The sequence below is a fragment of the Bradyrhizobium sp. USDA 4454 genome (assembly GCF_054822705.1).
In genome coordinates this window covers 1818028-1874919 of record NZ_JBTRCN010000001.1, presented here as the reverse complement: position 1 = coordinate 1874919, position 56892 = coordinate 1818028, and the positions used below count along the sequence as shown (strand labels likewise).

The 56892-nt window shown below is 65.5% G+C and carries 52 protein-coding genes, 1 tRNA gene and 1 pseudogene (1 of these 54 only partly in view); 19 read left to right on the top strand and 35 right to left on the bottom strand.

Features of this window, described 5'->3' with window-relative positions; genetic code table 11:
* Together ACVIW0_RS08465 and ACVIW0_RS08460 are read left to right on the top strand one after the other, a co-directional pair.
* Positions 1-37 carry the 3' portion of a fused MFS/spermidine synthase gene (locus ACVIW0_RS08465; RefSeq protein ID WP_461351901.1) on the top strand. It extends 2423 nt beyond the left edge of the window, so the window shows 37 of its 2460 coding nt (coding positions 2424-2460); the start codon falls outside the window, past its left edge; the stop codon is at positions 35-37.
* A 208-nt stretch (positions 38-245) separates the two neighbouring features.
* Positions 246-1235: pseudogene (locus ACVIW0_RS08460) on the top strand (IS30 family transposase); the annotation flags it as partial.
* A 48-nt stretch (positions 1236-1283) separates the two neighbouring features.
* On the opposite strand, the gene ACVIW0_RS08455 reads toward ACVIW0_RS08460, so the two are convergent.
* Positions 1284-3233 carry a molybdopterin biosynthesis protein gene (locus ACVIW0_RS08455; RefSeq protein ID WP_461351900.1) on the bottom strand — a complete coding sequence of 650 codons (1950 nt, stop codon included), beginning with the start codon at positions 3231-3233 and terminating at the stop codon, positions 1284-1286.
* 9 nt (positions 3234-3242) lie between these two features.
* Positions 3243-4352 carry a molybdopterin-binding protein gene (locus tag ACVIW0_RS08450; RefSeq protein WP_461351899.1) on the bottom strand — a complete coding sequence of 370 codons (1110 nt, stop codon included), beginning with the start codon at positions 4350-4352 and terminating at the stop codon, positions 3243-3245.
* 184 nt (positions 4353-4536) lie between these two features.
* On the opposite strand from ACVIW0_RS08450, the gene ACVIW0_RS08445 reads away from it, so the two are divergent.
* Positions 4537-5748 carry an ABC transporter substrate-binding protein gene (locus ACVIW0_RS08445; RefSeq protein ID WP_461351898.1) on the top strand — a complete coding sequence of 404 codons (1212 nt, stop codon included), beginning with the start codon at positions 4537-4539 and terminating at the stop codon, positions 5746-5748.
* A 142-nt stretch (positions 5749-5890) separates the two neighbouring features.
* Here ACVIW0_RS08445 and ACVIW0_RS08440 read toward each other — a convergent pair whose 3' ends face one another.
* The gene (locus tag ACVIW0_RS08440; protein ID WP_461351897.1) at positions 5891-6883 is read right to left on the bottom strand and encodes a TAXI family TRAP transporter solute-binding subunit; all 993 of its coding nucleotides are present in this window, start codon (positions 6881-6883) and stop codon (positions 5891-5893) included.
* A 120-nt stretch (positions 6884-7003) separates the two neighbouring features.
* On the opposite strand from ACVIW0_RS08440, the gene ACVIW0_RS08435 reads away from it, so the two are divergent.
* Positions 7004-7972, top strand: coding sequence for a Bug family tripartite tricarboxylate transporter substrate binding protein (locus ACVIW0_RS08435; protein WP_461351896.1), 969 nt, complete (start codon positions 7004-7006; stop codon positions 7970-7972).
* 115 nt (positions 7973-8087) lie between these two features.
* Positions 8088-8163 (top strand) — tRNA-Ile (locus ACVIW0_RS08430).
* A gap of 144 nt (positions 8164-8307) precedes the next feature.
* Here the strand turns inward: ACVIW0_RS08430 and ACVIW0_RS08425 are convergent.
* On the bottom strand, positions 8308-9543 hold the full coding sequence (locus tag ACVIW0_RS08425) for an ABC transporter substrate-binding protein (protein WP_461351895.1): 1236 nt from the start codon (positions 9541-9543) through the stop codon (positions 8308-8310).
* A 31-nt stretch (positions 9544-9574) separates the two neighbouring features.
* Entirely contained in the window at positions 9575-10921 is a 1347-nt protein-coding gene (locus ACVIW0_RS08420) for an FAD-dependent monooxygenase family protein (protein WP_461351894.1), read from the bottom strand.
* Positions 10922-11079: 158 nt separating this feature from the next.
* On the opposite strand from ACVIW0_RS08420, the gene ACVIW0_RS08415 reads away from it, so the two are divergent.
* A complete protein-coding gene (locus tag ACVIW0_RS08415; RefSeq protein ID WP_461351893.1) occupies positions 11080-12051 on the top strand; it encodes a helix-turn-helix domain-containing protein in 972 nt (323 codons plus the stop codon).
* Between the two features lie 280 nt (positions 12052-12331).
* Here ACVIW0_RS08415 and ACVIW0_RS08410 read toward each other — a convergent pair whose 3' ends face one another.
* From ACVIW0_RS08410 to ACVIW0_RS08300, 23 genes are all read right to left on the bottom strand, one after another.
* Positions 12332-12634: a hypothetical protein gene (locus tag ACVIW0_RS08410; protein WP_461351892.1), complete on the bottom strand. Its 303-nt coding sequence runs from the start codon at positions 12632-12634 to the stop codon at positions 12332-12334.
* Between the two features lie 221 nt (positions 12635-12855).
* On the bottom strand, positions 12856-13839 hold the full coding sequence (gene dhaK, locus ACVIW0_RS08405; protein ID WP_461351891.1) for a dihydroxyacetone kinase subunit DhaK: 984 nt from the start codon (positions 13837-13839) through the stop codon (positions 12856-12858).
* 32 nt (positions 13840-13871) lie between these two features.
* Entirely contained in the window at positions 13872-14297 is a 426-nt protein-coding gene (locus ACVIW0_RS08400; protein WP_461351890.1) for a hypothetical protein, read from the bottom strand.
* On the bottom strand, positions 14287-15906 hold the full coding sequence (gene ptsP, locus ACVIW0_RS08395; RefSeq protein WP_461351889.1) for a phosphoenolpyruvate--protein phosphotransferase: 1620 nt from the start codon (positions 15904-15906) through the stop codon (positions 14287-14289). The genes ACVIW0_RS08400 and ptsP overlap by 11 nt, the downstream gene beginning before the upstream one ends.
* 1 nt (position 15907) lies before the next feature.
* Complete coding sequence (locus tag ACVIW0_RS08390) at positions 15908-16210, bottom strand: HPr family phosphocarrier protein (RefSeq protein ID WP_461351888.1); 303 nt, start codon at positions 16208-16210, stop codon at positions 15908-15910.
* Between the two features lie 32 nt (positions 16211-16242).
* The gene (gene dhaM / locus ACVIW0_RS08385) at positions 16243-16635 is read right to left on the bottom strand and encodes a dihydroxyacetone kinase phosphoryl donor subunit DhaM (RefSeq protein WP_146989240.1); all 393 of its coding nucleotides are present in this window, start codon (positions 16633-16635) and stop codon (positions 16243-16245) included.
* Positions 16632-17255 (bottom strand): dihydroxyacetone kinase subunit DhaL, encoded by a 624-nt coding sequence (dhaL, locus tag ACVIW0_RS08380; protein ID WP_461351887.1) that lies wholly within the window; start codon positions 17253-17255, stop codon positions 16632-16634. The genes dhaM and dhaL overlap by 4 nt, the downstream gene beginning before the upstream one ends.
* 22 nt (positions 17256-17277) lie before the next feature.
* Positions 17278-18303 (bottom strand): ABC transporter ATP-binding protein, encoded by a 1026-nt coding sequence (locus ACVIW0_RS08375; RefSeq protein WP_461351886.1) that lies wholly within the window; start codon positions 18301-18303, stop codon positions 17278-17280.
* The gene (locus ACVIW0_RS08370) at positions 18296-19393 is read right to left on the bottom strand and encodes an ABC transporter ATP-binding protein (protein ID WP_461351885.1); all 1098 of its coding nucleotides are present in this window, start codon (positions 19391-19393) and stop codon (positions 18296-18298) included. Before ACVIW0_RS08370 ends, ACVIW0_RS08375 begins: the two co-directional genes overlap by 8 nt.
* A 3-nt stretch (positions 19394-19396) precedes the next feature.
* Entirely contained in the window at positions 19397-19525 is a 129-nt protein-coding gene (locus ACVIW0_RS08365) for a hypothetical protein (RefSeq protein ID WP_461351884.1), read from the bottom strand.
* 68 nt (positions 19526-19593) lie between these two features.
* Positions 19594-20556 (bottom strand): carbohydrate ABC transporter permease, encoded by a 963-nt coding sequence (locus ACVIW0_RS08360; protein ID WP_461351883.1) that lies wholly within the window; start codon positions 20554-20556, stop codon positions 19594-19596.
* Entirely contained in the window at positions 20553-21527 is a 975-nt protein-coding gene (locus ACVIW0_RS08355; protein ID WP_461351882.1) for a carbohydrate ABC transporter permease, read from the bottom strand. The genes ACVIW0_RS08360 and ACVIW0_RS08355 overlap by 4 nt, the downstream gene beginning before the upstream one ends.
* Before the next feature lie 68 nt (positions 21528-21595).
* Positions 21596-22957, bottom strand: coding sequence for an ABC transporter substrate-binding protein (locus ACVIW0_RS08350; protein ID WP_461351881.1), 1362 nt, complete (start codon positions 22955-22957; stop codon positions 21596-21598).
* 470 nt (positions 22958-23427) lie between these two features.
* Complete coding sequence (locus ACVIW0_RS08345) at positions 23428-24936, bottom strand: glycerol-3-phosphate dehydrogenase (RefSeq protein ID WP_461351880.1); 1509 nt, start codon at positions 24934-24936, stop codon at positions 23428-23430.
* Positions 24933-25661, bottom strand: a complete 729-nt coding sequence (locus ACVIW0_RS08340) for a class II aldolase/adducin family protein (protein ID WP_461351879.1) — start codon at positions 25659-25661, stop codon at positions 24933-24935. Before ACVIW0_RS08340 ends, ACVIW0_RS08345 begins: the two co-directional genes overlap by 4 nt.
* Positions 25662-25698: 37 nt before the next feature.
* The gene (locus tag ACVIW0_RS08335) at positions 25699-26739 is read right to left on the bottom strand and encodes a 2-hydroxyacid dehydrogenase (RefSeq protein WP_461351878.1); all 1041 of its coding nucleotides are present in this window, start codon (positions 26737-26739) and stop codon (positions 25699-25701) included.
* Positions 26732-28312, bottom strand: coding sequence for an FGGY family carbohydrate kinase (locus tag ACVIW0_RS08330; RefSeq protein WP_461351877.1), 1581 nt, complete (start codon positions 28310-28312; stop codon positions 26732-26734). The genes ACVIW0_RS08335 and ACVIW0_RS08330 overlap by 8 nt, the downstream gene beginning before the upstream one ends.
* Before the next feature lie 2 nt (positions 28313-28314).
* Positions 28315-29430, bottom strand: a complete 1116-nt coding sequence (locus tag ACVIW0_RS08325; protein ID WP_461351876.1) for an ABC transporter ATP-binding protein — start codon at positions 29428-29430, stop codon at positions 28315-28317.
* Between the two features lie 12 nt (positions 29431-29442).
* Entirely contained in the window at positions 29443-30540 is a 1098-nt protein-coding gene (locus ACVIW0_RS08320; protein ID WP_461351875.1) for an ABC transporter ATP-binding protein, read from the bottom strand.
* Positions 30541-30544: 4 nt separating this feature from the next.
* Positions 30545-31402: a carbohydrate ABC transporter permease gene (locus tag ACVIW0_RS08315; protein ID WP_163162812.1), complete on the bottom strand. Its 858-nt coding sequence runs from the start codon at positions 31400-31402 to the stop codon at positions 30545-30547.
* Between the two features lie 14 nt (positions 31403-31416).
* Positions 31417-32346, bottom strand: coding sequence for a carbohydrate ABC transporter permease (locus tag ACVIW0_RS08310; RefSeq protein ID WP_461357276.1), 930 nt, complete (start codon positions 32344-32346; stop codon positions 31417-31419).
* A gap of 117 nt (positions 32347-32463) precedes the next feature.
* The gene (locus ACVIW0_RS08305; protein ID WP_461351874.1) at positions 32464-33903 is read right to left on the bottom strand and encodes an extracellular solute-binding protein; all 1440 of its coding nucleotides are present in this window, start codon (positions 33901-33903) and stop codon (positions 32464-32466) included.
* A 28-nt stretch (positions 33904-33931) separates the two neighbouring features.
* Positions 33932-34948: a sugar-binding transcriptional regulator gene (locus ACVIW0_RS08300; RefSeq protein ID WP_461351873.1), complete on the bottom strand. Its 1017-nt coding sequence runs from the start codon at positions 34946-34948 to the stop codon at positions 33932-33934.
* A 134-nt stretch (positions 34949-35082) separates the two neighbouring features.
* Between ACVIW0_RS08300 and ACVIW0_RS08295 the strand changes: the two genes are divergently transcribed.
* The 3 genes from ACVIW0_RS08295 to ACVIW0_RS08285 are packed head-to-tail and all read left to right on the top strand — an operon-like array spanning position 35083 to position 38268.
* The gene (locus ACVIW0_RS08295; protein WP_461351872.1) at positions 35083-36363 is read left to right on the top strand and encodes an FGGY-family carbohydrate kinase; all 1281 of its coding nucleotides are present in this window, start codon (positions 35083-35085) and stop codon (positions 36361-36363) included.
* Complete coding sequence (locus ACVIW0_RS08290; protein ID WP_461351871.1) at positions 36360-37229, top strand: TIGR01459 family HAD-type hydrolase; 870 nt, start codon at positions 36360-36362, stop codon at positions 37227-37229. Before ACVIW0_RS08295 ends, ACVIW0_RS08290 begins: the two co-directional genes overlap by 4 nt.
* A 10-nt stretch (positions 37230-37239) precedes the next feature.
* The gene (locus ACVIW0_RS08285; protein ID WP_461351870.1) at positions 37240-38268 is read left to right on the top strand and encodes a class II aldolase/adducin family protein; all 1029 of its coding nucleotides are present in this window, start codon (positions 37240-37242) and stop codon (positions 38266-38268) included.
* A gap of 19 nt (positions 38269-38287) precedes the next feature.
* Here the strand turns inward: ACVIW0_RS08285 and ilvA are convergent, their stop codons facing one another.
* The 5 genes from ilvA to ACVIW0_RS08260 form a co-directional block, all read right to left on the bottom strand.
* Positions 38288-39829, bottom strand: coding sequence for a threonine ammonia-lyase, biosynthetic (gene ilvA, locus ACVIW0_RS08280; protein ID WP_461351869.1), 1542 nt, complete (start codon positions 39827-39829; stop codon positions 38288-38290).
* 374 nt (positions 39830-40203) lie between these two features.
* On the bottom strand, positions 40204-41394 hold the full coding sequence (locus ACVIW0_RS08275) for a M24 family metallopeptidase (protein ID WP_461351868.1): 1191 nt from the start codon (positions 41392-41394) through the stop codon (positions 40204-40206).
* Between the two features lie 19 nt (positions 41395-41413).
* Positions 41414-42826 (bottom strand): MFS transporter, encoded by a 1413-nt coding sequence (locus ACVIW0_RS08270; protein WP_461351867.1) that lies wholly within the window; start codon positions 42824-42826, stop codon positions 41414-41416.
* Positions 42827-42844: 18 nt separating this feature from the next.
* Positions 42845-43636 (bottom strand): alpha/beta fold hydrolase, encoded by a 792-nt coding sequence (locus ACVIW0_RS08265; RefSeq protein ID WP_461351866.1) that lies wholly within the window; start codon positions 43634-43636, stop codon positions 42845-42847.
* A gap of 11 nt (positions 43637-43647) precedes the next feature.
* Positions 43648-45267, bottom strand: a complete 1620-nt coding sequence (locus tag ACVIW0_RS08260) for an FAD-dependent monooxygenase (RefSeq protein WP_461351865.1) — start codon at positions 45265-45267, stop codon at positions 43648-43650.
* Positions 45268-45373: 106 nt separating this feature from the next.
* Here ACVIW0_RS08260 and ACVIW0_RS08255 point away from each other — a divergent pair, with 106 nt between their 5' ends.
* The 8 genes from ACVIW0_RS08255 to ACVIW0_RS08220 all read left to right on the top strand — a co-directional run bounded on the left by ACVIW0_RS08255 (position 45374) and on the right by ACVIW0_RS08220 (position 52115).
* Positions 45374-46270, top strand: coding sequence for a LysR family transcriptional regulator (locus ACVIW0_RS08255; protein WP_461351864.1), 897 nt, complete (start codon positions 45374-45376; stop codon positions 46268-46270).
* 201 nt (positions 46271-46471) lie between these two features.
* Positions 46472-47845: an aromatic ring-hydroxylating oxygenase subunit alpha gene (locus ACVIW0_RS08250; protein ID WP_461351863.1), complete on the top strand. Its 1374-nt coding sequence runs from the start codon at positions 46472-46474 to the stop codon at positions 47843-47845.
* A complete protein-coding gene (locus tag ACVIW0_RS08245) occupies positions 47845-48360 on the top strand; it encodes an aromatic-ring-hydroxylating dioxygenase subunit beta (RefSeq protein WP_461351862.1) in 516 nt (171 codons plus the stop codon). The genes ACVIW0_RS08250 and ACVIW0_RS08245 overlap by 1 nt, the downstream gene beginning before the upstream one ends.
* 8 nt (positions 48361-48368) lie before the next feature.
* Positions 48369-48692: a non-heme iron oxygenase ferredoxin subunit gene (locus tag ACVIW0_RS08240; protein WP_461351861.1), complete on the top strand. Its 324-nt coding sequence runs from the start codon at positions 48369-48371 to the stop codon at positions 48690-48692.
* A gap of 37 nt (positions 48693-48729) precedes the next feature.
* On the top strand, positions 48730-50043 hold the full coding sequence (locus tag ACVIW0_RS08235) for an MFS transporter (protein WP_461351860.1): 1314 nt from the start codon (positions 48730-48732) through the stop codon (positions 50041-50043).
* Positions 50040-50633 carry a MarR family winged helix-turn-helix transcriptional regulator gene (locus tag ACVIW0_RS08230; protein WP_461351859.1) on the top strand — a complete coding sequence of 198 codons (594 nt, stop codon included), beginning with the start codon at positions 50040-50042 and terminating at the stop codon, positions 50631-50633. Before ACVIW0_RS08235 ends, ACVIW0_RS08230 begins: the two co-directional genes overlap by 4 nt.
* Positions 50634-50777: 144 nt before the next feature.
* Positions 50778-51059, top strand: coding sequence for a hypothetical protein (locus tag ACVIW0_RS08225; protein WP_461351858.1), 282 nt, complete (start codon positions 50778-50780; stop codon positions 51057-51059).
* Between the two features lie 102 nt (positions 51060-51161).
* The gene (locus ACVIW0_RS08220; RefSeq protein WP_461351857.1) at positions 51162-52115 is read left to right on the top strand and encodes a helix-turn-helix domain-containing protein; all 954 of its coding nucleotides are present in this window, start codon (positions 51162-51164) and stop codon (positions 52113-52115) included.
* A gap of 15 nt (positions 52116-52130) precedes the next feature.
* Here the strand turns inward: ACVIW0_RS08220 and ACVIW0_RS08215 are convergent, their stop codons facing one another.
* Positions 52131-52997 carry a DUF2066 domain-containing protein gene (locus tag ACVIW0_RS08215; RefSeq protein WP_461351856.1) on the bottom strand — a complete coding sequence of 289 codons (867 nt, stop codon included), beginning with the start codon at positions 52995-52997 and terminating at the stop codon, positions 52131-52133.
* A gap of 199 nt (positions 52998-53196) precedes the next feature.
* Between ACVIW0_RS08215 and ACVIW0_RS08210 the strand changes: the two genes are divergently transcribed.
* A complete protein-coding gene (locus tag ACVIW0_RS08210; protein WP_461351855.1) occupies positions 53197-54210 on the top strand; it encodes a zinc-dependent alcohol dehydrogenase family protein in 1014 nt (337 codons plus the stop codon).
* Positions 54211-54228: 18 nt separating this feature from the next.
* On the opposite strand, the gene ACVIW0_RS08205 is transcribed toward ACVIW0_RS08210, so the two are convergent.
* Positions 54229-55002 (bottom strand): enoyl-CoA hydratase-related protein, encoded by a 774-nt coding sequence (locus tag ACVIW0_RS08205; RefSeq protein WP_461351854.1) that lies wholly within the window; start codon positions 55000-55002, stop codon positions 54229-54231.
* Positions 55003-55125: 123 nt separating this feature from the next.
* Between ACVIW0_RS08205 and ACVIW0_RS08200 the strand changes: the two genes are divergently transcribed.
* On the top strand, positions 55126-56715 hold the full coding sequence (locus tag ACVIW0_RS08200; RefSeq protein ID WP_461351853.1) for a gamma-glutamyltransferase: 1590 nt from the start codon (positions 55126-55128) through the stop codon (positions 56713-56715).
* The last annotated feature ends 177 nt before the right edge of the window (positions 56716-56892 follow it).

Genomic DNA, 56892 nt, shown 5'->3' with positions numbered 1-56892 from the left:
CTATGTCGGCTTCCTGGACCGCAAGCTGCACGAATGATCAGGTAAGCCTCAGGCCGCGAGAATGCGGATGTTTGACTCGCGCGCCACATACTCACCGCCGTCCCGGCGAAGGCCGGGACCCATTACCCCAAATCTCCATGTTGCGCGATGCTGGGGCTGCGAATCCCGTTCACCACCGAATGCTGTGGTTATGGGTCCCCTGAGTTCACAAACGAAGTGCAACACTTCCGACTGGAGGTGTTGCGATGGGCCGGACTTACAAGCAGCTGTCACTGGACGAGCGATGCGAGATTGCCAGACTTTCGGCCAATGGGGCCTCGATCCGGCAAATCGCTGCAGCTTTGGATCGCCCGCCATCAACGATCTCTCGGGAGATGAACCGTAATCATGGCGTTCAGGCCGGCTACAAGGCCGACTATGCCCAGCAACGGATGCGAGCGCGGCGCTGGACGGGCGGACGCCTCGAACGGGAGCCCGTCCTGCGCCGCGCGGTGTTGGATGGCCTTCGCCGTGGCTGGTCGCCCGAACAGGTCGCCGGCCGGCTGGCCATCGAGCATGGACGCAAGGTGATCTCCTACGAGAGCATCTACCGCTTCATCTATGCCCAGATCAGACGCACCACGGACGGCAGCTGGCGGCACTATCTGCCACGCGCCAAGAGCAAGCGCGGCCGCCGTGGCAAGCGGGGCGGAAGTCCCGCAAGCTTCATCGAAGGCCGTGTTTCCTTGGATAAACGGCCCGTCGAGGTCGCCGATCGCAACACTCCCGGCCATTGGGAGGCCGATCTGATGATGTTCTCCAAATACCGTCAGCAGATCCTGGCCGTGCACGAGCGCACCTCCCGCCTGCTGCTCGGCGTCCGCCTCCCAAGCAAGCTCGCTTCCGGTGTCGCAAGCTATCTCGTGCGTCTGTTCAAGGCGCTGCCAGAGCAGATGCGCCAGACCGTCACCTTCGACAACGGTACCGAGTTCGCATCTCACCTTTCCTTGCAAAGCCTCTTGATGAAGACCTTCTTCTGCGATCCGCACGCCCCCTGGCAGAAAGGTGGCATCGAGAACGCCATCGGTCGCATGCGCCGCTTCATCCCGCGCAAAACCGATCTCGACAAGCTCCCAACCCGACGCCTCAGCAAGTTCATCGCCGCATACAACAACACCCCGCGCAAATGCCTTGACTTCAGGACCCCAGCGGAGACCTTTGCTGCTCAAGTGTTGCATTTCGAGTGTGAATCCACCTCCCGGCCTGCGCCGGGACGACACCGGTGCATCTCGTGCCATTCGCCACTACGCCGGCCTGAACCCCGCCGCTGCCAACGCAGCCCGCCTCTCCTCCGATGCCAGCGCGTCGAGAAACGCCTGCACCGCGGATCGCCGCTTGCGCGCCGTCACCAGCGCGAAGTCGTAATGCTCTTCGGCGAGCGGAATGAAGCCGAGCCCGGAGGCGTTGGCGACCGGCGCAATCGTCATGCCCCAGTCGGCGCGATGCTGCGCCACCGCGGCGGCAACCGCATTGTGCGAGCGCGGCTGATTCCAGTAGCCGTCGGGCCGGCTGCCACCGAGCAGGCGATCGATCAGGATCCGGGTACCGGCGCCGTGGTTGCGGTTGACCATGATGCAGGCGGGATCGGCGAGCGCCGTGCGCACCGCCTCCTCCGCACTCAAACCGGCAAAGCGCTTGTCGTCCTTGCGGAACACGATGCCCTGCATGCGCCGCCAGCCCGGCACCAGCTCGAGACCATCGGCCAGATACGGCGCGTTGTAGGTCTCGGTCTTGTCGTCGAACAGATGGATCGGCGCGAGATCGCATTCGCCGCGCCTGGCGGCCGCAAGCCCGCCGAGACTGCCGACCGCGATCGAGCGCACCACAAGCCCGGCATGTGCCAGCGGTGCGGTGACGAGATCGAGCCCGATGCAATGGCTGCCGACGATGACGAGATCGGGCACCCGCACATGCGGCGTGAACAGCGTCACCTCGGCCTCGCTGCCGGCCGGCAGCTGGTCGGCTAGCGCCTCGATCTTCAGGAAACCGTCGGCCTGCGCGAACGAGGTGATCGCGCCCGAACCCTTGCCGCTCGGATAGGCGATCAGGCCGTCGGCGCCTTCGACCAGCGACACCATCACGAACTCGGTGCGCCCGAGCTCGGAGGCAATGCGCACCGGCACCTTCGCCGCCACCTTGGCATCGGAGCGCGGCGGCAGGCCGGCTATCCGCCGCAATACCGGCACGATCATGTCGTGGAAGGTGAACATCGCCGAGGTCGGAAAGCCCGGCAGGATGATCACCGGCTTGCCGTCGCAGACCGCAAGGCACAGCGGCTTGCCCGGCTTCAGCGCCACGCCATGCGCGATAATGCCGGGCTTGCCGAGTTTCGCGATGATCCGGTGCGAGACGTCGCCGGCGCCCTTCGAGGTGCCGCCCGACAGCACCACCATGTCGCTGTCCGCCAGCGCTTTGCGCATCGCGGCTTCGAGCATCGCCTCATTGTCCGCGATCGCGCCGAGGAACGACGCTTCGCCGCCATTCTCGGCGATCGCCGCGGTGACGATCGCGCCGTTGGTGTCGTAGATCGCGGCCGGCCGCAGCCTTTCACCCGGCTGCACCAGCTCGTCGCCGGTCGAGAGGATCGCAACGCGCGGACGACGCACCACGGCGACTTCGGCGATGCCGCAGGCTGCGAGCATGCCGATCTCGCGCGAACCGACGATCGTTCCCGCGCGCAGCAGCGCCTCGCCGCGCGCGATGTCGAAGCCGGCATAGGACACGAACTGCCCGGGCGACGCCGCGCGCCGGACCTCGATCGCATCCTTGCCGGCGGGCTGGGTGTGCTCGACCATCACGATCGCATCCGCTCCGCGCGGCACCGGGCCGCCGGTCGCAATCGCGGTCGCAGTGCCCCGCAGCACCGGCAGGGCCGGCGCGGTGCCGCACGAAATGGTCTCGCCGTTCAGCGTGAGCTGCACCGGCGCGCCCTCGCCGGCACGCGCCAGATCGGCCGAGCGCACCGCAAAGCCGTCGACATTGGAGCGATCGAACGGCGGCACGTCGATCGGCGCCACCACGTCCTGCGCCAGCGCGCGGCCGAGCGCGTCGGCGAGCAGCCGCACCTCCGACGGCAATTGCCGCGGGAACAGCGCCGCCTCGAAGCGCGCGATCGCCTCCTCGCGCGACAGGATGGTCAGGAACTGGTCCTGCTCGACGGATGGGTTGGGTTTCGGCGTGAATGGTTGGGTCATATCGGGAACTCACTCCCGCAACAGATAGGCATCGACGACCGAGCCCGCAGCGAAGCCTTCGGTGGAGCCGGGCACGATCAACAGGGCTTCGGCGCGCGCGATGGCATCGAGGGACAGCTCGGCGATCGCGAGCATGGCCCAGTGGCCCTGCTGGCGCGTCAGCAGCACCACCTCCGCCATACCGACGCCGGAGGCGATCTTGCGTTCCAGCGGCAGCGCCAGCGTCTTGCGCGGCTGCCGGCCCGACAGGCGGTCAAGCAGGGGAAGCGCGATCGCCCACCAGGCCGCGAAGGCCTGATCCGGCGCGCCCGGCAACGCGATGACCGGCGTCGCATCGATCCGGCCGACCGCCATGGTGCGCCCGGGCTGCAGGGCGATGCCATGTGCGATCAGTGTCCCGCGCGTTGCCAGCGCATTCACCGCCGCATCGCTGCGACCGACGCCGGTGCCGCCGATCGTGATGATCAGATCGCAGCCGGCGGTCTCGAGCGCGCCCGCAATCGCCGCCATATCCGGCGCCACCTCGGTGCAGACGATTTCGGCGCCGGCGAGGCGCGCGGTGTCCGCGATCAATTGCGCAGCCAGCTCACCGTTCGAGATATTGACGATGCGCAGTCGAGGCCGGCGCACGCGCAACAGCTCCAGCCCGGCAGCACGCGCGAGCAGCAGGCCGCGCGGCAACAGCGGCTCTCCCGCTGCGACCACGGCACGCCCGAAAGCGATGTCGCTGCCGGCACGCCGGACGCCCTGCCCAGGGATCGCCTCAGTGAGCACCTGCGCAAGCGGACCGGAGGTATCGACTGCATCGGCATCGACCACGCAGTCGGTGCCGTCGGGCATCGTAGCACCGGCCTCGACCCAGACCGGGGGCGCGGTCAGCGGCAGCGGCGCATAGGACGACGCGCCGACCAGATCATCGGCGCGCATCGCCCAGCCATCGCTGACCGCGACATCCTGCGGCGGATAGGGGCGCAGGGCCGGCATCTCGGCGGCAATGCAGCGCAAGGCATCGGCCGGCGGCAGCTCGACCGGCTCGACCGGCACGAGGTCGCGCAGCACGGCAGCCAGCGCCGCATCGAGCGGGGTGAGCGAAGCGGGAAGGCGCTGGGCGGTGACCATGGCCCGCTATGGACTGAATCGGCGCCGAAAGAAACCGCCTCGCGTCGGTCCGCCCTTGCGTCATTAGACCGATGGCGCGTTGACGCGGCCCCTGAAGTAGTTGCAAAAGAAACCAATATGACCGGGTTCCAGAGACCCGGCACAACCATAAATGGCCAATGCGCCAATTCAGGAGGGACACAGAATGATTGCCACCAAACTAGCCATGTTCGGGACGCTCGCGGCCGCGCTGCTGGCCTCCTCGGCCGCATCCGCGCAAGTATCCGACGACATCGTCAAGATCGGCGTGCTGACCGACATGAACGGCCCGGCCTCGACGCCGACCGGACAGGGCTCGGTGACCGCCGCGCAGATGGCGGTCGACGATTTCGGCGGCAAGGTGCTCGGCAAGCCTGTTACGGTGATCGTCGGCGATCACCAGCTCAAGCCCGACATCGGCGCGACCATCGCGCGGCGCTGGTATGACGTCGATCAGGTCGACCTGATCGTCGACGTGCCGGTCTCGGCAGTCGGGCTCGCGGTGCAGAACATCGCCAACGAGAAGAAGAAGCTGTTCATCACGCACTCGACCGGCGCGACCGATTTCCACGGCAAGTTCTGCTCGCCTTACGCGATGCAGTGGGTGTTCGACACCCGCGCGCTCGCGGTCGGCACCGCGCAGGAGGTGGTGAAGCGCGGCGGCGACAGCTGGTTCTTCATCACCGACGACTATGCGTTCGGCCATTCGCTGGAGAAGGACGCCTCAGCGATCGTGACCAAGAACGGCGGCAAGGTGCTCGGCGCGGTGCGGCCGCCGTTTGCGACGCCCGATCTGTCATCCTTCATCCTGCAGGCGCAGGCCTCGAAGGCCAAGATCATCGGCATTGCCGGCGGACCGCCGAACAACACCAACGAGATCAAGACCGCCGCCGAGTTCGGCGTGTTCGCCGGCGGGCAGCAGATGGCCGCGCTGCTGGCACTGATCACCGACGTCCACTCGATCGGGCTGTCGGCCGCGCAGGGCCTGCTGCTGACCACCTCGTTCTACTGGGACATGGACGACAAGACGAGGGAATGGTCGAAGCGCTATTTCGCCAAGATGAACCGGATGCCGACGATGTGGCAGGCCGGCGTCTACTCCTCGGTGACCGCCTATCTGAACGCGATCAAGGACAGCGGCACCGACGATCCGCTCAAGGTCGCGGCCAAGATGCGCGAGAAGCCGGTCGAGGATTTCTTCGCCCGCAACGGCAAGCTGCGCGAGGACAATCTGATGGTGCACGACCTCTGGCTGGTCCAGGTCAAGACCCCGGCCGAGTCGAAATATCCGTGGGACTATTACAAGATCCTGGCGAAGATCTCCGGCGAAGACGCATTCGGCCCGCCGGACCCGGCCTGCGCGATGGCGAAGAAGTGACTGCGCAGCAGTCATTCCGGGACACGCCAAGCGTGAACCCGGAATCTCGAGATTCCCCGGTGCGCAATTGCGCACCTGAGGTTCGCGCTCCGCGCGCCCCGGAACGACTCTGCATCGACGCGACGGCGCGTCGATGCAGAGGTCACTTCCCCACCCCGATCTCGCGGAAATATCTGAGCACGCCAGGGTGGATCAGGTTGATGTCGGGCGCGGCGGCGACGGTGTTCGCTGCCGTGGTCTCGCAGGCCTGGGCGAGCTTCCTGCAGAACTCCGCTTCGACGCCATGCAGGGTCTTGGCCAGCCGGTAGGCGACGTCGTCGGGCAGGCTGTCGCGCATCAGGACGTAGCTCCACGAGCCGATCGACGCGATTGCTTCGGTCTGCTTCGGATAGCTGCCGGCCGGAATGGTCAGCGGCTTCAGGAAAGTGTGCTTGGCGCGGACGCGCGCAATCTCGTCCGCGGTCGGCGCGATGAACCGCGCCCCAGTCGCACTCTCGGCGAGCTTGGTGAAGCTTGGCCAGCCGATCCCGGCGCCCCACAGCGCGGCGACGCGGCCATCTTCCAGCATCGCCGGACCATCGCCGGCGCGGTCGAGATAGATCGATTTGAAATCCTCGTCCTGCTTCAGCCCGATGCCGTCGAGGATGTAGCGCGACAGGATCGGGATGCCGGAGCCCCTGGCGCCGAACGCGACCGATTGGCCGACCAGGTCCTGGATCGTGCGGTACGGGCTGTCGGCGCGGACCACGAACATGCCCGGGGCCGAATACATCGCGGTGAGGATCTTCAGTTTCGTCGCCGGCGGCCGGCCCATGCCCTTGAAGGCCTCATAGGCCGGCTCGCCCGCAACCGTTGCGATATCGACGCTGCCGGCCTCGAGCAGCGGGATGTTCTCGTTGGAGCCCTTGGTGTTGCGCGGCTCGATCGACAGCGTCGGATCGGCCGCGTTCATGACCTCGGCGAGCGCGTTGCCGTACAGCGGAAAGCCGCCACCCGGCGTCGCCGTGGCGAAACTGATCGTGGTCTTCGAACTTTCCTTGGAAATGGTCTCGGAAATGGTCTTGCCCCCCTCCTGCGCCGCCGCGCCGCCCGCGAGCAGCAGCGCGCCGGCGCAAATCATCACAGCGAACTTCATTCCCGCGCCTCAAGCATTGCCTATGAGCCCGACTATCGTCGCACGGGCAACGTCGTAGGCAAAGCCGGCGTTTTGTGAAACCATGACGGCAACGGTCACAAGAAAATGACGGGAGAGACGATGTTCCGGTTCGCGCGTGCTGCGTTGCTTGGTTTGATGTGTTGCCTTGCCTCGGGTGCCCCCTCCTCCGCTGCCGACTATCCGAATCGTCCGGTACGCTGGCTGATCGGCTTTGCCGCCGGCGGCCCGGTCGACATCGTCGCCCGCATCATGAGCCAGTGGCTGTCCGATCATCTCGGCCAGCAATTCGTGGTCGAGAACCGCGCCGGGTCCGGCGGCAACATCGCCGCCGCCGCCGCGATCAACGCGCCGGCCGACGGCTACACGCTGCTGTTCGTCGCGCCCAACAACGCGATCTCGACCTCGCTCTACAAGAAGCTGCCCTACGACTTCCTGCGCGACACCACGCCGGTCGCCAGCATTATGCAGCTTACCAACATGCTGGTGGTCTCGAACGCGATGCCGGTGAAGACGGTTCAGGAGTTCATCGACTATTGCAAGGCCAATCCGGGCAAGATCGCCTACGCCTCATCCGGCAACGGCACCTCGGTGCACATGTCGGCCGAATTGTTCAAGGCGATGACCAAATGCGACATGCAGCACGTGCCGTATCGCGGCTCGGCGATCGCCTTCCCGGACATCATCTCCAACAAGGTGCAGCTGATCTTCGACAATCTGCCGTCGGCGCTGGAGCAGTCGCGCGGCGGCAGCGTGCGCGCGCTCGGCGTCACCTCGCCGCAGCGCTGGCCGGGCGTGCCCGACGTGCCGGCGATCGCCGAGACCGTGCCGGGCTTCGAGTCGGTCGGCTTCTACGGCATCTCGGCGCCAAAGGGCACGCCGCCGGAGATCGTCGATATCCTCAACAAGGCGGTCGGCGAGGCCCTGAAGGACCCCAAGCTGGTGGCGCGCCTCGCCGAGGTCGGCGGCATCCCGAAGCCGATGACCCCGGCCGAATTCGGCAAGCTGGTCGCCGACGAGACCGAGAAATGGCGCAAGGTCGTGGAGTTCGCCGGCGTCTCGGTGGATTGAGGACGTTGGGCAGGGAGCCGTCCGGTCCCCCGGGGCGCCATTGCCGAAACCCGGCGCAGCCTGTAAACGGAGCCCGCACCGTTGCCGGCCGCGCCATGCGGCCCGCAAGGCGGCGGGGCCTGTAGCTCAATGGTTAGAGCCGGCCGCTCATAACGGTCTGGTTGCAGGTTCGAGTCCTGCCGGGCCCACCAAAAGATCAATGGGTCAGTCGGTGCTATTTTGCAGCGCCGCCGAGTCTCCGCACCAGAAACCGCCTGCTTTGCCGCTGATGGCCGTGGTTCAGCGCCGGGCAGGCTGGTGCTGTTTGCTGCGCAGACGGCCAGTTGCCCCGGTCCCTAGTTCGCAGAAGGTGCAACCCGCTCGGCGTGGCCGTCCAATATCGGGCCGAATGCCTCCCACCGCTCGCCAGTGAAGCGCATCATTTGGACCTGCTCGATCGGATAGAAATCCGTCTGGCTGGTCTTCACGCGAATGCCGGGAATCAAGCCATCGATCTCGAAATCGAGGTTGGCGACGACCTTCATGACGTTGTCGCGCGTGAAGTTATCGCCGCAGCGCTTGAGCACCTCGACCAAAGCGTTCGATGCGATGAAGGCGATCATCGCACCGCTCTCTGAACGATTTGCTTCAGGATAGTATCCTGCCATGAAGGTGCGGAAGCGCTGCATGCCCGGGCGACCATCCCATTGCGGATCCGTGACATCCATTTGAAAACCAGCGCTGCGAATGCCTTTGGCATGATCGAGCCCGGCAGGTTTCAGCACGGCTCCGACGGAGACCGATATGTTCGTGACGATATGGACCGGGTGCCAATCGAGCTCGGCGATCTTCTTGATCGCCTGAGCCGCAAATTTCGGAGTTGCAAGGTCGAGGAAGATATCGGGATTGGCGGTCTTGATCGCGACCACCTGCGAGTCAACACTTGGCGTCGTGGTTTCATACGGCGTACTGGCAATGACCATCCCGTCGTATTTGTCGCGCAACACATCCTTCAAGCCCGATATGTAGTCCCGCCCAAAATCGTCGTTCTGATAAAGGATGCCGATTTTAGCGTTGGGATGTTGCTCGAGAATATACGCGGCATAGACACGCGCTTCAGCGCGGTAGCTGGGTTGCAAGCCAATCGTCCATGGAAAATGCTCGGGGTCGCCCCAGCGCGAGGCGCCGCTCAGGACGAAGAGCTGCGGCACGCGCATGGTGTTCATATACTTCTGAATGGCGGCATTGGTGGCGGTGCCAAGCGGCGCAAAGATCAGAAACACTTCATCGCTCTCAACCAACCTTCGTGCCTGCTCCATGGTCTTGGGCGGACTGTAGCCGTCATCATAGGAGATGAAGGTGATCTTGCGGCCGTTAATGCCGCCATTGTCGTTGATCATGCGGAAGTAAGCGCTCATCGTCTTGCCAATGATGCTGTAGGCCGAGGCCGGACCGCTGTACGGCATGATGTTGCCGATCCTGATCTCGGTGTCGCTCACCCCTGGGCCGTACTGCTTTTCCGCGGACGCACTGCCGACGAGCAGGCATAAGCCTGCAAGAGCCGGCATTAATGTTCTAGCGAGATGGAGCATCGGATATTCTCCTGGCAGTAACAGTCCGGGATCAGATCGAGGCCGCCATCAGCGCCGCGACCCGGCTGACGATCTCGGGAGCGCGCAGGGCGCTGGACGGCTTCACGAGGTGGCTCACCTCACTCATGGTCTGATGCACGGTTGCATCCTCGGAAGCGAGCCGCAGCAGCCCGGAATTGAAGTTCAGCCGCTCCTTGAAATCCTGCGGGCGCTGGCCGCGTGTCTCCTCGTGGATGAAGTCGCTCTCGGCCGTCGCCCAAGGTGCAGCGAGGAAGTCCTGAACGACCTCGAAAAAAGGCCATGCGATTCCGCTGAGCGGATCGGCATTCGACATTCGCGCCTCGATAAGCCGTCTCAGCGCACCGGCTTGCTGCGCGGCGACACTCATTCCCTGGCCGAACGCCGGATTAAATCGGCAGATCACATCGCCGAGCGGCAGCAGACGGCCCGGAAAGCGTTCAAGCGCCTCGAAATGCTGGCGGATGCTGGAGGGAAAGCCGAACCGGTAGATCGGTCCGACAGGCCTTGCGCGAGCAATCGCGTCGTGGATCGTCTGCGTTCGCATCGTCCTCGCAAAAGCGATGAACTCCGCGACGTTTCCAGGCACCGACTCGCCATGAAGGGTCGTCAGGTTGACGTGCCAGCGATTGTCCTCGACCGGGACAAGTAAGCCGCCACGGCAGTTGCGGACGGAAGGCCGATGCAGCACCGCCCGCCAGTCGGGCGGCGCCTCGGACGGAATCTCGAACATCGCCGTTGCGTAACGCAGATCGATGCCGATTTCCGTCTCTTTGGGTCTCGGCAGGCAGACTCTATCCAGAAAATCCAGTGTGAGCGCGCCACGCGACGACGCGTCGACGACCAGATCAGCCGTAAGCTCATGGCTCTGCCCGGTCCCACGCTCGTAGCGCACGCCCGCCACCGCGTCCTTGCCGGGCGCCTCCAGAAATCCCGTGACGCGACAATGCGGGTTCAACGTGATGTTGCTCTCTCGCTGGACAAGGCGCCTCGCCACGCATTCCAGGAGTGGCCGCGTCATGCTGAGATAGTCGAACCCGAGATCTCGCCGCGGAAACGGATCGAAGCCTGGCAATTCGAGCAGGGATTGAGAGCCGACCCGCACGCGAACGGCGCCGGCGCGCTCGAGCTCCGTTTCGAAATCCGGCAACAGCTCGCTCAGCGCGTCGAGGCCGCCTCGGAGCAGAACATGAATTTGCCGGGCCTGGGGTGTGCCACTGCGTGCGATCGGCACGGACGGCAGCGCGTCACGTTCCAGCACCGTGATGGTTTCGAAGGACGAGGACAAAGCTTTCGCGGCGGCGAGCCCGCCTATGCCGGCCCCGACAACGATTGCATGCCGGCCGATCGATTTTGGCATGCTCCCTGCCTGCCCGTTGCGTCGAACATTCGCTTGCCATGGCCTTAAGCGGTCATCGCCAAGCAATCTTGGACTAAAGGGAAGACCGGCTTGGACAGAAGTGCCCTGTTTGCTAGACTGGTGAGCGGTCTGTACCGGCCCTTGCAGCGGGATGGCTGATGATGATTTCGGCGCCAGACTACACTGTCGTTCGGTTCTCAAGCCGCGCTTTGCCGGAAGAAGCACGGGGCAAAACGCTCGAAGAGCTGCATGAGCGCGGTTTGCTGCCGACCAAATTTGTCCGCTACGGCAACGCTGTGTCGCGGATTGATCTTGTCAACCGCACGATGCCCGGGCTCCGCATCCTGACGGCGGGCTATAGGAGCATCCGCCGCGAGGGTGTGCGGCAAGAAGGTGACCACCTCTATCTCTGCATGACCCTGACGGGAACGACCGTGGGAAGCCGGCGCGGCCGCGAGATGATGCTCAGTGACGGAGATGCCGTGCTGATGACGAACGAGGAGGCCGCTTGGACCATGACCTCGCCGTCATCCGTCAAGATCGCTGGAATCCGCGTGCCCCGGTCTGCAATTGCGCCGCTTGTTCCCAAGCTCGAAAATACAACGATGCAACGCATAGCGCGTGATACAAGCGGGCTGAGGCTGGTCAGAAAGTATCTGGGTGTCGTCGCCGACGATGAGGGGTTGGCAGCGCCAGGCTCGCGGCGCCTCATCATCAGCCATTTCTATGATCTCGTCGCGCTGGCACTCGGGGCGAGCGGCGACGCCAAGGCGTTTGCCGCGGACAGAACGGTAGGCGCAGTCCGGCTGGCCGCGATCAAGGCCGACATCGTGGCCAATCTCGATGATAGCACGCTGAACGCGACGATGGTCGCGACGCGCAATCGCGTGACGGTGCGCTATCTGCACAAGCTGTTCGACAACGAGGACGCCACCTACTCCGAATTTGTTCTCGGCCTGCGCTTGGCGCGGGCCTATCATCATTTGAGAAGCCCCCTCCATTCGCGCCGCGCGATCAGCACGATCGCCTTCGATGTCGGGTTCAATGACCTGTCGTACTTCAACAGGGCGTTTCGCCGGCGCTACAACGCGACGCCATCGGAGATCAGGGAACGCGCGACGACGGATTAGGGGCCGCCCCCGAGACCGGCTCGACGTTGGTCCGGGAGCGCCCCAGTTTCGCAGTAGGCCACGTCTCATCGAGCGGGGTAAGGCGCGCCGGCGCGACTTCGGAATAATAGAATAATACAGCTGATTTGCCTGACATGTCAAGTTGCCGTGACGACAGGCGCACGATCGAACACCCGGCTACCGCCGGCTCCTTTGCATGGGGTTGTTTTCCATGTTTTGGCGGTGCGCCCCTGTGGAGGCAGGGTATCGGCGATAACCTTGGCTTGTCCCGGGGCCGGGTTCAGGCGCGCAGCCGCAACGAGATCTCGGTGCTGGCGAACGTCTTGTCCGGCGTCAGCACCACCATGTCGACGACGGTCATCGAGCCGGGCTGGCTGTAGACATATTTGACGTGCCAAAGCGGCCCGATATCGGGCGAGATGACAAAATCACCGGATTCAAGCGCTCTGGCGATCGTCCTGACCGCCTCGCTGTTCTTGATCGGGAGCGAAAACACCGCGTCCATCAGCGCAGCAAGGCTGACGCCCTCGGCAAGGAAGGTGCGTGCAACATTGTCCCCGTGCGCCTCTCGAAGGGCCGACACGATCGCGGCGACTGCTTCCGGGTTCCTCACACGACGGGCCTTGTTCAGCAGAGTTCGCCGGGCCCTGGACTCACTCGGGCCGGCTCCAGGCATCTTATAATGCAGGAGACCGCCCGTTGGTAAAGTTTTCGAAGTGCGATTCGTTTCGGCGATGCCGCTTTCGTTGACACGCCTTCAACACACCGCCGGCCACGGTCCGGTTGGGGATTCGAGAGCCGCGATCACCATTTCAGCGCTGCCGTGCGGACCGGGTCGTCCCACAATGCGGCCGTCTCGGCATCGAGCAGGCTTACGGTGAGCGAGCAGCCGGCCATATCCAGCGAGGTGACGTAGCTGCCGACCAGCGAGCGCGCGATGCGCAGCCCGCGCTGCTCGAGCATGCGGCGCGCCGAGTTGTACATCAGATAGAGCTCGATCATAGGCGTGCCGCCGAAGCCGTTGACCAGCAGCAGGGCCTCGGAGCCCGTGGGTGCCGCGAGGTCGTCGGCGATGGCGGTCGTCATTTCCGACGCGATGGCGTCGGCGGCTGCGAGCTTGACGCGGCGGCGGCCCGGCTCGCCGTGGATGCCGACGCCGATCTCCATCTCGTCCGCGCCGAGCGTGAAAGTCGGCGTGCCCGCGGCAGGCACTGTGCAGCTGGTCAGCGCCACGCCCATCGACCGCGTCCGCGCATTGACGCGCTCGCCGAGCGCCACGCAGGTCGCAAGGTCGGCGCCCTGCTCGGCGGCTGCGCCGACGATCTTCTCGACGACCAGCGTGCCGGCGACGCCGCGGCGGCCGGTACTGTAGGTCGATTTCTCGACCGCGACATCGTCGTCGGTGACGATGGTGGCGGTTCGGCCCTCGGCGATCTCGGCCGCCATCTCGAAATTCATGCGATCGCCGGCATAGTTCTTGACGATGAACAGCACGCCGGCATCGCCCGCGACCGCCTGCGCGGCCTCGATGATCTGGTCCGGCGTCGGCGAGGTGAACACCTGGCCGGGACAGGCGGCGTCCAGCATGCCGTGGCCGACGAAGCCGGCATGCAGCGGCTCGTGTCCGCTGCCGCCGCCCGAGACCAGCGCCACCTTCTTGCGGTTCAGCTCGCGGCGGCGGACGAATTTGCGCTCGGCGCCCAGCGTGACCAGGTCGGCATGCGCGGCCGCAAAGCCATCGAGGCTCTCTGCGAGAACGTTGTCGACTGCATTGATGAACTTCTTCATGGTGTCCTCCCCGCCTCGTTCGGCGTTTTCGCCTATTTTTCCCGCATGACGGCAATCAGGCGCCTCGTGAACTCCTGGAGCAGCGCGTCGAGCTCGGCATTGCGCTTGGCGCTGCCGAGATCCGGCAGATGCAGCGTCAGCGTCCGCTCATGCGATCCCTCGCTCAACCGGCCGACACGGCGCGGATGCGCGCGGGCATAGGCGCGCAAAAAAGCCGTCTTCGCCTGCGGCGGGAAGTGGCAGACGTCGAAGATCGTGTTGAGATGCTGCACCGGGATCGGCACCGGATAGGCCGGGTTGCTGATCTGGCTGACGAAGCTGCGGTTCTTGCCCATCGCATGGGCGAGCCGCAGCCGCATGCCGGACGGGCGGCTCTCCAGCACTTCCTTGAAGATGCGCTTGTAGACCGCAACGGCGCCGGCTTCGGGCGCTTCATCGGCCGCCGTGTCAGCCAACACTGCCTCCGCTGCTCAGCCGGTCGATGGTCTGCTTGATCTGCGCCAGGGCTGACGCATTCACCGACAATTCGCGCAGCCCGCAGTTCAAAAGCGCTGGGAGACAGCGCGGGTCGCCGGCCATGTCGCCGCACAGGCTGACGCTGATGCCGGCGCGGCGGCCGTGCTCCGCCGTCCGCGCGATCAGTTCGAGCACTGCGGGATGCAGGGGATCCATCAGGGGGGCGAGAGCTCCGTTGGAACGATCGCAGGCCAGGACATATTGCGTGAGATCATTCGAGCCGATCGAGAAGAAGGACGCCTTGAAGCTCGTAATCGCAAGGGCCGCCGCCGGGACTTCGACCATGATTCCCAGCTCGGGAAGCATCGCGGCAATGCCGTCCGCCTGCAAGCGCTGCACGATGTCGGCGAACAGCTTCCGCCCTGCCTCGAGCTCGTCGGCCGACGTCACCATCGGGAACATGACCTTGAGATTGCCGCGCACCGCGGCGCGGGCCAGCGCGCGAAGCTGGACGGCAAAGATCTCCGGCCGGGCCAGGCAAAGCCGCAGGCCGCGCACGCCGAGGAACGGATTGGCCTCGCCGTCCGGCGTGAAACCGGGCACCGGCTTGTCGCCGCCGGCATCGAACGTGCGGACCGTAACAGGCCGCTGGCCGGCCCAGCGCAACACCGCATCATAGGCCTGCAATTGGGTCTCCTCGTCGGGCAGCTCGCTCCGACCCGCGAGCAGGAATTCGGTCCGCATCAGGCCGATGCCGTCGGCATATTGCGCGTCCGCGTGATCGAGGTCGTCGACGCGCTGGATATTGATCAGCAGCTTGATGTGCTCGCCACGCCACGAGGCCGTCGGCCGCCGCAGGATGGCGCGCGCCGATGCCCTGCTCTTGCGATGGCTCTCGCGCCGCTTCTCGAAGATGCGCACCTGCTCGGCGCTGGGATCAAGCTCCAGCGTTGCGCCCTCGCCGTCGAGCAGCGCCGTGGTGCCGGCATGCGGAATGGCGCCGAGCTGCACCACCATCGGGATGCCGCGCGCGCGCGCCAGCATCGCGACATGGCTGGTCGGACTGCCGTGCAGCAGCGCCAGGCCGCCGCCGCCGGACCAGTCGATCTCCAGGAAGCGCGACGGCGGCAGGTCATCGGCACAGACCACGCCGCCGCTCGGAATCTTCAGCGGCTCGCCCGCGTCGCCGCGCAGGATGTGGACCACACGGTCGCGCAAATCCGCAAGGTCCGACGAGCGAGCCTGCAGATACTCATCCTCTGCCGCATTGTACTCCGCGATCTGCTCGTCGAGCGTCGAACGCCATGCGACGTCGGCCGGGCGCCCCTCGCCGATCGACGCGAAGATCGCCTCAATCAGATCCTCATCCTCGAGCAATGCGACCTGGAATTCGAGGATTTGCGCGGCTTCGCCGCCGGCGCTGGCGGCAAGATCGGCAATCTGCCCGCTGGCGAGATCGATCGCCTTGCGCAGCGCGAGCGCCTCCTCGACCAGCGTGCCGGCGACCCGCTCCCCCCCCGCGCCCGCGTCGACACGGACCAGCGGGCCATGGGCAAAGCCGATCGAGGCGGTCCTGCCGCGGTAAGCCAGTCCTGCAACGCCGCCCTGCATGCTAGCCCGCTCCATCCGGAAAATCGCTGGCGACCAGATCGACCAGCGCGGCGACGGCGGCCTCGGCGTCGCTGCCGGACGCCTTGAACTCGATCGTGCTGCCGTGCGCGGCGCGCATCGCCATGATCTTGGCCACGCTCTTGGCATTGATCCATTCGGGCGCACCCGCGACTCGCACCGAGATCTGGGCCTGGAATTTCTTGGCGAGCTTGGTCAGCTTGACCGCCGGGCGCGCATGCATGCCCACCGCGTGCACCAGCCGCACATTGCCGGTGAAGTTCTGTCCGTCCGCTTTATCAAGCATGCTCATCATCCATCATCGCATCGCCAACATTTTCAGTCGGCAGAGAGTTCTTCGGCCACGGCCTTGACCTGGGCCAGCGTGCTGCCGCCCGCCGCTTCAGTCGCCGCCATCACCGCGCCCTCGACGATCGGCGCGTTGCAGACAACAACGAGATCGCGTCGCGCAGGCTCCAGCATCTCGACCGCCATTTCACTGTTGGTTTCGGCACCGCCGAGATCGACGAGGACCGCGACGCCCTTGGGTGACCAGGCGGCATTGATGGCGTCGATGATCAGCGGCACGCTGGTGCCCAATCCGCCGTCCGGATTGCCGCCGCAGAACGCCACCTTGACCTCGCTGCCGACCATCTGCCGCACCATGTCCGCGGTTCCCTTGGCGATGTCGCTGGAATGCGAGACGATCACGATTCCCACGGTGTCGGTCATGCGCGTGCCTCCAGGCCCGCGCACACCGCCTGCACGAGCACACAGCTCGACCGCGCGCCGGGATCGACATGCCCGACGCTGCGTGCCCCAAGGAACGACGCGCGTCCCTTGGTGGCCTGCATCGGCGCGGTCCGCTCGACCGCCTCGATCGCGGTGCTGCGCACCCGCGCGATCAGATCCGGCTGGCCGGCCGCCGTCTTCAACGTCTCGAGCACGGGAACCAGCACATCCAGCATCGTCTTCTCGCCAACCTGCGAGCGGCCGCGCGCGCTCACCGCGTTCACAGCGCTGCCGAACACATCGGCGAGATCCTCGGGCAGATGCTTGTCATGCGAGAGCGCCTCGCCCGCAGCCAGGAAGAAGCTGCCATAGAGCGGCCCGGAGGCGCCACCGACCGTCATCACCAGGGTCTTGCCGATCATCTTGAAGGCCTCGTCGAGCGGCTGTGCCGAGATGGCGTCGAGCTTGCCGAGCACGGCCTCGCAACCGCGCTTCATGTTGGTCCCGTGGTCGCCGTCGCCGATCGCCTGATCGAGGCTGGTCAGCTCCGGCGCGCTGGCGATGACCTGCTCCGCGGCCGCCTTGACCAACGACTTGAATGTCTCTGCTGGCACCGACATCTGTTCGATCCTCTCGCCCCCTCTAATGAACCGCCGTGGCAATGCGCTGCCCGGCACGGTCGAAACACAACGGATGCACCAAATGCAAGTCGACATCCTGGCCGGCCTGCAGCGGCTGATGCGGATCGGCCAGCGTCACCAGCGTCTCGCCCTTATAGTCCAGGTGAATATGATTTTGCTCGCCGAGGTGCTCGACCCGATGCACGCGGCCGGTCATCTGCCCGCCATTGCGCGCGGCGAGCCGAAGATGCTCGGTACGGATGCCGACCGTTTCGGTTCCAGCCGGCATCGCGACATCGGCGAGCAGGCGCGCCGGCAGGAAGTTGATCTGCGGCGTCCCGAGCCGCGAGGCGACGTAGCTGCTGGACGGGCTCTCGTAGATCTCCCGTGGCGTGCCGAGTTGAAGCAACTGGCCGTCCTTGATCACGCCGATGCGCGAGGCCATCGTCATCGCCTCGACCTGATCGTGGGTGACGTAAAGGATCGTGGCGCCCAGCTCGATCTGGATCCGTTTGAGCTCGAGCCGCAGCTCCGCGCGCAGCTTTGCGTCCAGCGAGGACAGCGGCTCGTCCATCAGATAGATCGAGGGATCGCGGACCAGGGCACGGCCGATCGCGACGCGCTGCATCTCGCCGCCGGACAGCCGGGTGGCGCGGTTGTTCAGCTTGCTTGCGATATGCAGCAGCTCGGCGGTCTGCTCGACGCGCTTGCGGATGATCGGCTCCGCCACCCGCCGCGCCGGCGAGCGCAGCGGAAACGCCAGATTGTCGTAGACCGTCAGATGCGGATACAGCGAGTATTGCTGGAACACGAAGGCGATGTCGCGTGAGCCCGGCGGATTCCGCGTCACGTCGCGCCCGTCGATCATGACCGAGCCCGTATCCGGGCTCTCCAGTCCGGTGATCAGCCGCAGCGTCGTGGTCTTGCCGGCGCCGCTCGGCCCGAGCAGCACCAGGAACTCGCCATCGTTCACCGTCAGCGACAGGTCGCGGACCGCTTCGACCGCGCCGAAGCGCTTGGTGACGTTGCGCAGGGTGACGTCAGCCATGTCGCAGGCCCTCGTTGCTCGCGGTCCGGATCGCAAGGCCGCTGCCGATGTCGAACAGCGCCAGCCGTGCTGCGTTGAATTCGAGGCCGATGGTCTCGCCGATCCGCACCGACGCACTCGACGGCAGCCGCGCCGCGACCCGGCCATAGGCCGTATCGACGGTCACGATCTGGGTGGTGCCGAGATATTCCGCGCCAAACACCTCGCCGCGCACAGCGCCGGCGTCGGCGAAGCGGATATGCTCTGGACGAATGCCGAGCGCCAGCGGCGCGCTGGCGCGATCCTCGCGGATCTCCGGCACCGCAAGCCTCGTGTCGTGCAAAGAGACCGCGCGATCGCCGGAGCGCAGGCTGCCCTCGAAGCGCAGGAAGTTCATCGGCGGCGAACCGATAAAGTCGGCAACGAACATGCTGGCGGGTCGGTCATAGACCTCCTGCGGCGTGCCGATCTGCTCGACCCGTCCCTTGTTCATGACGGCGATCTGGTCGGCCATCGACATCGCCTCGAGTTGGTCATGCGTGACGTAGACCGTGGTCGCCTTGATGCGATCGTGCAGGTCGCGCAATTCGCCGCACATCAGATGGCGGAATTCGGCGTCGAGCGCGCCGAGCGGCTCGTCCATCAGGAATGCCTTCGGCCGCCGCACCATGGCCCGCCCGAGCGCAACGCGCTGCCGGTCGCCGCCCGACAGCTTCGAGGTCTTGCTCGACAGCAGATGCTCGATCCGCAACATCCGCGCGGTCTCCTGCACCCGCTCGCGGATCTCGCGCCTCGCCATGCCCTGGCACTTCAGCGGGAAGCCGATATTCTCCCCGACATTCATGTGCGGATAGAGTGCGAACAGCTGGAACACGAAGGCGATATCGCGGGCGGCAGCGCGGTGGAACGTGACGTCCTCGCCGTCGAGCAGGATCTTGCCTTCAGTCGGCAATTCGAGGCCGGCGATCATGCGCAACGTGGTGGTCTTGCCGCAACCGGACGGCCCGAGCATCGCGAAGAACGTGCCGTCGTCGATCGTGAAGGTCGAGCCTTCCACCGCGGTGAACTGATCGAACGACTTGCGCAGATTTTCGATGCGGATCTGTGCCATGGCCTATTCCGGAAAATGACTGACTATGACGAAGCCGACCGTGCCGGAGAGGATCGTCACGAAGGAGTAGCTGTAAAGGTCGATCGACCACGGCTGCACCAGCATGATGATGCCGCCTCCGATCAGGGTCATCGCGACGGCCTCCCACGGCCCACGCCGGAACCAGCGCGCTACGCTACGTTTGGCAACCACAGAGCCGCTCATTTGCGCACCGCTCCGAAGGTGATGCCGCGCAGCAGATGCTTGCGCAACAGTACGGTGAACATGACGATCGGAACGACGAACAGCGTGGTCGCGGCGGCAACCGCCGGCCAATCCTGCCCGCCCTCGCCGATGATGAAGGGGATGAAGGGCGGCATGGTCTGCGCCTCGCCGCTGGTCAGCAGCACCGCGAACGCATATTCGTTCCACGAGAAGATCAGGCAGAAGATCGCGGTCGCAGCAATTCCGGTAACGGCCTGCGGCAGCACCACCTTGCGCAGCGCCTGCAGCCGCGTGTAGCCGTCGACCAGCGCTGCTTCCTCATACTCGCGCGGGATCTCGTCGATGAAGCCCTTGAGCAGCCACACCGCAAGCGAGACGTTCACGGCGGTGTAGAGCAGGATCATGCCGAGCCGCGTGTCGGTCAAATTGAGCTGCCGGTACATCAAATAGATCGGGATCGCCACCGCGACCGGCGGCATCATGCGCGTCGAGAGGATGAAGAACAGCAGATCGTCCGCCAGCGGTATGCGGAAGCGCGAGAATGCGTAGGCCGCGAGCGTGCCGAGGAAGACCGCAAGAAAAGTCGAGCCGAAGCCGATGATCAGCGAGTTGACAAAGCGCGGCACGACTTTCGACGGCCCGGCGATCACCATGTCGCGCTGCCGCACCAACTTGTCGTACCAGGTCTGCGGCGGCGGCAGCTTGGCGATGAAGTCCGGCGTCTGGCGCGTGCGCACGGTGAACAGGTTGACATAGCCTTCGAGGGTCGGCTCGAAGATCACCTTGGGCGGATAGGCAATGGCGTCGCTCTGCGACTTGAAGGCGGTGGCGACGATCCACAGCAGCGGCAGGATGGTAATCACGGCATAGAGGATGACGAGGCCGCCGGCGAACGCCTTGGCGCGCGGCGAGGCTTCGACGATGGAATGCGCGGTGGATTTGGCGGCGGCAGCGGTCATCGTTGCTTCACCTTGTTGAGCGTCTTGACGTAGATGTTGGCGGCACCGAACACGGTCACGAACAGGATGATGGCGAGCGCCGAGGAATAGCCGGTGCGCCACTTCTCGAACGCCGCGCGCTTCAGCGAGATCGAGACCAGCTCGGTGGTCGAGCCGGGCCCCCCCGAGGTCAGCAGGTTGACCATGTCGAACATCTTGAAATTCTCGATGGCGCGGAACAGCACCGCGAGCATCAGGAACGGCACCGTCATCGGCAGCGTGATCGACCAGAACTGCCGCCATGCCGAGGCGCGATCGACTTCCGCCGCCTCGTAGATGTAGTCGGGGATCGAGCGCAGCCCTGCGAGACAGATCAGCATGACATAGGGCGCCCACATCCAGGTATCGACCAGCACGATGGTCCATGGCGCAAGCGACACCTGCCCGGTCATGCTGAAAGAGCTCGGCGGCACGCCGGTGAACAGGCTGATCAGATGGTTGAACGGACCGATCTGCGGCTGCAGCAGCAGCGTCCAGAAATTGCCGACCACCGCCGGCGACAGCATCATCGGCAGCAAAATGATCGTGGTCCAGAAGCTGTGGCCGCGAAACTGGCGGTTGATCAACAGCGCCAGGCCGAAGCCGACGACCACCTGCAACGCCACCGACGAGATCACGAACTGCGCCGTGGTCTGCAGGCGGAACCAGACGTCCTCGTCGTTGAGGATGTCGCTGAAATTGTCGAGGCCGACGAACCGCAGCGGCAGATAGGACATGCTGAGGTTGAGGTTGGTGAAGGACAGCCGGATCATCCAGATCAGCGGAAAAATATTGATCGCAAGCAACAGCGCGATCGTCGGCGCGACGAACAGCCAGGCAATGGTCCGGTCCGACAGACCGCGGCCGCGCCGGGCAGTGCGGGATGTAACAGGCTTGCTCACGCCCGGGATCGTAGCATGATCGGGTTGCAGGATCGTCGTCATCATGTCCATCGGCTGGCTGGATCGGCTTCCCCGAGATCTAGTCGGGGAAGCCAGTTCAGGTGGAGTGTTGGCGCCTGCTATTGCGAGGAGGCGACTTCCTTGCCCTGCTCCTTGAACACCTTGGTCCAGTCCTTGACCAGGAGATCGAGCGCCTGCTGCGACGTGCCCTTGTCGGCGACGACGTAGTCATGCACCCGCTTCTGCATGTCGAGCAGCAGCTGCGCGTAGGACGGCTCCGCCCAGAAGTCCTTGACGATGCCCATCGACTCCAGGAATTGCGGCGCGAACGCCGCGCTCTTCGGGAAGTCGGGCGCGTCGACCACCGCCTTGAGGGCCGAGTAGCCGCCGATCTGCCACCATTTCTGCTGCACGGCGGGCTGCGCGAACCACTTGATGTAGGCGAGCGCGTCGTCCTTGCGGTCGGAGGTCGCCACCACCGAGATGCCCTGGCCGCCGAGCTGGGTGAAATGCCCCTTCGGACCGGCCGGATTGACGAAGAAGCCGATCTTGTCGCCGCCGACATTCGGATCCTTGTAGAGGCCGGGGAAGAAGGCGAACCAGTTCATCTGCATCGCGACCTGGCCGGACTTGAATGCATCAAGCCCTTCCTGCATGTAGGCGTTGGTCATGCCCGGCGCGGTGCAGCATTTGTAGAGCTCCTTGTAGAACTCGAGCCCCTTGGCCGCGTCGGCGGAGTTGACGATGCCCTGCATCTGGTACGGCTTCTTCGGATTGTCGTAGGCGAAGCCGTAATTGTAGAGCACGTTGGTCACGCCCATTGTGATGCCTTCCGAGCCGCGCTCGGTGAAGATGTAGGCGCCATAGACCTTCTTGCCGTCGATCTCGCGGCCCTGGAAGAACTCGGCGATCTGCTTCAGTTCGTCATAGGTCTTCGGCGGCGCCAGGTCGCGGCCGTACTTGGCCTTGAACGCGGATTGGATCTCGGGCCGCGAGAACCAGTCCTTGCGGTAGGTCCAGCCCACCGCATCGGCCATCGCCGGCAGCGCCCAGTAGTTCGGCGTGTTTTTCGGCCACTGCGAGTAGCCGACGACGGTCGCCGGGACGAAGTCGTCCATCGAGATCTTCTCCTTGTCGAAGAAGTCGTTGAGCTTGACGTACCACTTGTTCTCGGCGGCACCGCCGATCCACTGGCTGTCGCCGATGATCAGATCGCAGAGCTTGCCGTGGGAATTGAGCTCGTTGAGGAAGCGGTCGGCATAGCTCGTCCAGGGGACGAACTCGTACTTCATCTCGATGCCGGATTGCTTGGTGAAGTCCTTGCCCAGTTCGACCAGCGCGTTGGCCGGATCCCATGCCGCCCAGCACAGCGTGAGCTGCTTGCCTTGCGCTGCGGCTTCGCCGCTGCCGAGACCGGCGAGTGCCGCGGCCGCAACAACCACGGATGCCGCCGTACTGCGTAACCATCCCAGTGTTCGCATATCCATTCCTCCCTATCGTTGAAGCACCTAACCCGCTCGACGCATCCCTGCCGGATCGACGCCGAGGATTTCGAAACCGAGTTGATGAGCGATGCTGGAGAGCGAGACAAAGCGCTTCCGGACATTCGGGTCCGGATTGGGCTGGGCTCCTCCCGACACATCTGCTCGATGCGCGATGTTTATCGTTTTTGTAATACTAAACGTATTACTAAATTCCGGAGGCCGTCAAGCCGGTTTTGCGAACTCGACGAAAAGTGCTCTACATGTGCACAGAGCGCGAGCCGATTGCAGTGCCGCAAAGGCATTTTGGACTCTTTCGCATCAGCGCTCACGACGCGCGGCGCATTCGGGCAGCAACGGGCGAACAGCGAGGCGCCGTCCGCAATTCTGTTTAATAAATTATTTTACTGAACGTTCAGCGCGCCGGAGCACGTGGCTGACGCGTCACCGCGCGCGAAGTTGACGATCGCCTAGAGATAGCTTGCGAATGCGAGCCGCTGCGCCGGCGTCAGATGCAAGCCGTGCTTGGTGCGCCGATCGAGGAAGTCGGCGGGGCGTTCCGCCCATTCCCTCTCGCGCAGATACACCGCTTCGCGTTCATAGAAGTCGCCGCCGAAATGACGGCCGAGGTCGGCAGAGCTGCGCGCCGAACCCAGTAGCTCGCGCGCGCGCGTGCCATAGAGCCGGGCATAGTGACGGACGAGCGTTGGCGGCAGATCAGGATAGGCACGCGCCAATCCCTTCTCGAAATCATCGAAGCTGCCGCCGATGTCACCGCCCGGCAGCGGCCGAATCGCGGTCCAGGCTGACGACAGCTTGGGAAACCACGGCGCGAGGCGCTGCATCGCCTGCTCCGCCAGCCGGCGATAGGTGGTGATCTTGCCACCGAAGATCGAGAGCAGCGGCGGCGCTCCGTCGGCGCCATGAACCTCGAACACATAGTCGCGCGTCACGGCCGACGGATTGTCGGCATTGTCGTCGTAGAGCGGCCGAACGCCCGAGAAGGCGTGCACGATCTCGCTTGCCTGCGGCGGGGTCTTGAAATAACGGCGCAGCACCTGCAGCAGATAGTCGATCTCGTCCGCGCCGATCGCGACGTCCTCGGCGCGGCCGTGATAGGGAATGTCTGTCGTGCCGATCAGCGCAAGATTATCTTCGTAGGGATTGACGAAGATCACCCGGCGATCGCTGTTCTGCAGCAGATAGGCCTGCGGCCCGTTCCAGAATTTCGGCACCACGATGTGGCTGCCCTTGACCAGCCGCACGCTCTGCGCCGAATTCAGCCCGGCCACGCCCTGGATCACATCCTGAACCCACGGCCCGGCGGCGTTGACCAGCGCACGCGCCCGCACGATCTGCGCGCTGCCGTCGCCGCCCTGCATCTCGAGCAGCCAGGTTTCGCCGTCGCGGCGCGCGCGCACCGCCCGCGTCCGCGGCAGGATGCGGGCACCGTTCTGCGCCGCATCGATCAGGTTGAGGATCACCAGCCTGCTGTCATCGACCCAGCAGTCCGAATATTCGAAGCCTCGCCGGAATTCCTGATGCAGCGGCGCGCCCTCGGGGGAGCGCGCCAGATCCAGGCTGCGGCTCGCCGGCAGCTGCTTGCGGCCACCGAGATGGTCGTAGAGCAACAGCCCGGTGCGGACCAGCCAAGCCGGTCGCTGCTCCGGCGAGTGCGGCAGCACAAAGCGCATCGGCCAGATGATGTGCGGCGCGGAAGCGAGCAGCACCTCGCGTTCGATCAGCGCCTCGCGCACCAGACGGAACTCGTAATATTCGAGATAGCGCAAGCCGCCATGGATCAGCTTGCCGGAACGCGACGAGGTCCCTTCGGCGAAATCATCCTTCTCGCAGAGCAGCACCTTCAACCCGCGGCCGGCGGCATCGCGGGCGATGCCGGCACCGTTGATGCCGCCACCGATGACCGCAACATCGACCAGCCCGTGATCCGTGCCTGCGACCGGCGCAGTGCCCGTCATCGCTTGCCGCTACGCCGTTTCTCGGCACGGCGCGGCGCCGCCTTGGCCGTCGCACGAGCCTTGGTCGGCTTCGGCGCCTGCAAGCCGTAGGTCGAGAACCCCTTCGCGGTCTCGGCGATCTCCTCGTCGGTCAGGATGACGCGCGAGTCCAGCGCGAGCGAGAGATAATACTGCTTCGCAATGGTCTCGAGCTCGACCGCGAGCCACATCGCCTTGTCGAGATTGGCGCCGAGCGCGATCATGCCGTGGTTGGCAAGCAGGCAGCCGTTGCGGCCTTCGAGCGCGGCGATCGCGTGATCGGACAATTCCTTGGTGCCGTAGCGCGCATAGCCGGCGCAGCGGATCTCGGTGCCGCCGAACGCCGCCATCATGTAGTGGCAGGCCGGGATCGGCTTGCGCGCGATCGCGAGCACCGTCGCATAGGTCGAGTGGGTATGGACGATGGCGCCGACATCGGGCCGGGCGCGCGTGATGTCGAGATGGAAGCGCCATTCGGTGGATGGCTGCAGCGGCCCCTCCCAGGCTCCATATTCGCCCTCGAGCGGCATCGAGGCGATCATCTCGGGCTTCATCGAATCGTAGGGGGTCGCCGACGGTGTGATCAGCATCCGGTCCTTGTAGCGCGCGGAGATGTTGCCTGATGTCCCTTGGTTCAGACCCGACGCGTTCATCCATCGGCACTTGGCAATGATCGCCTCGCGCAATTGTCGTTCCTCACGGGTCATACGGACTGCCTTTCTCTTCAGCACGGCTTGCGCCTCTTCAGCACGGATTGCGCGGCGGTTCGCCGGCCAGGTAACGGCGAACCTCTTCGGCCGCCTGCTCGGCGGCTACGGTGACGGTACGCACGGAGGCGCCGGCGATGTGCGGCGTCAGCGTGACGTTGGGAAGCCGCAACAACGGCCAGTCCGCCGGCACCGGCTCGACCGCGAAGGTGTCGAGCATGGCGCCGCCGAGATGACCCGATGCCAGCGCATCGTGCAGCGCCTCATAATCGACCAGCGGCCCCCGCGCAGTGTTGATCAGGTACGCACCCGGCTTGATCCGCGCCAACGCGTCGCGTCCGATGAAATGCGTGGTCTCGGGCGTCACCCGCGCATGCAACGTGACGACGTCGGCGCGGCCGAGCAATTCGCCGAGTGCGACATGCTCGACGCCGTCATTGCGGTCCTGGGCGCTGAGCTGGACATAGGGGTCGGCGACCAGAATCTTGCAGCCGAACGCCTTCAGCAGCTTGACCACGCGGCTGCCGATCGCGCCATAGCCGACAATGCCGACCGTCATCTCGCCGAGCTCGCGCCCGGTGCGGTCCGCGCGATAGAGATCGCCGCGCCATTCGCCGCCGCGCAGCGCCTCATGGCCGCTGCGGATCAAACGGGTCTCGGCGAGAATGGCGCCGATGGTGAACTCCGCCACGGCGCTCGCATTGCGGCCGGGCGTATTGACGACCAGCACATCGTGGTCGCGCGCCGCCTGCATGTCGATATTGACCGGGCCGCCCCGCGACACCGCGATGAACTTCAGCATCGGCAGCCGCTCCAGCATCGATCGCGAGATCGGCGCCAGATGGGTGACGAGCAGCTCGGCGTCGCCGATGAAGTCGATGATCTCGTCCGGCTGCCCCATGAACTCCTTCAGGCCGTCGAGCTTCGAGCCGGCATAGCCGTGCTCCATCGGCTCGTCCGGCCAGGGCTGCTCCAGGGAACGGATATCGACGCCGTTGCCGCAGGCGGTGCGGATATGCTCGGCGAACACCGAGGGCAGCATGAAACGGTCGCCGACGATGGCGATGGACTTAGACATGGTCGCCTCCGGCGCGCAGCGCGGCGAGTTGTTTCCAGACCGGTCGCGATGCCAGCCTGGCATCGAGATATGTCGGGAAGATGCTGGCGTAGCGCTTCGCCAGCGCGGCGTCAGGCGATTGCGGCGCACTCAGATGCGGCGCAACCCACTGCTCGGCGCAGGCGCGCATGTCGGGATAGGCGTCGGTCGCGACCGCGGCGATCATCGCAGCACCCGCGGCGCCGGCCTCGGCGCGGCTGCAGATGCGGACGTCGCAATCGAGCGCAGCCCCGAGAATGGCGCCGAGCGCACGGCTCTTCGCCGCGCCGCCGGTGATCCTGAGATCGCGCGGCAGCGACCCCATCGCGGCGTAGCAATCCCGCGCGGCGAAGGCCAGGCCCTCCATCACGCCGCGCATCAGATCGCCATAGCGGTGGCGCGTGCGCAGGCCGAAAAACTGCGCGCTGGCTTCGTGCGCGACGAACGGGCCGCGCTCGCCGGCATCGGAGATGAACGGATGGAACAGCACCTCGCCGGGCCTGGCCCGCAGCACCTGATCGTCGAGCCGGCGGATCAACTCGGCGCGCGTGCGCGTCACGCCTTCTGCCGCCAGCATGTCGCAGGCGAGGTCGAGCATCCAGTCGATGTTCAGCGTCGCCGCCATGTTGGACTGCATCTGGGCATAGTGACCCGGCACCGGAAACGGCATGGTATAGCCGGTGGCCTCGCGGTTCAGCGTCACCGCGTCTGCGCTCGGCACCAGCCGCATATGCATGCCGGTCGAGCCGATGATGGTGCAGCCGACCTCCGGTGACGGATCGTAGAGCCCGGCCCCGAGCGCGTTGCAGATCACGTCGACATAGCCGAGGCAGACCGGCACGCCTTCCGGCAGGCCGATCTCCATGGCCGCGGCGGCTGAGAGTGGATGCGTCGTCACCGCGCCATCGACCACCGGCGGGAACAGATGCGTCAGATCGGCGATGCCGATCAGCCGTGCGGTCTCCGCATCGAAGCCGCGCTTGCGGAATTCACCGCAGGAGAACGTCGCCTCCGACGGATCGGTGGCACGCTTACCGGTCAGCAGGAAATAGAGCCAGTCCTTGCAATGGAAGGCCGTTGTCGCCCTTGCGATCGTCTCCGGCAGGTGCGCCTGCAGCCAAGCCAGCTGCGGTCCCTGCTGGCAGGCATTGAGCCCGGAGCCGGTGCGGCGGTAGAGCGGGGCGTTGCGCTCGCTGGCGCGGATCTGCTCGACCAGCCGCCCGGCACGCGAGTCGAGCCACAGCAGCGCCGGCGCAACCGGCCGGCCGTCGTCATCGATCAGCCAGGTGCCGTCGCCCTGCCCGGTCACCGCGATCGCCGCGATCCGCGCGGATAGATCGGGTACGGCGTTCGCAAGGGCGCCAATCACCGCGACCGTATCGCTCCAGGTCCGCGCCATGTCCTGCTCGACGTGGCCGCCGGGCGCGCTGCTATACGCATTCGACCGCGAGACATCGGCAAGCTGCTCGCCGGCCAGCGTGAACGCCACCGCCTTGATCAGCGAGGTGCCGGCATCGATGCCGATGATGACGTCGCGGCGTGCGGAAGCGGCCATGGTCAGGACACCTCCGCATGGCGGATGCAGGTTTCGTCGCTGCCGAAGATATGCAGGTGACGCGGCTCCAGCGCGAACGGGATCATGTCGCCCGGCCGCGCGGCGACGCGGCCCGGCGTGACCGCGATCAGCACGCGACCGCCGCAATCGCCGGCGATGTGCGACTGATCGCCGAGCCACTGGTTGGAGACGACCTTGACCCTGACATTGCCAGTCCCGACTGCGATCTTCTGCGGACGAATGCCGATCCGTACCCGCGGCGTGCCGGCGAGCGCTTGCGCCGCCTCGCTGTCGAGCCCCGCACCGCTGATATCGAAGTGCATGTCGGCGGCGACCGACAGGCGGAAGCCGCCATCCGATCGCGCCACGCCAGCGTCGAGCAGATTCATCGGCGGCTCACCGATGAAGCTCGCGACGAACAGGTTGGCGGGCTTGCCTTTCAGCTCCTTCTCGCTGGCGAACTGCTGCAGCACGCCGCCTTCCATCACCGCGATGCGGTCGGCCAGCGCGCTGGCTTCGGTCTGGTCGTGGGTGACAAAGATCGCGGTCATGCCGCGCTCGGCGAGCAGGCTCTTGATCCGGCCGCGCAGCACCGCGCGCAGTTGCGGTTCGAGCTGCCCCATCGGCTCGTCGAGCAGATAGAGATCGGCGTCGCGCACCAACGCCCGCGCCAGCGACACGCGCTGCTGTTGGCCGCCGGAGATGGCGCGCGGATAGCTGTCGAGGATGTCCTCGATCTCGACCAGACGGGCGATCTCGTCGACACGACGCGTGACCTCGCTGCGCGACAGCTGGGCTGATTTCAGCGCGAAGGCGATGTTCTCGCGGACCGTCAGCGGCGGATAGAGCGAATAGCCCTCGAACGCCATCGCGACCTTGCGCCGCGCCGGCGGCAGCTCGTGGATCCGCCGCCCGCCGAGCGCAATCGATCCGGCCGAAACGTCCTCGAACCCCGCGATCATCCGCAAGGTCGAGGTCTTGCCGCAGCCCGACGATCCCAACAGCGCGACGATCTCGCCCTTCTCGACCGCCATGTCGAGCGCGCGCACCGCATGCACCGGCGGCTTGCCGCGGCTCTGGTAGACCTTGTCGATGCCTCGAAGCTCGAGCATGTCCATGACCATCCGCTCCTATGCCGCCTTGAGCCGGTGCGTTTGCCCGATCCGCAGCCCGGTCGCGCGATCGAACAGCATCGCAGCCTCAGGCGAGAAGCGGACGAACACGCTATCGTCGGCCGCGCCTTGCCGCGCATCCGGCGGCAGCGCCGCCAGCCATTCCGTTCCGTCGGCGAGACGAAGCAGCAGCACCGCCTTCTCGTGCATCGGCGTGATCGCGAGGATACGCGCCGGGATGGCGCCGTCGCTGGATGCGGACGACACCGAAAGATCCTCCGGCCGGACGCCAAGCCAGCATACACCGAGCGGCGCCAGGCCGTCGGCGATACCGAGCCGCATCCTGGCGCCGGCGACGTCCGCCGACAGCATGCCGTGCTCCGCGACCGGCGAAACCTCGGCGAGGTTGATGGTCGGATCGCCAAACAGCCGCGCGATCGCGACCGAGGCCGGCTGGGCATAGATATCGTCAGGCGTCGCGACCTGGACGAGCCGGCCGTCGATCAACACTGCGATGCGGTCGGCGATCGCCATCGCCTCGCGATAGTCCTGGGTGACATAGAGCACGGCGGCCGTGCCGCGCCGCAGCAGGTTCGGCAGCTCGAGCCGCATCTCGTAGCGCAGCTTGGCGTCGACGTTGCGCAAGGGATCATCCAGCAGCAGCACGTCCGGATTGCCGATCAGCGCACGCGCCAGCGCGGTGCGCTGCTTCTGCCCGTTCGACAGTTCGCGCGGCGCGTGGCCGAGCACGTGCTCGATCTTGAGCAGCTTGCTGATCGCGGCGACGCGGCCCGCAACCTCGCTGCCGCTGGCGCGCAGGCCGCTTGCGATATTGTCGCGGGCGGTCATGTGCGGAAACAACGCAAAATTCTGGAACGCCATGCCGATGCCGCGCCGCTCCGGCGGCGCGCCGACGACCGAACGGCCGCCGACCAGGATGTCGCCGTCGTCAGGCTCGAACATGCCCGCGATCATGCGCAACAGCACGGTCTTGCCGCTGCCGGAGGGTCCGAACACCGCGACGATCTCGCCGGGTTCGACCGCCAGCGACAATTCGTCGGCCGGCCGTGTCGCACCGAATGCCTTGCTCACGGAATTGATTTCGAGACGCGCCATCGGATCAGCCTTTCACCGCGCCGAGCGAGAGACCCTCGACCAGGTAGCGCTGCGCATAGAGCGCAAGCAACAGCGTCGGCGTCACCGACAGCACGATCGCCGCCGCGATCTGGCCGTACTGGATTCCGGACGCGGTGACGAAGGCGAGCGCACCGACCGTTACCGGCTGCTTGTCGGCGGAGGCCAGGATCAGGGCGAAGACGAAATTGTTCCAGCAGAAGATGAACGACAGCAAGCCTGCCGCAGCGATGCCCGGTCCCGCCAGCGGCACCGCGATCCTGGTGAAGGCCTCGCGCCAGGAATGCCCGGCCAGCCGGTAGGCATGCTCGATATCGGGGCTGATGTCCTCGAAATAGCCGCGCACGATCCACAGGATCAGCGGCAGCGCGATCAGCTGATAGACCCAGACGATGCCGAAGTAGGTGTCGTTGAGGCCGAGCTCCTGGTAGTACAGCGACAGCGGCAGCAGCACGAGCAGCGGCGGCGCGAAGCGGAACGACAGCAGCGTGAAGGCGATGGTCTCGCCGAGACGGAATTTGAAGCGCGCAAAGGCGTAGGCTGCGGGCACGCCGAGCAGCAGCGCCAGCAGCACCGCCGCGCTCGACAGCACGACGCTGTTGAACAGATTGCGCATGAAGGAAATCTGCAGATTGCCGGCCGCGGTGCGCAGCTGGCCGGAGATCAGCGCCTCATAATTCGCAAGCGTCGGCTCGAACAGGATCCGCGGCGGAATCCGCAAGATCTGATCGTTGTTCTGGAACGACATCAGGAAGATCCAGACGATCGGGAACATGAAGAAGATCAGGATCAGCGTGAGCGCTATCCCGCGGAAGATGCGACCGGCAAGGCTGGAGTGTTCCATCGCGCCTCTCCCCGTCACGCGTGGCCGTGCGCACGCGCGCGCAACCGCAGCCAGTTCTTGATGAAGATGTTCGACAGGATGTTGGTGATCAGCCAGAGGATCATCAGCAGCGCCGCCGACCTGCCGACATTGGTGTACTGGAAGAACTCCAGATAGGCCTGCACCTGGAACACCATCAGCCGGTCGCCCGGCCCGCCCTGCGTCATGGCGTAGATGATGTCGAACTGCTGGATCGAATCGAGCAGCCGGAACAGCGATGCCGTGATGATGTAGGGCGCAAGCATTGGCAGCGTGATGCGGAAGAACACGAAGCTTGCCGGCACGCCGTCGAGTGCCGCGGCCTCGAACGGCTGCCGCGGCAGCGAGCGCAGGCCCGCCAGCAGCAGGATCATGATGAAGGGCGTATAGACCCAGACGTCGACCAGCACGACCGTGAACAGCGCGGTCGACGGATCGGAGGCCCATTTGAAATCAGTGACGCCGAACAGGCTGACCATGTAGGACAGGATGCCGAAGCTCGGATTGGTCATCAGCTTCCACATCAGCGCGGCGATCGCCGGCGCGGTCATCAGCGGCAGCAGCAGCATGATCGACACCGCATTGTGGAAGCGGGTCGGCCGGCGCAGCAGCAGCGCGATGCCGAGGCCGAGCAGCAGCTCGAGGACGACCGTCAGCACGGTATAGGTGATCGAGATCCGGAACGTATTCCAGAACGCCGGATCGGACAGGAAGTCGATGTAGTTTCCGGCGCCGATGAAGCCGCGCAGATAAGGCAGGTTCAGCCGGTAGCGCTGCAGTGAATAGACCGCCGCGGTCACGAACGGAACCAGGATCGCCACGCAGACGAGCAGTGCCGGCAGGCTGAGCAGATAGGGCAACAGGCGCACGCGCGGCCTTGGCTTGGCCGGCGCTACCTGCGCGTTCGTCGGGAGGGTTTGGACCATGCTCATGATGATAAGAGATCGCGTTCCGCTGGCAAACGCCGCCGGCTCGGATGGGACAAGGGTCCGAGCCGGCGGATGGACGCGGTGCGGGGGATCATGCACCGCGGGCTTGATCGGTCAGCCGAGACCGGCCTGCTTGAGCTGGCGGTTGATGCTGTCGGCGAGCTTGTCGAGCCCCTCGTCGACGCTGACCTCCTTCGCCACCATCTTCTGCAGCGAGGCGGCCCATTCCGTCGTCAGGTCGAAGAACAGCGGCTGCGCCGTGAAGTAGATCTTGGCGCCAGGCGACGACATGTCGTGCTGCTCGAGATAGCCCGGATAGGATTTTGCGATGCGGTCGCGGAACTCACTGTCCTTCCACACCGATGCGCGCACCGGATTGACGAAATCCATTTTGCGCGCGCCGAACAGGTCGTGCTCGACCGACGCCGCCCACTGCATGAACAACCACGCCGCGTCCTTCTGCTTGGAGAAGGTCGACATAGCGAGCGACCAGATCCAGACGTTCGGGGTCGGCGCCTTGGCGGCCGGATTGGCGGCAAACGGCGCATAGCCGAGATGGCCCTTCTCCTTGTTGTCGCCGCCGTTCATGAAGTAGCCGAGGATGTCGGCATCGAAGATCATGCCGGAGGCGCCGGCGCCGACGTCGGTGCCGACCTGGTACCAGGTATAGGTCGACCAGTTCTTCGGGCCCGAGGTCTGGATCATCTTGACCCACTTGTCGTGGAATTCCTTCGAGGCCTTGGTGTTCATCGCGGCCTTGAGCTTGCCGCCCTCCATCACGAAGTCCTTCTGGCCGAAGTTCGAATAGGCCGAGAGGAAACCGGGATGGATGGTCGCCCAGGAACGCGAGCCGCGCACGCCGACGCCGTAGGGGCCGCCAGCGTCCTTGGTGATCTTGGTCGCGACCTCCAGCATCTCGTCGAGATTCTTCGGCGGCTTGACGCCGACCTTGTCGAAGATGTTGCGGTTGTAGGTGATGTTGTTGAGCTCATAGCCCCACGGGATGCACCACTGCTTGGCCTTGCCCGAGCCGAGCTCGGAGCCGGCGACGCCGTCCCACGCCGTGGAGGCGCGAAGGCCCGGCAGCACGTCGTCCCAGGCGAAGGCCGGGTTGGTCTTGGCGGGATCCTTGATGTAGGTGTTGAGGTCTTCGATCCAGCCCGCCGGACCATAGGTCCAGGTCATGTAGGCGCCGGTCATGAAGGCGTCGTACTGGTCCGACTTCGACGACAATGCCGCCGTCACCTTGTCGAAATAGACGTCCTCCGGGAAGATGTCGTAGCTGACGTTCATGCCGGTGAGCGCCTTGAACGCCTCGATGTCGCCGATCATCGCGTCGACATAAGGATGCTTGTTGAGCAGCAGCTTGACGGTCTTGCCGCTCTGGGCCTTCCAGTTGAAGTCCGCGGCCATCGCCTTCGACATCGATGAGGCGAAGGCGGCGTTTGCGGCAATGCCCGCGATGCCGAGCTTGGCCGCGCCGTCGAGGAGATCGCGGCGGCTGATGCGTTTGGCAGCGTAGGAGTCGAACAGATTCTTCTCGCGATCGAACATGTATTTCCTCTCCTTGTTGACGCTTGTTTTATGTGTCCTTCCGGGTCTTGCTTCTTGTCTTGCCGGATGTGGTCTCCGGCTTGTCCGTTGCGAGTGCCTTTGCGGTCACCTCGTCGATGATGAGGCCGTGCAGAACGCCGCTGCGCAGCACCCCGCGCAGCGCGGTCACCTTGGCCGGCCCGCCGGCGATGGCGACGATGCGATGCTTCCTGAGATCGGCCATGCTCATCGAGGTGGCGCGCGCCGACAGGTCGGTGTCGAGCACCGCGCCGTCGGCGCTGAAGAAATGTCCGAGCAGATCGGCGCAGGCGCCGACGCGCTTCAGCTCGACGACCTCGTCCGGCTTGATCATGCCGCTCGACACCAGGAAGCCGTCGCGGCTGACCTGGCCGATGCCGACGAACAGCAGCGAGGCCCGGCGCGCCAGCGCGAACACGTCGGCGATGCCGAATTGCTGCATCAGCACGGCGCGATCGGCGACCGAATTGGCGAACACCGGCACCGGCAGCAGATAGGCTTCCGCGCCGGTGCGCTCGGCAAGGCGATGAATCACGTCGAACGGATTGGCGGCGAACTTCCGCGTCAGTCCGCCGAGCAGCGACACGAACTGCGCGTCGCGCGCCGGCGTCTGCGGCATCTGCTCGACCACGGCGGCGAGCGTGCGACCGTGGCCGACGCCGATCACCTTGTCGTCGCCGCGCTCGAGGATCTGGCGCAGGAAGCTTGCGCCTTCCAGCGCCAGCGCCTTCAGCGGCAGATCGCTCTCGCCGAGATCGGGCGCGACGCGGCAGAACGCAAGGCCGAAACGCTGCGTGAGATCGTTCTCCAGCGCGACGCATTCGGCGACCGGTCCCTCGACGAACACGCGGATCATGCCCTCGCGGCTGGCGCGGGCGATCAGGCGGTGCGCCTTGGTGCTCTGGATGTTGAGGCGGTCGGCGACCTCCGACTGCGTCAACCCCGCCGCGAAATACAGCCAGGCCGCCCGCGTCGCGAGCGACGCCTCGCCGTCGATCACCGGCAGCCTGTCGGGCGGAGGAGCCATGTCCGGAAAAGTCCGCTTGCAAATTTCTTCACGTCCTGCAAAAAATTGCAGAGGCCGAACGGGGCGTCAATCCCCCAAACGTGCTGCGGCGCAACCAATATCGACGCGCGGGCGCCAGAGAGCGGTGAAGTCGGATGGGAGGTTTGTATCTCGGCATCGATGTCGGAACCGGCGGCGTGCGCGCCTGTGCGATCGATCCGCAGGCCGGCATCCGCGGCTTCGCATCGGTCGCGATGCCTGCGCCGCGCGTCGACGGCAACGCTGTCGACCAGACACCGGAGCTGTGGTGGCAGGCCGCAGTCACTGCGATCCGCAAACTCGGCGAGACCGTCGGTCTCAGCGACATCACGCGCATCGTCGTCGACGGCACGTCGGGCACGCTATTGCTGGTCGACGCGGCCGGCCGCCCGTGTTCGCCGGGGCTGATGTACAACGACGCGCGCGCCACGCATGAGGCCGCGCGCGTCGCAGTGGTCGCCCCGCGCGAGAGCGGCGCGCATGGCGCGAGCAGCGCGCTCGCCAAACTGCTCTATCTCCAGAATGACGGTTACGTCGGCGATGCGCGCCACGCGGTGCACCAGGCGGATTGGATCGCCGGCCGGCTTGCCAACCATCACGGCATCAGCGACGAGAACAATGCACTGAAGCTCGGCTACGATCCGGTCGCGCGCGCCTGGCCGCCCTGGCTCGACCAGCTCGGCGTGCGTGACGATCTGCTTCCCGAGGTGCTGGAGCCGGGAACGCCGTTTTCCGAACTGGATCCGCAGATCGCGCGCGCGCTCGGGTTGCCCGCCACAGCTCAGGTCGCGGCCGGCACCACCGACGGCGTCGCCGCCTTCATCGCGACCGGGGCCGACCAGCCGGGCGATGCCGTCACCTCGCTCGGCACCACGCTGGTGGTGAAGCAGCTTGCGACCCAGCCGATCTTCGCGGCCGACCAGGGCGTCTATTCGCACCGGCTCGGTGAGCGCTGGCTCGCCGGCGGCGCGTCGAACTCCGGCGGCGCCGCGCTGCTGATGCATTTCACCGCAGACGAGATGGAGCGGCTGACGCCGCAGGTGATGCCGGACCAGCCGACCGGGCTCGACTACTATCCGCTGCCCAAACCCGGCGAGCGCTTCCCGATCGCCGATCCGGCGCTGGCCGCGCGGATCACGCCGCGCCCGGCGGAAGATTGCCGCTTCTTCCAGGGCCTGCTCGAAGGCATCGCCGCGGTGGAAGCCCTCGCCTACCGGCAGCTGGCGCGGCTCGGCGCGCCGGATCTGCGCCGCGTCATCGGGATCGGCGGCGGCGCGAAGAACGATGCATGGACCAAAATCAGGCATTGCGTTCTCGGTGTCCCGGTCTCGGTCGCCGAGCAGACCGAAGCAAGCTACGGCGCCGCGCTGCTCGCGCTGCATGGAGGTCCGCCATGAAGGCCGATGCGACCGCGATCGCCGCCCTTCACGCCATCGCCGACCGCTTCGATCACGTGCTGCTCGACCAGTGGGGCACGCTGCATGAGGGACTGGCGGTATTCCCCGCAGCGCTGGACTGCGTGGCGAAGTTGCGCGAGGCCGGCAAGCATATCCTGATCCTGTCCAATTCCGGCAAGCGCGCCGGCAGCAACCAGCGGCGCCTCGCAGCACTCGGCCTGCCGCCCGAGGCCTATGACGGCGTGCTGTCCTCGGGCGAGGTCACCTGGCGCGGCTTGCGTGCGCGCGAGCAGGCGCCCTTTGCCGAGCTCGGCCGCACCTGCTTCCTGATCTCACGCGACGGTGACCGCTCGATCGTCGACGGCACCGGCCTCACGGTCGCTTCCACCGTATACGAGGCTGATTTCATCCTGCTCGGCGGGCTCGACGATGATGCGGCCGAGGCGGATCGCTGGCGTGCGCAATTCACCGCGGCCGCCGCGCGGCGACTGCCGATGTTGTGCGCCAATCCCGACCTCGTGATGTTCGGCGTCGCGGGACTGATCCCCGCGCCGGGCGCACTCGCCGCATTCTATCAATCGCTCGGCGGCACCGTGCTGTTCGTCGGCAAGCCGTATCCGCCGATGTTTGCCGCCGCGCGCGATCAGTTGGGACATCCCCCGCCGGAACGGATCCTCGTCGTCGGCGACTCCCTCGATCACGATATCGCCGGCGGACGTAGCGCCGGCATGCTGACCCTGCTGATCGGCTCCGGCGCGCACCGCGCATCGCTTGCGCAGACGCGCGACCTGCCGCGGGCGATCAAGATCGCCGCCGGCACCGCGGCGCGGATGCCGCACTGGACGATGGAGCATTTGATTTGGTGAGAACAGCCCGATGCAACCGCCTCTGACGTTGAACGAACTGCGTCGCATGTCGGCACGCGTCGGCCGGAATATCGAGCTGGTGCAAGGCGCCGGCGGCAATTCGTCTGTCAAGGATGGCGACGTGCTGTGGGTGAAGGCCTCGGGCACCTGGCTCGCCGACGCCGAGGACAAGGAGATTTTCGTGCCGGTCGCGCTGTCGGCGGCGCGCGCAGCGCTGACGCAGGGCGACGAGCGCGTGCCGCTCGTGCCTGACGCCGGGACCACGCTGCGCGCCTCGATCGAGACCTCGTTGCATGCGCTGATGCCGCACCGGATCGTGCTGCATGTCCATTCCATCAACACCATCGCATGGGCGGTGCGCACCGACGCCCGCGACGAATTCGCCCGGCGTTTGGACGGACTGGCCTGGCGCTATCTCGACTATCATCACCCGGGGCTGCCGCTCGCCCGCGCGGTCAGCGAGGCGATCGCGCAGGACGCGGTCGACGTCCTGATCCTCGGCAATCACGGCCTGGTGGTCGGCGCGGACACCTGCGACGCGGCGGAGGCACTGGTCGCCGAGATCGAGACGCGCCTTGCACTGGAGCAACGCAGCGCACCGGCTGCCGATCATGACGCGCTTCGAAGTATCTACGCAGGCACGACCTATCGCCTGCCGCGCGATCCGCGCAGCCATGACATTGCCACCGACCGCTACAGCCGCGCGATCGCGACCAGCGGCTCGCTCTATCCGGACCACGTCGTGTTCCTTGGTCCGGGCTTGCCGGTTCTGGAGCAGCGCGAGAGCCTGGGCGCCATGATCGCACGGACCGCCGCGAACGGGCTACCGCCGCCGGTTGCGTTTCTCGTCCCTGATATCGGCAGCCTGATCCGCGCGGATGCAAGCGACGGCGCGGAAGCCATGCTGAGCTGTCTCGCCCTGGTCACCTGTCGCGTGCCGCTGACCGCGCGGGTCCAATATCTGACCGCAGAGAACGAGGATGCGTTGCTGAACTGGGACGCCGAGCGCTATCGGCAGCAACTGACCGCGGATCGCTGATCCGGCCCCTCTTTGCGAGTTATCCCTGCTCGGCGGAGAGAAACAGGCGATAGGCCGGGTTCTCGCTCTCGTTCCAGTAGGGATAGCCGAGTGCATCGAGCGCCTGAACGAACCGGGCGCGCTCCCCGGGCTTGACCTCGATGCCCGCCAGGATCCGTCCGTAGTCGGCGCCGTGATTGCGGTAGTGGAATAGCGAGATGTTCCAGTCGGGCGCCAGGCTCTCGAGGAATTTAAGCAACGCGCCGGGGCGCTCCGGAAACTCGAAGCGGTAGATCACTTCGTCCTTGAGCAGCGGGGCACGGCCGCCGACCATGTAGCGCACATGGTCCTTGGCCATCTCGTTCTCGCTCAGATCCAGGATCGGATAGCCCTCGCGCCGGAGCAGATCCATCACTTCGCGCTTCTCGGCCTCGCCGCGGCTCAGCGCGATGCCGACGAAGAGCTGCGCCGGCGCGGTGGTCTCGGCGAAGCGGTAGTTGAACTCGGTGATGGCCCGCGAGCCGAGGATGCGGATGAAGTGCCGATAGCTGCCCGGTTTCTCCGGCACGGTCACGGCCAGCAGCGCCTCGCGATGTTCGCCGACCTCGGCGCGATCGGCAATGGTGCGCAGCCGGTCGAAATTCAGATTGGCGCCGCTGTTGACCGCAATCAGGCTGCCGTCGCTCAACGCGCCACGCTCGGCATAGGCCTTCAGCCCAGCGAGCGCCAATGCGCCGGAGGGCTCGGCCACCGATCGCACGTCGTCGAAGATATCCTTGATGGCGGCGCACATCGCGTCGGTGTCCACGGTGACGACCTCGTCAAGCAGGTCGCGGCAGAGCCGGAACGTCTCGGCTCCGACCTTGCGCACGGCAACACCGTCGGCGAACAGCCCGACCTGGTCCAGCGCGACAACGTTGCCCTTGGCGAGCGCCGCCGCCATCGAGGCCGCGTCGGCCGGCTCCACGCCGACCACCTTGATCGAAGGATTGAGGAACTTGACGAACGCGGCCACGCCGGCCGCCAGCCCGCCGCCGCCGATCGGCACGAAGATCGCCTCGATCGGATCGGGATGCTGGCGCAGGATTTCCATCCCGACGGTTCCCTGGCCGGCAATCACATCGGGATCGTCGAACGGATGCACGAAGGTCAGGCCCCGCGCGGCCTCGATCTCCCTGGCCTTGGTTTGCGCGTCGTCGAACGTGTCGCCGTGCAGCACCACGTCGCCGCCCAGGCGCCGCACGGCTTCGACCTTGATGGCGGGCGTCGTCCGCGGCATCACGATGGTCGCCGGAATACCGAGCTTGCGCGCCGACAGCGCCACGCCCTGCGCATGATTGCCCGCCGACGCGCAGATGACGCCCAATTTGCGCTGCGCGTCCGGCAGCCTGACGATCTTGTTGTAGGCGCCGCGAAGCTTGAACGAGAAGATCGGCTGAAAATCTTCCCGCTTCAGCAGCACGGCACGCGACAGGCGCTCCGAGAGCCGCGGCATCGGATCGAGCGGCGTCTCGACCGCCACGTCGTAGACACGGGCGGTCAGGATGCTTTGGGCGTAGTCGCGGAGCGCATTGGCGGTCATCGGGTCGCTTCTGTCGATGGGAGGCAATTCGTACCGGTTGCACCTGCCCATCGCCGGCGCCGACCTGGCGAGCAGGCGGCACGGAGCCGGCTGCTGCATCCAGATCGGACCTTCGCATGACCGGAGGATCGAGTGAAGCAAAGACCGCCGGATCAGCCGCCTGGCCGCGCGCATATGAAGTCATCCGGGCCGTCGCAGGGGGGCGCTACCAAAATATCGAAGAACAACCCCATGCAAAGGAGCCGGCGGAGGCCGACCTCGACCAGGCAGCTTGACACGTCGGGCAACTCAGGGATATATTTCTAGTATTCCGAACTGCGCCGCGGCAGCTGAATCGGTGACCGGCCAGAGCGACCGCTCCGGCGTTGAGCGCTTCACGCCGTGAGACGCGACGAATTCCATCCCCTGCCATGATCCGCGGGCGCTTCCCAGCCCGATTCCGTGACGATCAGCGTGTCCTCGAGCTTGATGTAGCCGCGCGCCGGATGCAGCAGCGCCGTTTCGATCGAGATCACCATTCCACATTCGAGCGGCCGGTCGGCGTCATACGGCGCGTAAGGCACCGGGCCGGTCGCGGTCAGCCGCGGCGCCTCGTGACTGACAAGCCCGATGCCATGCGCGGTGAAGTCGAGCACGGGGCGATGCGGCGACGCTATGACCGCGGTCTCGCCCGCCGCAATGATGTCGCCGCCCATGGCGCCCGGCCGGATCGCGCGCCGGGCCACCTGCTGGATGTCCTCGACCTCCTGCAGCAACTCACTCAGCTCGCTGTCAGGCTCACCCAGGATGCCCATGCGGCTGAGATCGCCGATATAGCCGCGGTAGTTTCCGCCGGAATCGATCGAGATCACGTCGCCGTCTTCGAGACGCTGGTTCGACGGCGCGCGGTTATGGCTCTTGCCTGCGGCAATCAGGCAATATTCGAAGACGAGATCACGCTCCTGCTCCTCACGGCGCAGACGAGCCACGACATCGTTCTTGGTCATCCCCGGGGCGCAGGCCTTGAACGTTGCCATCATCGCATCGACGACCCGTTCGGAAGCTTCCCGGATGAGGTCCAGTTCGGCGGGAGATTTCACGGCGCGAAGGCGCTCAAGGGTGAAATGGGCCTCGCGGAACTCGACATTGTTGAACCCGGCGAACAGACGATCCCTGGCATCGGCCGGCAGGAAGCTTGCCTCGATGCCGACGCGTTTGGCTGTGCCGCCCAGTTTTCTCACATGATCGATCGCAAGCCCGATCGCATCGATGGTTCCCCAGCTGCCCGTCTTGACGATCGGCGTCCATATACGTCCAAGCTCGTGCTCGAATTTCTCCATGCGGTTGCCGATATAGGCGGAATGTTCCGGATGTCCCTTCTGATAGACGAACACCGGCAGATAACGGCTGGTGCCGATCGCCTCCATGACGTCGAAGAAGAAGAAACGATATCCGCCGAGCAAATACTGCACATTGTGACGCGAGGTGACGATCAGGATATCGAGCCCCGCTTCATCCATCAGCCGATCGAGTTTAGCGGTGTCGAACGGTGCCGCCGCCGCGATCCTATCGAGTGCGTTGTCCATGGTGTAACCTTCCGTCTTCTCAAGTTGCCGTTTTCGCCGCCAGCGGCTTCGATGTGGCGCCCGAGCCGGCGCTGTCGCCGAACAGCGCCACCGGGCGTCCGTGCGGCTCGACGCCGAGGAACGTGAAGGCAAGGCCGATCAGGAGACCCGCGCCGGCAAGAAAGCAGAACGCCGGCATCACCGCCGCGGCGGTTGCGCTCGGATGCACGAGATTGTCCGCACCGGCGATCAAAGCGAGACACAGCGGGCCTACGATCTTGCCGACCCCGTTCGAGAGCTGGGCAAGGCCGACCGCGCGTCCCGACAGCTGGACCGGAAAGATCTCCGCGGGATAGGGTCCGATGTTCGAGAATCCACCGTCGAAGAACAACGCACCGATGATCAGGAAGACCAGGAATAGCGGCACCGAGCCCGCAAAGTCGTTGTGGAAATAAGCTGCCAGCGCCAGCGAAACTGCGGTGCCATAGCCCATCAACTGACCACACGGCTTGCGGCCGATCCGGTTCGCGAGGAAGGCGAAGCCGGTCCGGCCGAGCACGCCGGCAAGGCTGACATAGATGAACATCCTCGCCGCATCCTGGGGCGCAACGCCAAGCAGCAGCGCCACGATCGTCGGCCCCCACAGGAAGACGCCGTAATTCGCCGTGCTAGCGCCGAACCAGATCAGAACCGTCAGCCAGAAGCGGCGCTGCTCGGCAAAGAGATCGGCGAACGTCACCGGGTTCGCCGGCGGCAACGTGGGCAAGGCGAACTCATCGCCGCCGATCCGATAGAGCTTTCGGATGCCGGCCTGCGCCTCGCGCACACGGCCCTTGCTGATCAGCCAGCGCGGCGATTCCGGCATGATGATCGCCGTCAGAATGGCGAGGATGATCGGCAGGAAGCCGACCGCCGCCAATCCGCGCCAGCCAACCAGCGGCAGCAGGAAGCTCGCCGTGACCGACGCCGAGAGCACGCCAAAGGCAACCGGAACGACCACGAGGCTCGTCACCAGCGTGCGGTGGCGGGTGGGCGCAAACTCGACGATGGCCGGGACTGCCGCCGCGGCGCCCGCGGCAAGGCCGAAGCCGACGAAGAAGCGCAGGATCGCAAACGCAACCCAGCCGTCTTCGGGAATGAACGCGATCGCGCCCGAGGTCAGGCCGCAGAGCAGAACGCCTGATATCGCCAGTGGCTTGCGCCCGAAGCGATCCGCGAGGACACCCGCGACGAACGCCCCCAGCATCGCCCCGATGCCGGCGCTCATCAGCATGATCGAGGTTTGCCCGAACGTCAGGTGCCATTTCGGCGCCAGCACCGAGACCAGGAATCCGACCACAAAGAAATCGAAGAAATCGACCACGCCGGTCACGGCGAAGATGATGATCGATAGCCAGTAGCGCGTCGTCACCGGCGCTTCGTCGAACGGCACCGCATTCGCCTGCTCAGGCATGGTCTCCCCCTGTTGTTGTCAAGCCGCCTTCTTTTTTGAATTCAGAAATTCCGTCACCGCCTCCGCCACCCGATCGGGGGCCTGGATCGACGCGACATGGCCGACGCCCGCAATGGTCTGGGTCTCGACGTCGGCAAGATCGCGGGCGAGCGCGAATGTCTCCGCATTCGGGATCAGCCGGTCGTCAGCGCCCACCAGCAGCAGCGTCGGGCGATCGAAGGCGGTCAGGTCGGCGGCGACGGGCTGTGCGAGCAACGCGCCGCGTCGCGCCTTCTGGCCGTCGTCGCGGCTGGAGCCACGGAAGATGTCGATCAGTTCGGGCCGTGCGCGCAGGTAATCCGGCGGGAAGAAGAACTCCGCGATCCTGGGTGCGTTGGCGACGGTGTCCGCGCGGTAGGAAGCAAGTGTGCGGAAAACATCCGCATTGACGTCCAGCGGGCTTCTGTTGACCTTCCAGGTGCTGCTCAGGATCAGGCGGTCGATCCTGCCCGGATGACGGGCCGCCAATACTTGCGCGATCTGCCCGCCCAGCGAGGTCCCGAAGACATGGGTGCGATCGTAGCCGAGCCCGGTTATCAAGGCCGCAGCATCATCTGCCAGATCGGCCAGCGAGTAGGATGACGACGGATTGCTGGTGGCGCCGGAATCGCGCTGGTCGTACGCGATCACGGTGAAATCAGCCGCCAATACAGCCGCAAGGCCGTCGAACATTGAATGATCGGCTTCGCCGCCATGCAACAGCACGATCGGCTCGCCACATCCCGTCTTCTGATATGCCGTGACGACGCCGTTGGATTCGAACGATTGCATCGGAGCCCCCGCTAGTGCAGCAGCGTTGACAGCGCGCCGGCCAATTCCTTCGCCGGATCCGACGGCAGCCACGGCATCCGCCACGCCACATGGCCGTCGGGGCGCACCAGCACCGCGCCGCGCATGCCCAATTGGAATCCGTCTGCCGGATCGGCCGACGGCAACTGCTTCAGCGACAGCGGCAAGCGGGTCTTCTCCGACACCTGCTTCCCCGCCTCCAGCCACTCGCCGCCGAGCGGCCCGGTGACGACGGTGAACTCCTTGTCGAACCAGTCGAGCGTGGATTTCTTGCGCGACGGCTCGAGCCACATATGCGGAAAGCGCGCGCCGGGACGGTCGGTTGGCGTGTAGTAACGGGAGTTCAACGCCTTCGCGACGGTGCCGTCGGGGATCACCGCGCCTTCCTCGTAATTGTGTCCGAGGTTCTGGCCGATGCTATGCAGATGATTGTCCATATCGTTGATCCAGAACTTGATCCGATCCGGATCGCGCGATCGCACGGCGTCGTCGGTCAGCCCAAAGCGCAACCGGTTGCCGTAGCTGAAATTGGCGTTGGACTGCGCGATCGGGCGGCGTTCGCTGGAATAGCTGTCGAGCAGCTTTTCATCCGCGAGGCCCTTGAGCACGAAGGTGAGTTTCCAGGCGAGATTATGCGCGTCCTGAACGCCGGAGTTCAGGCCGAACCCGCCGGTCGGCGGAAAGCGGTGCGCGCAGTCGCCGACCAGAAACACCCGGCCCTTCCGAAAGGTCTCGGCCACCTGCATGCTGACGCGCCAGATCGAGCGGTTCAACAGCGTGACGTCGAGGTCCGGAATGCCGGCATGGCCGCGCGCGATCTCAACGAATTCCTGGTCGGTCCACGGCCGCTCGCGATCGTCCTTGGTCAGGCCGATCTGCGTCACGGTCAGCCAGCGATCCCGGCCGTTGGTGTTCAGGATGGCGGCGCGCGGCAGATCGGGTGTTTCAGGGACGATGATGAAGCCGGCCGCCTCGCGCGCGATCGGCAACCGCGACAGATCGGCACGCCAATATTCGTTCGACATCACCGCCAGTGTGGACGGTCCGACCATGTCGATACCCGCGTTGCGGCGGGTCTGGCTGCCCGCACCGTCCGCGGCGATCAGATAGGTCGCCGTCCACTGCGTCACCTCACCGGTCTTCTGGCAACGCGTCGTGACATGAACGCCGCTGTTGGTCTCCTCGAACGATTCACAGGCCGTGTTGAACAGGACCGTGGCGTGCCGGGATTTCTCGACCACCCGCAGGATTTCCTCCTCGACGGCATCCTGCGCAACCAAACTTTTCCATGCGGGCGTGTGACCGACATTGGGCTCGGGTCGGGTGCGGCCGAACTCCTGTCCCGCGATGCTGTCGAGGAAGACGAACATGTCGGAGTTGTCCTGCAGGCCGCGGCTGCGGATCGCCTGCTCGATGCCCCACTGCCGGAAGATCTCCATGGTGCGGACCCAGCAGCCGCGCGACTTGGGATGATCCGTTGTCGTCGCGCTCTTCTCGACCACCACGCAGTCGATGCCGAAGCGATCGAGCAGCAGCGACATCGCTAGCCCAACCGGCCCGCCGCCGGCGATGAATACGGATGTCTGGCGTGCCTCGTCGGTGGCGATGCCCATGCGCGCGTCTCCTCGGTTTGATCGTTGAGGGGACACTGCTCTCTTTTTGGTATCTCACAAGAACATGTTTGATATGGTATCCATCTCGATTTGAGATGGAGCGACCATGGACCTGCGGCAGATACGCTATTTCGTTGCCGTTGCGGAGCGTGGCGGCTTTGCTGCTGCGGCGAGCACGCTGAATGTCGCCCAGTCGGCGCTCAGCCGTCACGTTAAGGAACTCGAAGACGAACTGGGCGGCGCCCTGCTCGAACGCGGCGCGCGCGGCGTCTCGGTCACGGAATCCGGCAAGGTGCTGCTCGCGCGAGGACGCTGGCTGCTTGGGACCATCGACGACATCAAGGCCGAGGTGCGCACGGAAAATCGCGAGCCCAGCGGTACGGTGCGGATCGGCGCGCCACCGAGCCTCGGCGATATCCTCTATCCGCCGCTTGCCCAGACATTCGTGAAGCAGTTTCCGCGCGTGCGGCTCGAGTTGAGCGAGGGCCTGACGGAGAACGCATCCGAACGCCTGCTGCGGGGCGAGCTCGATTTGGCGATCGTGACGACGCCGTCGCCTAACGATCACCTCGACTATGAACTGCTGATGGTCGAACAGGTGTTCCTGATCGGTCCATCGCGCGATCCGCTGCTCAAGCGCGGGCGGCTGACCCGCAAGGAGTTCGACGCCCTGCCATCCGCCGTTGCTCCGCTCAGCCGCAACCCGTTCCCATCCACCATTCTGTGCGCGGTACGGGTCGACAACAGCACTCCGATGAAACGCATGGTGGCCGCGGGCCTCGGCTACGCCTTGCTGCCATTCTCCGGCATTCACCAGGAAGTGGCTGGCGGAACGCTATCGGCGGCGCTGCTGCCGTGGATGCGCGCCGAGCGCGTGCTGGCGCTGCCGCGCGGACGGCCAGTGAGCCGGGCAACGCGTGAAGCGATTGCCGTGCTGAAGACCATCTGCCGCGCGCTGATCGATGAGGGCATCATCCTGACCGCGCCGGCGCGCAAGGCCTGAACGCTCCCCGGGGCTTCGGCCTTCCGGTCAACCAACCATCTTGACCATGGTTGTCATGACAACTATAGACTCATTCCAAGATTGGCGATCAAGCCGGCTGTTCCCGTCGCGCAACGACGGGAGCAATGAACTGCAATGGCTGAGCGGGCGACCTTAGGGTTCTGCCTGGTGCGGCCCGCGGTCGGTCGAAGGGAGAACGTGATGAATGCTGCTTCGCAGAACCACGCGGCCAAGCTGCGGGAGATCTCCCGCCTGATCGACGATCGCCCCGCCGAGCGCATCTTCCAGGTCGATCGCCGGATCTTCACCGACCCCGACGTGTTCGACGCCGAGCTGCGCCATATTTTCGAGGCGACGTGGAATTTCATCGGCCTGGAATCCCAGGTCGCCCGGCCCAATGACTTCGTGACCACCCATGTCGGGCGGCATCCCATCCTGGTGATGCGGAGTGCAGAGGGCAAAGTTGGCGCGTTCCTCAACACCTGCCGGCATCGCGGCACGATCGTCTGTCCGTTCAAGCAGGGACGGCAGAAATTCCATGTCTGCCGCTATCACGGCTGGGCCTACGATTCGAGCGGCCGCAACATCTCGGTGACGGAGGAAGCGAGCGGGCAGTATCCGCCGTCTTTCTCGAACCAGAATCACGACCTTCTTCCGGTCGCGCGGCTCGGCTCCTATCGCGGCTTTCTGTTCGCGAGCCTTTCGGCCGACGTTCCGCCGCTGGAAGAGTTTCTCGGCGACACCCGCGCCTTCCTCGACCTCATCATCGATCAGAGCGACAGCGGTGAAGTCGAATTCGTGCCCGGCGCCAGCACCTATACGTTCGACGCAAACTGGAAACTGCAATTCGAGAATGGTCTCGACTACTATCATTTCGCAACCACCCACAGCTCCTACGTCGATATCCTGAAGAAGCGCAATGCCGGCGCCGGTCCGGACGCCGGTTTCACCGTTGAGCCGGAGGGCGAGCAGGAAGGACAAGGCAGCTTCAGCTTCGATTATGGCCACGCCGTCAACTGGTCGATCAAGCGCACCCAGCTCTATGGCCGGCCGCTCGGCATGGACCCGGCGCGGCTCGATGCCGTGCGGCAGCGCGTCGGCAGCACCCGCGCCAAGTGGATGCTGCGCCAGCGCAACCTTACGATCTTCCCGAACCTCCAGGTGATCGACATCCTGTCGGCGCAGGTGCGCACCTGGCGGCCGCTGGCGCCGGACAAGACCGAGATGGTGTCGCATTGTCTTGCGCCGGTCGGCGAAAGCGCCGCCGCGCGCACGCTGCGCATTCGCAATTACGAAGACTTTTTCAACGCGTCCGGGCTCGCGAGCTCGGACGACAACGTCATGTATGAATTCTGCCAGACCGGCTACGAGGCGACGACCGCCGCGCCCTCGCAGGGCTATCTGCGCGGCGTCGCAGACGTCGGCCACGGCGACAGCGTGCATACGCGCGAGCTCGGCGTAGCCCCATCCGAATGGTCGTTCGGTCCCACAAGCTTCGGCGGCGAGACCAATTTCCATCCCGGCTATCGCGAGTGGCGCAGGCTGTTGCAGCGCGCCGCAGGGGAGACGGCGTGATGGCTGGCAGCGCAATCGAACAAGCAGACGTCCACGCGATCGCAGCCGCGACCATCTACCGCGAGGCCCGCCTGCTCGACACCGGCGAATGGGCCGATTGGGTCGCCATGTACAGCGAGAATGCCGTCTATTGGGTGCCGGCATGGCTCGACGAATACACCACCACCAGCGATCCCGATACGCAGGTCTCGTTGCTCTACCACGATGCGCGGGGCGGGCTGGAAGAGCGGATCGCGCGCATCGAGTCGCGCAAATCGATCACGGCGCTGCCGCTGCCGCGCACGGTGCATCAGATCTCGAACCTCGAAGCGTCCGGGACCGGGCCCGACGAGATCGTTTGCCACTCCGTGTTCTCGGTCCACGTCTACGACCAGCGCGTCGCCAAGGAGCACCTGCGCCACGGGCGCTATCAGCACACGCTGCGGCGTGAAGGCGACACCTGGAAGATCGCACGCAAGCTCATTACGCTGGTCAACGACCGGATTCCGACCGTGCTCGATTTCTACAGCATCTGAGAGGGGACATGACGGATCAGGGGACCTGGCACGAAGCTGCGGCACTCAGCGCACTGAGCGAAGGCGAGCCGTACGGCATCGAAATCGGCCAACATCACATTGCGCTCTATCGCGTCGGCAATGAATACTACGCCACCAGCAACATCTGCACCCATGCGGAGGCGCTGCTGTCCGACGGACTGCTGGACGGCTGCGAGATCGAATGCCCGCTGCATATGGGCCGCTTCGACATCCGAACCGGCGAGGCGCTGACCAGCCCGGTCGAGATCGACATCCAGACCTATCCGGTCCGCGTGGCAGGCGACCGGCTGGAAATCTGCCTGCCGGCATAGAACGACAATCAAAAAACAAAAATCGGGGGAAACGGCAATGACCGAAGTCGTGATGGACAAGGCGGCGATCGCGACCGCCGATGCGGAGATCGAACGCACCACGATCCGCAAGGTCGCGCTGCGCCTGATGTGGTTCGTGATGGCGATGTACTTCCTCGCCATTCTCGACCGCGGCAACATCTCCTTTGCCGCGCTGCAGATGAACAGGGAGCTCGGACTCAATGCCGAGATGTTCGGCATCGCGGTCGGGATCATGTACTTCACCTATTCGATCTTCGAGATCCCGAGCAATCTGATCCTCGCCAAATACGGCGCACGGATCACGCTGACCCGGATCGCGATCCTGTGGGGCATCGCCACGGTGCTGATGGCGTTCACCCAGGGCCCGCTCAGCCTTTATATGTTCCGCGGCTTCCTCGGCTTTGCCGAGTCCGGCCTGTTTCCCGGCGTCATGCTGCTGCTGAGCCTCTGGTTTCCGTTCAGCTATCGCGCCCGCTACAACGCGATGTTCAACTATGCGGTGCCGATCTCCTACATCTTCGCTTCGCTGATCTCCGGTGCGATCCTCGAGCTCAACGGATTGTTCGGGATCTCGGGCTGGAAATGGCTGTTCATCCTCGAAGGCGTGCCGCCGATCATCCTGGGGATCGTCGGCATCTTCTACCTGACCGACCGCCCGCAACAGGCGAACTGGCTGTCGACCGCACAGCGCAACTGGCTGAGCGGCGCGCTGGAACGTGACGCCAAGGCGACCGGCGTGGTGCATGCAGAGGGCGTGCTGCGGACGGTCACCAAGCCGATGGTGCTGCTGTTCGGCCTGTGCAATTTCGGCCTGTTCTGCGGGCTGGCGTCGCTGTTTCCCTGGCTGCCGCAGATCATCAAGTCGTTCGGCCTACCGAATTCGCAGGTCGGCTTCGTCACCGCGATCCCGCCGATCGCCGGGCTGATCGGCATGATCGCGTTGTCGCGGCACTCCGATCATGTCGGCGAGCGCTTCTATTATGCGGCGATGACCTTCGTGATCGCGGCCGCCGGCTTCGCCATCGCCGCCTACTCGACCTCGCCTACCTGGATCATCATCGGGTTCATGGTCGCCAATGTCGGCGTCTATGGCACGCAGGCCGTATTCTGGACCATCCCCCAATCCTACATGTCGCGGCAGAGCGCGCCGGGCGCGATCGGCCTGGTCAGCACCATCGGCAGCATCGGAGGTGCGACGATCCCGATCGTGATCGGACGCGCCAGGGACGCCTCGGGCAGTTTCACCACCGGATTCCTCGTGGTAACAGGCGTCCTCCTTCTCGCGGCGGTCCTGGTCTTGATCGCCCGCTCTCAGCTCGTGAAAGAATGAAAAGCCGGACTGCCACAAGCCGTACCAAGGCCCCTGCCCCGCGCCGCGCCCCGCAAGAGGACGCGCGCTCCGAACTGGTGATCGATTTCGAACGCTACGTGCCGACCGTGCTGTCGAGCCTGGTTGCGAAGCTGCGCGCCAATGCCAACGCGTTCTTCCCGCAAGCCTATGGCGTGTCGCTCGCAGAATGGCGCGTGCTGTCCTTCCTCAGGGAGCATGAGCCCGCCAGCGCCTACGACATCTGGACCAATGCGCAGCTCGACAAGGCCGTCGTCAGCCGCGAGACGACGTCGCTGAAGAAGAAGGGGCTGATCGAGCTGACCCCGGTTCGCGGCAGCGCCCGGAACCGGACCGAGATCCGGCTGACGGCTGAGGGCGTCGCGCTGCTCGACCGCAGCCTCGACGAAATCCTGCGCCGGCACAGCAACCTCACGGCCGGCCTCGACCCCAAGGCGCTGGAGGCCTTCTTCCGTGTCGTCGATCACATCGAGCAGCGCATTCCTCACATGGCCGACCAGCCCGGAGAGACCGTGCCGGCACACGCACCGGTCAAGCGGATCGCGAAGCGAAGGCCGCCGCGCGGCGCCTGACGGCGGCAGGCCGGCAAAGACGCCGATCGCGCGGATCGAAATACGAGTCACACTGCGGTGAACAACGGAACCGGGCGTAATTTATGTTTCAGTAAGCAAGTTGTAGCAAGAATCGGTCAGTGCGTTGCGTATAGGAGACTTCCAGTGATCGACTTTGACGAACTTCGTAGTATTGCCGCGGATGTTCGTATCTTCATCGATGCCTCGGAAGACAAGGGTGGCGCCCTGAAGGCCATCGTCGATGCCTACGACGTCGTTCTCGGCATCTTCCCGGCCGGCCCCGGCATGGATCTTCACGTGGTCAAGGGCAACGAGGTGCTCAACCACATCGCGCGGACCCAGGCCTCGTCGGGCTTCACGCACACCGCCATCGCATTCCAGACCCGCGAACAGGCTGTTGCACTTGAGCAACTGATGGCGGCGTAGCCACCGGCGCCGCGGCCAGGTGAGCCGGCGCGGGGGACACTTTGTGCAGGCTCCAGGCATTTGATATGATTCGGCCAATCGCGCTATATTGCGAGCGTGGATATGGGCGAGCACCTGACGGTTCACACCGGCGAGCTTCATGGCTTCGAGGGACTCCACGATGCCGTGAAAGGCTCGCATGTCGAGGTCATGCAGCTTGAACGCGGCAAGCTGCGCGGCACGCTGTCCCATGTCGGGATCGGCGATTTCTCGCTCAGTATCGGCGCATTCAACGTCGGGGTCCGCACCCAGCGCATCTCGACCGATCCCAAGCTGATCATCGGAATGCTGCTGAAAGCCACCGACCGCGTCACGCATTTTGCCTTCGACATGCAGCCGGCCGACGTGCTGGTGATTCCTCCGTTGGTCGAGCACGACGGCGTCTTTCACAAGGCCTCTTCCTATGCGGCGATTCGCTTCGACATGGCCGATCTGCCCGACGTGTTCGGCGGCGAGCCGCGGCTTGCCGACGCCGAGACATGGAGCGCGAAGAACCACTTTCGCGCCGACCCCACGATCGGCATGGCCGGGGCGGACAGGCTGCCACGGATCATCGCGCATCTCGCGCGCTATCCGGACGCATTGTCGCAGACGTCGGCCGAGTTCTGGAAGCGCGCGATCGTCGATTGTGTGACGGCAACGGTCGTCACCTCGCTGCCGCCGGACGGATCGAGCTACCTGCCGTCGGCGATGAAGCTGGTACGCGATGTCGAGGACTATCTGCACGCCGCCGGCAGCCGCCCGGTCCATGTCTCGGAAATCTGCACCGAGCTTAGGCTGTCGCGGCGCAGCCTGCACCGCGCCTTCCACGAGGTGTTCGGCGTCGGCCCGGTGACGTTCCTGCGCTACAAGCGGCTGTGCACGGTCCGCTCGATCCTGCGCGAAAGCACGCCGGAGCAAACCACCGTCTCCAAGGTCGCGATCGAACAGGGCTTCATCGAGCTCGGCCGGTTCTCGCAATATTACCGCGCGATGTTCGGGGAATATCCGTCGCAAACGCTCGGCCACGCCGGCTAGAACTTTCGCGCGAGCTCATTTCGACCGCCCCGGATCGCCGTTGCCGGACAACACCTGCGCGGCGCCGCCGATGCCGCGGCGGAATGCTTCGTCGAAGGTGACGCCGCGGAACTGCCATTTGTAGTCCCGGCCGTGCCAGGCCATCTGCCATTGCGTGGCCCATCCGAGATCGTTGTCGTCCCAGACCAGCCGTCCGATCAGGATGGCCTCGCCGCCCTGCGGCGCGACGATCGCTGTCAGTTTCGCCGGCGGCATCTTCAAGAGTTCGCCTGCGCTGAGGCGGCCGCTCGTCAACGCCGCGGCGGGCGGCAGCACGACGCGCATGCCGCGCTTGACGGCCGCGGCCGCCAGCGCGTCGCGCTGCAAATCGGATTGCGCGCCGTCCGACGTGACGATGTAGTCCTTCGGACCGTGCTGCATCTCGACAAAAACGCCGAGCACCGGGCGCTGCGACCGCCACGGCTTGAGGCCGAGCTTGGCGAGAATGCCGTCGATCTTGTTGCCGTCGAAATCAACCGTCAGGTCGTAGGGCCGATCGCGGGTGCCCTGCTCGTCGTGATGCGGTTTGCCGGCATACTGATCGTGATAGTCGAAGCTGCTGACGAACTCCCGGGCCTTCGATTTGTACGCGGCAAGCCTGTGGTCGCCTGCGAGTGCCGGCTGACCGGAGACCTTGATCAGGACGTCCTCGAGACATGCGCCGAAGCCGATGATCCGGTTCGGTTCGCCCTGGCCGGTGACCACGGTCTGCGCCCGATAGAGGCTGTCGTCTGCGGCCATCGCAGCACCGCAACAGATCAATGCGGCGGCAAGCAGGGCGCGAACCATCCCGCGCCCGAGGGCGGCAAGCGGATTGGGTGTCGTCTCAAGCAAGCCGGCCATGGTCACCTCCGCGCGGTCGCTGCACCGTCGGTACAGATTGGCGGTATTTTCCGCTGGCGCCAACACGTTCAGGCATGGACGCCATTCCGTTGGCCACGCCGCGCGCTCTGGTCACGCGCGGCAAGCCTGACATATGCTGAGCGGATGCGCGGCGGCGGTGAAGTCGCCCAAGATGAGAACATCCAGCAGGAGACGTCCCGTGAAATGCTACGAGTTGCAAGGCCCCGGCGGCGTCGACGCGCTGGCGCTGGTCGACAAGCCGGTTCCGCAGGCCGGCCCCGGCGAGGTCCTGGTGCGGCTGAAGGCGGCGACGCTCAACTATCGCGACCTGCTCACGGTCAAGGGCGGCTACGGCTCGCGCCAGAAATTTCCGCTGGTGCCGGTCTCCGACGGCGCCGGCGTGGTCGAGGCGGTCGGCACCGGCGTGAAGAATTTCGCGGCCGGCGACCGCGTGATCGGCAGCTTCTTCGAAAGCTGGCTCGGCGGCGAGCCGAGCGAGGTGCGCATGCGCGCCGCACTTGGCGGCAGCGTTGACGGCGTGCTGACCGAGTACCGCGTGTTCCCGGCGCACGCGCTGGTGCGCACGCCGGACCATCTCAGCGATATCGAGGCCGCGGCACTGCCATGCGCCGGGCTCACGGCGTGGAGCGCGGTGGTCAAGCTCGGCGACATCAAGCCGGGACGGACGGTGCTGACCCAGGGCACCGGCGGCGTCTCGCTGTTCGCGCTGCAATTCGCCAGGATGTGCGGCGCCCGCGTCATCGCGACCTCGTCCAGCGACGCCAAGATCGCGCGGCTCAAGCAACTCGGCGCCGATGTCACGCTCAACTACAAGACCACGCCCGACTGGGGCAAGAAGGCGCGGGAGCTGACCGGGCGCGGCGTCGATCTCGTGGTCGAGGTCGGTGGCGTCGGCACGCTGAACGAGTCGATCCGCGCCACACGGATCGGCGGCACCATCGCCTTCATCGGCGTGCTTGCCGGTCCCGCCTCGTCCGATTCGCGGCTGCCGTTGATGGTAATGCAGCAGCAGCGGCTGCAGGGCGTCACCGTCGGATCGATCGAGGATCTGCAGGCGCTGTGCGACGGCATCGGCATGCACGGCGTCAAGCCCGTGATCGACAAGGTGTTCGCCTTCGACCAGGTCAAGGATGCGTTCGCCCACATGGCGAGCGGCGCGCATTTCGGCAAGGTCGCAATTGCGATCGGCTAGCGTACCTGCGATCAAGGGTTACCTTCCCGTGAACTGCGCCTTGCGCTTCTCGACGAAGGCCTGGCGGCCCTCCTTCGCGTCGGCGGTCTCGCGGATCACCTGCTGCACTTCGATCTCGCGGCGGAACTGGTCGGCATAGCTGGTGTGCTCGCTTTCCTCGAGCAATTGTCGCGTCGCGACCAGCGCGCGGGTCGGGCCGTCGGCAAGGCGGTGCGCGAGCGCCCTGGCTTCGTCGAGCAGCTTTGCGTCGTCGACGACATCGCGCACCAGGCCCCACTCCTTGGCCCGCTCGGCCGACAGCGGCTCGTTGAGCAGCATCAAATCGAGCGCGCGCTGGCGGCCGACCAGCCGCGGCAGCAGCCAGGTCGAGCCGAGATCGGGCACCAGGCCGATCCGGCTGAACACCTGGATGAAGCTCGCCGAGCGCGCCGACAGGATGATGTCGCCCGACATCGCAAGGCTGAAGCCGCCGCCGGCCGCGACACCGTTGACCGCGACCACCACCGGCATGCGGCATTCGCGCAAGGCCTGCATCGCCGGCCAGTAATGCCTCATCACGCCGGTGTAGATGTTGTCTCCGAGCGAGTTGAACGCCTTGAGGTTCTGCCCCGAGCAGAAGCCGCGTCCCGCCCCGGTCAGCACCAGCGCGCGGATGGCAGGATCGATGCTCATCTCGCCGACGGCGGCTGCGAGATCGCCGAGCAGCTCCGGCGTCATCGCGTTCAGGCTGGCGGGATCGTTCAGCGTCAAAATGCCAACCTTGCCGTCCCGTTCGCGGGTCACACTGCTCATTTTCCTCTCCCTGGAATTGCTTCTTATTGTGCTTATCGTGCCGCTCGATTGCGCTTAATGTGCCATGCTTGGCATGCTACGCCAACGTGCCCCGCCCGCAACAAGAACAGCGAAAGCAACGCCATGTCCGACCAGTTCTCCAACTCGCAAGTGATCCGCAAACCCGCCATCCAGGCCAAGGGCGGCATCGTCGCGGCGCAGTCGCGCAAGGCGGCCGAGGTCGGCGCGGAGGTATTGGCAGCGGGCGGCGATTGCGTCGACGCCGTCATTGCAACCACCTTCGCGCTCGGCGTGCTCGAGCCGTGGATGAGCGGCGCCGGCGGCGGCGGGGCGATGGTGCTGTATCGCGCCAAGGAGAACCGCGTCGAGGTGATCGACTACGGCATGCGTGCGCCCGAGGGCCTGCGCATCGAGGATTATCCGCTGACCGGCGGTGCGGCCTCCGATCTGTTCCCCTGGGCGCGGGTCAAGGACGACCGCAATCTGCATGGTCCCGGCTCGATTGCCGTGCCCGGCGTCGTCGCCGGCATGGAGGAGGCGCATCGCCGCCACGCCAAACTGCCGTGGAAGGAGTTGCTGGCGCCGAGCGTCAAGCTCGCCGGCGAGGGCCTGCTGGTCGATTGGTGGACCACCGCGATGATTGCCAGTTCCGCCGCCGATCTGCGGCGCTATCCCGCGAGCGCCGCGGCCTATCTGCAGGACGGCCTGCCGCCGAGCGCGCCGTGGAGCATCAAGTCGAGCGTCCGCATGCCGCAGGACAGGCTGAAGGCGACGATGGCGCAGCTCGCCGCCGCGGGGCCGCGCGATTTCTACCAGGGCGATCTGGCGCGCAGCATCGCCGACGACATCCAGGCCGCCGGCGGCGCGCTGTCGGTGCGCGATCTCGCGTCGTTCCGCGCCCATCTGCGCGAGCCGCTGAAAATCCCCTATCGCGGCGGCACCGTCTATGCGACGCCGGAACTGACCGCGGGTCCGACCATGGCGCGCACGCTCGGCCTGTTGCAAAAGGCACTCGCGCCGGCCCAGGGCGGGCCGGATGCGGCCGCCTATGCGGCCTATGCGGAAGCGCTGCAAGCCGCCTATCGCGAGCGGCTGAAGGACATGGGCGATGTCGACGGTCGCCGCGCGCTCGGGGCCGAGGCGATCGCCCCAAGCTGCACCACGCATTTCTCCGCGGTCGACCGCGACGGCAACATGGCCGCGGTGACGCAGACGCTGCTGTCGACCTTCGGCTCCAGATTCGTGACGCCGAACACCGGGCTCACCATGAACAACGGCATCATGTGGTTCGATCCGACGCAGGGCGCACCGAACTCGCTGGCGCCCGGCAAGCGCTGCCTGACCAACTACACGCCCGTGGTGGCGGAAGCCGCCGATGGCCGCAGGCTTGCCGCCGGCGCATCGGGCGGCCGCCGCATCCTGCCCGCGGTGTCGCAGCTGTTGTCCTTCGTGATGGATTTCGGCATGGACCTCGATGCCGCGATCCATCAGCCGCGGATCGACGCCAGCGAAGGCACTGTGGTGATCGGCGACGTGCGGCTGCCGCAAACTGTGCGTGACACGCTGCGCGGCCGCTTCGACTATGCCGAGGCGCGCATCCAGACCCAGCCAAAGAAGTTCGCCTGCCCCAGCATCGTGCTGCGCGATGGCACAACAAACAGCGGCGCCAGCGAGCCGTTTCATCCCTGGAGCGATGCGGTGGCGGAGGGGTGACAACGCGGACGGTGTATCAATCCGGTCGTCCCGGCCTAGTGCGCAACCACCGGGCTCTGTCGTTGAAGAAGGCTGTGGCCACAGCTTCGCGCAATAATGAGCATTCGGGGTAATGGGTCCCGGCCCCCGTGCTCAATTGCGCACCAGGCCGGGACGACGGCGAGCGTGTGGCGCGGC

Coding starts and splice junctions, on each gene's coding strand:
- ACVIW0_RS08455 (WP_461351900.1), bottom strand. CDS start 3,233: ATGACCCAACCATTCACGCCGAAACCCAACCCATCCGTCGAGCAGGAC.
- ACVIW0_RS08450 (WP_461351899.1), bottom strand. CDS start 4,352: ATGGTCACCGCCCAGCGCCTTCCCGCTTCGCTCACCCCGCTCGATGCG.
- ACVIW0_RS08445 (WP_461351898.1), top strand. CDS start 4,537: ATGATTGCCACCAAACTAGCCATGTTCGGGACGCTCGCGGCCGCGCTG.
- ACVIW0_RS08440 (WP_461351897.1), bottom strand. CDS start 6,883: ATGAAGTTCGCTGTGATGATTTGCGCCGGCGCGCTGCTGCTCGCGGGC.
- ACVIW0_RS08435 (WP_461351896.1), top strand. CDS start 7,004: ATGTTCCGGTTCGCGCGTGCTGCGTTGCTTGGTTTGATGTGTTGCCTT.
- ACVIW0_RS08425 (WP_461351895.1), bottom strand. CDS start 9,543: ATGCTCCATCTCGCTAGAACATTAATGCCGGCTCTTGCAGGCTTATGC.
- ACVIW0_RS08420 (WP_461351894.1), bottom strand. CDS start 10,921: ATGCCAAAATCGATCGGCCGGCATGCAATCGTTGTCGGGGCCGGCATA.
- ACVIW0_RS08415 (WP_461351893.1), top strand. CDS start 11,080: ATGATGATTTCGGCGCCAGACTACACTGTCGTTCGGTTCTCAAGCCGC.
- dhaK (WP_461351891.1), bottom strand. CDS start 13,839: ATGAAGAAGTTCATCAATGCAGTCGACAACGTTCTCGCAGAGAGCCTC.
- ptsP (WP_461351889.1), bottom strand. CDS start 15,906: ATGCAGGGCGGCGTTGCAGGACTGGCTTACCGCGGCAGGACCGCCTCG.
- ACVIW0_RS08390 (WP_461351888.1), bottom strand. CDS start 16,210: ATGCTTGATAAAGCGGACGGACAGAACTTCACCGGCAATGTGCGGCTG.
- dhaM (WP_146989240.1), bottom strand. CDS start 16,635: ATGACCGACACCGTGGGAATCGTGATCGTCTCGCATTCCAGCGACATC.
- dhaL (WP_461351887.1), bottom strand. CDS start 17,255: ATGTCGGTGCCAGCAGAGACATTCAAGTCGTTGGTCAAGGCGGCCGCG.
- ACVIW0_RS08375 (WP_461351886.1), bottom strand. CDS start 18,303: ATGGCTGACGTCACCCTGCGCAACGTCACCAAGCGCTTCGGCGCGGTC.
- ACVIW0_RS08370 (WP_461351885.1), bottom strand. CDS start 19,393: ATGGCACAGATCCGCATCGAAAATCTGCGCAAGTCGTTCGATCAGTTC.
- ACVIW0_RS08365 (WP_461351884.1), bottom strand. CDS start 19,525: ATGACCCTGATCGGAGGCGGCATCATCATGCTGGTGCAGCCGTGGTCG.
- ACVIW0_RS08360 (WP_461351883.1), bottom strand. CDS start 20,556: ATGACCGCTGCCGCCGCCAAATCCACCGCGCATTCCATCGTCGAAGCC.
- ACVIW0_RS08355 (WP_461351882.1), bottom strand. CDS start 21,527: ATGGACATGATGACGACGATCCTGCAACCCGATCATGCTACGATCCCG.
- ACVIW0_RS08350 (WP_461351881.1), bottom strand. CDS start 22,957: ATGCGAACACTGGGATGGTTACGCAGTACGGCGGCATCCGTGGTTGTT.
- ACVIW0_RS08345 (WP_461351880.1), bottom strand. CDS start 24,936: ATGACGGGCACTGCGCCGGTCGCAGGCACGGATCACGGGCTGGTCGAT.
- ACVIW0_RS08340 (WP_461351879.1), bottom strand. CDS start 25,661: ATGACCCGTGAGGAACGACAATTGCGCGAGGCGATCATTGCCAAGTGC.
- ACVIW0_RS08335 (WP_461351878.1), bottom strand. CDS start 26,739: ATGTCTAAGTCCATCGCCATCGTCGGCGACCGTTTCATGCTGCCCTCG.
- ACVIW0_RS08330 (WP_461351877.1), bottom strand. CDS start 28,312: ATGGCCGCTTCCGCACGCCGCGACGTCATCATCGGCATCGATGCCGGC.
- ACVIW0_RS08325 (WP_461351876.1), bottom strand. CDS start 29,430: ATGGACATGCTCGAGCTTCGAGGCATCGACAAGGTCTACCAGAGCCGC.
- ACVIW0_RS08320 (WP_461351875.1), bottom strand. CDS start 30,540: ATGGCGCGTCTCGAAATCAATTCCGTGAGCAAGGCATTCGGTGCGACA.
- ACVIW0_RS08315 (WP_163162812.1), bottom strand. CDS start 31,402: ATGGAACACTCCAGCCTTGCCGGTCGCATCTTCCGCGGGATAGCGCTC.
- ACVIW0_RS08310 (WP_461357276.1), bottom strand. CDS start 32,346: ATGGTCCAAACCCTCCCGACGAACGCGCAGGTAGCGCCGGCCAAGCCA.
- ACVIW0_RS08305 (WP_461351874.1), bottom strand. CDS start 33,903: ATGTTCGATCGCGAGAAGAATCTGTTCGACTCCTACGCTGCCAAACGC.
- ACVIW0_RS08300 (WP_461351873.1), bottom strand. CDS start 34,948: ATGGCTCCTCCGCCCGACAGGCTGCCGGTGATCGACGGCGAGGCGTCG.
- ACVIW0_RS08295 (WP_461351872.1), top strand. CDS start 35,083: ATGGGAGGTTTGTATCTCGGCATCGATGTCGGAACCGGCGGCGTGCGC.
- ACVIW0_RS08290 (WP_461351871.1), top strand. CDS start 36,360: ATGAAGGCCGATGCGACCGCGATCGCCGCCCTTCACGCCATCGCCGAC.
- ACVIW0_RS08285 (WP_461351870.1), top strand. CDS start 37,240: ATGCAACCGCCTCTGACGTTGAACGAACTGCGTCGCATGTCGGCACGC.
- ilvA (WP_461351869.1), bottom strand. CDS start 39,829: ATGACCGCCAATGCGCTCCGCGACTACGCCCAAAGCATCCTGACCGCC.
- ACVIW0_RS08275 (WP_461351868.1), bottom strand. CDS start 41,394: ATGGACAACGCACTCGATAGGATCGCGGCGGCGGCACCGTTCGACACC.
- ACVIW0_RS08270 (WP_461351867.1), bottom strand. CDS start 42,826: ATGCCTGAGCAGGCGAATGCGGTGCCGTTCGACGAAGCGCCGGTGACG.
- ACVIW0_RS08265 (WP_461351866.1), bottom strand. CDS start 43,636: ATGCAATCGTTCGAATCCAACGGCGTCGTCACGGCATATCAGAAGACG.
- ACVIW0_RS08260 (WP_461351865.1), bottom strand. CDS start 45,267: ATGGGCATCGCCACCGACGAGGCACGCCAGACATCCGTATTCATCGCC.
- ACVIW0_RS08255 (WP_461351864.1), top strand. CDS start 45,374: ATGGACCTGCGGCAGATACGCTATTTCGTTGCCGTTGCGGAGCGTGGC.
- ACVIW0_RS08250 (WP_461351863.1), top strand. CDS start 46,472: ATGAATGCTGCTTCGCAGAACCACGCGGCCAAGCTGCGGGAGATCTCC.
- ACVIW0_RS08245 (WP_461351862.1), top strand. CDS start 47,845: ATGGCTGGCAGCGCAATCGAACAAGCAGACGTCCACGCGATCGCAGCC.
- ACVIW0_RS08240 (WP_461351861.1), top strand. CDS start 48,369: ATGACGGATCAGGGGACCTGGCACGAAGCTGCGGCACTCAGCGCACTG.
- ACVIW0_RS08235 (WP_461351860.1), top strand. CDS start 48,730: ATGACCGAAGTCGTGATGGACAAGGCGGCGATCGCGACCGCCGATGCG.
- ACVIW0_RS08230 (WP_461351859.1), top strand. CDS start 50,040: ATGAAAAGCCGGACTGCCACAAGCCGTACCAAGGCCCCTGCCCCGCGC.
- ACVIW0_RS08220 (WP_461351857.1), top strand. CDS start 51,162: ATGGGCGAGCACCTGACGGTTCACACCGGCGAGCTTCATGGCTTCGAG.
- ACVIW0_RS08215 (WP_461351856.1), bottom strand. CDS start 52,997: ATGGCCGGCTTGCTTGAGACGACACCCAATCCGCTTGCCGCCCTCGGG.
- ACVIW0_RS08205 (WP_461351854.1), bottom strand. CDS start 55,002: ATGAGCAGTGTGACCCGCGAACGGGACGGCAAGGTTGGCATTTTGACG.
- ACVIW0_RS08200 (WP_461351853.1), top strand. CDS start 55,126: ATGTCCGACCAGTTCTCCAACTCGCAAGTGATCCGCAAACCCGCCATC.